Annotated in this window: 52 protein-coding genes (1 of these 52 cut by a window edge); 23 read left to right on the forward strand and 29 right to left on the reverse strand. The window is 72.2% G+C overall.

Annotation, left to right across the window (positions count from 1 at the left end):
• Nucleotides 1–264 precede the first annotated feature (264 nt).
• The gene (locus tag ACLQ2R_RS27780) at nt 265–1,404 is read left to right on the forward strand and encodes a cystathionine gamma-synthase (protein ID WP_425963653.1); all 1,140 of its coding nucleotides are present in this window, start codon (nt 265–267) and stop codon (nt 1,402–1,404) included.
• Between the two features lie 205 nt (nt 1,405–1,609).
• On the opposite strand, the gene ACLQ2R_RS27785 is transcribed toward ACLQ2R_RS27780, so the two are convergent.
• The gene (locus tag ACLQ2R_RS27785) at nt 1,610–2,035 is read right to left on the reverse strand and encodes a hypothetical protein (RefSeq protein ID WP_425963654.1); all 426 of its coding nucleotides are present in this window, start codon (nt 2,033–2,035) and stop codon (nt 1,610–1,612) included.
• A 10-nt stretch (nt 2,036–2,045) separates the two neighbouring features.
• Nucleotides 2,046–2,168, reverse strand: a complete 123-nt coding sequence (locus ACLQ2R_RS27790) for a hypothetical protein (protein ID WP_425963655.1) — start codon at nt 2,166–2,168, stop codon at nt 2,046–2,048.
• 265 nt (nt 2,169–2,433) lie between these two features.
• Between ACLQ2R_RS27790 and ACLQ2R_RS27795 the strand changes: the two genes are divergently transcribed.
• Nucleotides 2,434–2,856 (forward strand): DUF6292 family protein, encoded by a 423-nt coding sequence (locus ACLQ2R_RS27795; RefSeq protein ID WP_425963657.1) that lies wholly within the window; start codon nt 2,434–2,436, stop codon nt 2,854–2,856.
• 63 nt (nt 2,857–2,919) lie between these two features.
• Here ACLQ2R_RS27795 and ACLQ2R_RS27800 read toward each other — a convergent pair whose 3' ends face one another.
• Together ACLQ2R_RS27800 and ACLQ2R_RS27805 are read right to left on the reverse strand one after the other, a co-directional pair.
• Nucleotides 2,920–4,866 (reverse strand): vWA domain-containing protein, encoded by a 1,947-nt coding sequence (locus ACLQ2R_RS27800; RefSeq protein WP_425963658.1) that lies wholly within the window; start codon nt 4,864–4,866, stop codon nt 2,920–2,922.
• A 9-nt stretch (nt 4,867–4,875) separates the two neighbouring features.
• Nucleotides 4,876–6,303 (reverse strand): sigma 54-interacting transcriptional regulator, encoded by a 1,428-nt coding sequence (locus tag ACLQ2R_RS27805; RefSeq protein ID WP_425963660.1) that lies wholly within the window; start codon nt 6,301–6,303, stop codon nt 4,876–4,878.
• Between the two features lie 254 nt (nt 6,304–6,557).
• Between ACLQ2R_RS27805 and ACLQ2R_RS27810 the strand changes: the two genes are divergently transcribed.
• Complete coding sequence (locus ACLQ2R_RS27810) at nt 6,558–7,739, forward strand: FIST signal transduction protein (protein WP_425963661.1); 1,182 nt, start codon at nt 6,558–6,560, stop codon at nt 7,737–7,739.
• Nucleotides 7,740–7,760: 21 nt separating this feature from the next.
• Here ACLQ2R_RS27810 and ACLQ2R_RS27815 read toward each other — a convergent pair whose 3' ends face one another.
• The gene (locus ACLQ2R_RS27815) at nt 7,761–8,081 is read right to left on the reverse strand and encodes a helix-turn-helix domain-containing protein (protein ID WP_425963662.1); all 321 of its coding nucleotides are present in this window, start codon (nt 8,079–8,081) and stop codon (nt 7,761–7,763) included.
• Nucleotides 8,078–8,455, reverse strand: a complete 378-nt coding sequence (locus tag ACLQ2R_RS27820; RefSeq protein WP_425963663.1) for a type II toxin-antitoxin system RelE/ParE family toxin — start codon at nt 8,453–8,455, stop codon at nt 8,078–8,080. Before ACLQ2R_RS27820 ends, ACLQ2R_RS27815 begins: the two co-directional genes overlap by 4 nt.
• Nucleotides 8,456–8,700: 245 nt before the next feature.
• Here ACLQ2R_RS27820 and ilvA point away from each other — a divergent pair, with 245 nt between their 5' ends.
• Complete coding sequence (gene ilvA / locus ACLQ2R_RS27825) at nt 8,701–9,921, forward strand: threonine ammonia-lyase (protein WP_425963664.1); 1,221 nt, start codon at nt 8,701–8,703, stop codon at nt 9,919–9,921.
• 115 nt (nt 9,922–10,036) lie between these two features.
• On the opposite strand, the gene ACLQ2R_RS27830 is transcribed toward ilvA, so the two are convergent.
• Nucleotides 10,037–10,696, reverse strand: coding sequence for a response regulator (locus tag ACLQ2R_RS27830; protein ID WP_425963665.1), 660 nt, complete (start codon nt 10,694–10,696; stop codon nt 10,037–10,039).
• Nucleotides 10,684–11,865: a histidine kinase gene (locus ACLQ2R_RS27835; RefSeq protein WP_425963667.1), complete on the reverse strand. Its 1,182-nt coding sequence runs from the start codon at nt 11,863–11,865 to the stop codon at nt 10,684–10,686. Before ACLQ2R_RS27835 ends, ACLQ2R_RS27830 begins: the two co-directional genes overlap by 13 nt.
• Nucleotides 11,866–11,973: 108 nt before the next feature.
• On the opposite strand from ACLQ2R_RS27835, the gene ACLQ2R_RS27840 reads away from it, so the two are divergent.
• Nucleotides 11,974–12,546, forward strand: coding sequence for a hypothetical protein (locus tag ACLQ2R_RS27840; RefSeq protein ID WP_425963669.1), 573 nt, complete (start codon nt 11,974–11,976; stop codon nt 12,544–12,546).
• A gap of 65 nt (nt 12,547–12,611) precedes the next feature.
• On the opposite strand, the gene ACLQ2R_RS27845 is transcribed toward ACLQ2R_RS27840, so the two are convergent.
• Complete coding sequence (locus tag ACLQ2R_RS27845; protein WP_425963670.1) at nt 12,612–14,099, reverse strand: M1 family metallopeptidase; 1,488 nt, start codon at nt 14,097–14,099, stop codon at nt 12,612–12,614.
• A 525-nt stretch (nt 14,100–14,624) separates the two neighbouring features.
• Nucleotides 14,625–15,734 (reverse strand): 4-hydroxyphenylpyruvate dioxygenase, encoded by a 1,110-nt coding sequence (hppD, locus tag ACLQ2R_RS27850; RefSeq protein ID WP_425963671.1) that lies wholly within the window; start codon nt 15,732–15,734, stop codon nt 14,625–14,627.
• A gap of 102 nt (nt 15,735–15,836) precedes the next feature.
• Here hppD and ACLQ2R_RS27855 point away from each other — a divergent pair, with 102 nt between their 5' ends.
• On the forward strand, nt 15,837–16,316 hold the full coding sequence (locus ACLQ2R_RS27855) for an Lrp/AsnC family transcriptional regulator (protein WP_425963673.1): 480 nt from the start codon (nt 15,837–15,839) through the stop codon (nt 16,314–16,316).
• A gap of 216 nt (nt 16,317–16,532) precedes the next feature.
• Nucleotides 16,533–18,584 carry a transglycosylase domain-containing protein gene (locus ACLQ2R_RS27860; protein ID WP_425963674.1) on the forward strand — a complete coding sequence of 684 codons (2,052 nt, stop codon included), beginning with the start codon at nt 16,533–16,535 and terminating at the stop codon, nt 18,582–18,584.
• Between the two features lie 109 nt (nt 18,585–18,693).
• On the opposite strand, the gene ACLQ2R_RS27865 is transcribed toward ACLQ2R_RS27860, so the two are convergent.
• The 4 genes from ACLQ2R_RS27865 to ACLQ2R_RS27880 all read right to left on the reverse strand — a co-directional run bounded on the left by ACLQ2R_RS27865 (nt 18,694) and on the right by ACLQ2R_RS27880 (nt 23,776).
• On the reverse strand, nt 18,694–20,841 hold the full coding sequence (locus tag ACLQ2R_RS27865) for a thioredoxin domain-containing protein (protein WP_425963675.1): 2,148 nt from the start codon (nt 20,839–20,841) through the stop codon (nt 18,694–18,696).
• A 97-nt stretch (nt 20,842–20,938) separates the two neighbouring features.
• The gene (locus tag ACLQ2R_RS27870) at nt 20,939–22,180 is read right to left on the reverse strand and encodes a PP2C family protein-serine/threonine phosphatase (protein WP_425963676.1); all 1,242 of its coding nucleotides are present in this window, start codon (nt 22,178–22,180) and stop codon (nt 20,939–20,941) included.
• Nucleotides 22,177–22,983, reverse strand: coding sequence for an alpha/beta fold hydrolase (locus tag ACLQ2R_RS27875; RefSeq protein WP_425963677.1), 807 nt, complete (start codon nt 22,981–22,983; stop codon nt 22,177–22,179). The genes ACLQ2R_RS27870 and ACLQ2R_RS27875 overlap by 4 nt, the downstream gene beginning before the upstream one ends.
• 364 nt (nt 22,984–23,347) lie before the next feature.
• Nucleotides 23,348–23,776, reverse strand: a complete 429-nt coding sequence (locus ACLQ2R_RS27880; protein WP_425963678.1) for an STAS domain-containing protein — start codon at nt 23,774–23,776, stop codon at nt 23,348–23,350.
• 137 nt (nt 23,777–23,913) lie between these two features.
• Here ACLQ2R_RS27880 and ACLQ2R_RS27885 point away from each other — a divergent pair, with 137 nt between their 5' ends.
• Nucleotides 23,914–25,074: a hypothetical protein gene (locus ACLQ2R_RS27885; protein WP_425963679.1), complete on the forward strand. Its 1,161-nt coding sequence runs from the start codon at nt 23,914–23,916 to the stop codon at nt 25,072–25,074.
• 100 nt (nt 25,075–25,174) lie between these two features.
• Here ACLQ2R_RS27885 and ACLQ2R_RS27890 read toward each other — a convergent pair whose 3' ends face one another.
• The 3 genes from ACLQ2R_RS27890 to mca are packed head-to-tail and all read right to left on the reverse strand — an operon-like array spanning nt 25,175 to nt 26,779.
• Nucleotides 25,175–25,540, reverse strand: coding sequence for a GNAT family N-acetyltransferase (locus ACLQ2R_RS27890; protein ID WP_425963681.1), 366 nt, complete (start codon nt 25,538–25,540; stop codon nt 25,175–25,177).
• Nucleotides 25,541–25,578: 38 nt separating this feature from the next.
• A complete protein-coding gene (locus ACLQ2R_RS27895; protein ID WP_425963682.1) occupies nt 25,579–25,860 on the reverse strand; it encodes a hypothetical protein in 282 nt (93 codons plus the stop codon).
• 34 nt (nt 25,861–25,894) lie between these two features.
• A complete protein-coding gene (gene mca, locus ACLQ2R_RS27900) occupies nt 25,895–26,779 on the reverse strand; it encodes a mycothiol conjugate amidase Mca (RefSeq protein WP_425963683.1) in 885 nt (294 codons plus the stop codon).
• 233 nt (nt 26,780–27,012) lie between these two features.
• Between mca and ACLQ2R_RS27905 the strand changes: the two genes are divergently transcribed.
• The 13 genes from ACLQ2R_RS27905 to ACLQ2R_RS27965 all read left to right on the forward strand — a co-directional run bounded on the left by ACLQ2R_RS27905 (nt 27,013) and on the right by ACLQ2R_RS27965 (nt 40,337).
• Nucleotides 27,013–27,441 (forward strand): DUF4307 domain-containing protein, encoded by a 429-nt coding sequence (locus tag ACLQ2R_RS27905; RefSeq protein WP_425963685.1) that lies wholly within the window; start codon nt 27,013–27,015, stop codon nt 27,439–27,441.
• Between the two features lie 109 nt (nt 27,442–27,550).
• Nucleotides 27,551–28,051, forward strand: coding sequence for a transcription elongation factor GreA (greA, locus tag ACLQ2R_RS27910; RefSeq protein WP_425963687.1), 501 nt, complete (start codon nt 27,551–27,553; stop codon nt 28,049–28,051).
• Nucleotides 28,052–28,213: 162 nt separating this feature from the next.
• Nucleotides 28,214–29,536: a C40 family peptidase gene (locus ACLQ2R_RS27915; RefSeq protein ID WP_425963688.1), complete on the forward strand. Its 1,323-nt coding sequence runs from the start codon at nt 28,214–28,216 to the stop codon at nt 29,534–29,536.
• A gap of 232 nt (nt 29,537–29,768) precedes the next feature.
• Entirely contained in the window at nt 29,769–30,296 is a 528-nt protein-coding gene (locus ACLQ2R_RS27920; RefSeq protein WP_425963690.1) for a hypothetical protein, read from the forward strand.
• Nucleotides 30,297–30,586: 290 nt separating this feature from the next.
• Nucleotides 30,587–32,383 (forward strand): phosphoenolpyruvate carboxykinase (GTP), encoded by a 1,797-nt coding sequence (locus ACLQ2R_RS27925; protein ID WP_425963692.1) that lies wholly within the window; start codon nt 30,587–30,589, stop codon nt 32,381–32,383.
• A 346-nt stretch (nt 32,384–32,729) separates the two neighbouring features.
• Entirely contained in the window at nt 32,730–33,707 is a 978-nt protein-coding gene (locus tag ACLQ2R_RS27930) for a TIGR04222 domain-containing membrane protein (RefSeq protein WP_425963693.1), read from the forward strand.
• On the forward strand, nt 33,700–34,515 hold the full coding sequence (locus ACLQ2R_RS27935; protein WP_425963694.1) for a DUF692 domain-containing protein: 816 nt from the start codon (nt 33,700–33,702) through the stop codon (nt 34,513–34,515). The genes ACLQ2R_RS27930 and ACLQ2R_RS27935 overlap by 8 nt, the downstream gene beginning before the upstream one ends.
• Nucleotides 34,505–35,014, forward strand: a complete 510-nt coding sequence (locus ACLQ2R_RS27940; protein ID WP_425963695.1) for a hypothetical protein — start codon at nt 34,505–34,507, stop codon at nt 35,012–35,014. Before ACLQ2R_RS27935 ends, ACLQ2R_RS27940 begins: the two co-directional genes overlap by 11 nt.
• A 186-nt stretch (nt 35,015–35,200) precedes the next feature.
• On the forward strand, nt 35,201–36,010 hold the full coding sequence (locus tag ACLQ2R_RS27945; RefSeq protein WP_425963696.1) for a TIGR04222 domain-containing membrane protein: 810 nt from the start codon (nt 35,201–35,203) through the stop codon (nt 36,008–36,010).
• A gap of 249 nt (nt 36,011–36,259) precedes the next feature.
• A complete protein-coding gene (locus tag ACLQ2R_RS27950; RefSeq protein WP_425963698.1) occupies nt 36,260–37,306 on the forward strand; it encodes a hypothetical protein in 1,047 nt (348 codons plus the stop codon).
• Between the two features lie 88 nt (nt 37,307–37,394).
• The gene (locus ACLQ2R_RS27955) at nt 37,395–37,925 is read left to right on the forward strand and encodes a hypothetical protein (protein ID WP_425963699.1); all 531 of its coding nucleotides are present in this window, start codon (nt 37,395–37,397) and stop codon (nt 37,923–37,925) included.
• A gap of 79 nt (nt 37,926–38,004) precedes the next feature.
• Nucleotides 38,005–38,772: an isoprenyl transferase gene (locus ACLQ2R_RS27960; protein ID WP_362815504.1), complete on the forward strand. Its 768-nt coding sequence runs from the start codon at nt 38,005–38,007 to the stop codon at nt 38,770–38,772.
• Nucleotides 38,773–39,014: 242 nt separating this feature from the next.
• Complete coding sequence (locus tag ACLQ2R_RS27965) at nt 39,015–40,337, forward strand: PhoH family protein (RefSeq protein WP_425963700.1); 1,323 nt, start codon at nt 39,015–39,017, stop codon at nt 40,335–40,337.
• Nucleotides 40,338–40,463: 126 nt separating this feature from the next.
• Here the strand turns inward: ACLQ2R_RS27965 and ACLQ2R_RS27970 are convergent, their stop codons facing one another.
• The 3 genes from ACLQ2R_RS27970 to ACLQ2R_RS27980 form a co-directional block, all read right to left on the reverse strand.
• Nucleotides 40,464–41,117 (reverse strand): hypothetical protein, encoded by a 654-nt coding sequence (locus tag ACLQ2R_RS27970; RefSeq protein WP_425963701.1) that lies wholly within the window; start codon nt 41,115–41,117, stop codon nt 40,464–40,466.
• A 68-nt stretch (nt 41,118–41,185) separates the two neighbouring features.
• Entirely contained in the window at nt 41,186–42,592 is a 1,407-nt protein-coding gene (locus tag ACLQ2R_RS27975) for an ATP-binding protein (RefSeq protein ID WP_425963703.1), read from the reverse strand.
• The gene (locus tag ACLQ2R_RS27980; RefSeq protein ID WP_425963704.1) at nt 42,589–43,263 is read right to left on the reverse strand and encodes a response regulator; all 675 of its coding nucleotides are present in this window, start codon (nt 43,261–43,263) and stop codon (nt 42,589–42,591) included. Before ACLQ2R_RS27980 ends, ACLQ2R_RS27975 begins: the two co-directional genes overlap by 4 nt.
• A gap of 297 nt (nt 43,264–43,560) precedes the next feature.
• Between ACLQ2R_RS27980 and ACLQ2R_RS27985 the strand changes: the two genes are divergently transcribed.
• Together ACLQ2R_RS27985 and ACLQ2R_RS27990 are read left to right on the forward strand one after the other, a co-directional pair.
• The gene (locus ACLQ2R_RS27985; RefSeq protein ID WP_425963705.1) at nt 43,561–44,304 is read left to right on the forward strand and encodes a lytic transglycosylase domain-containing protein; all 744 of its coding nucleotides are present in this window, start codon (nt 43,561–43,563) and stop codon (nt 44,302–44,304) included.
• 93 nt (nt 44,305–44,397) lie between these two features.
• Complete coding sequence (locus tag ACLQ2R_RS27990; RefSeq protein WP_425963706.1) at nt 44,398–46,374, forward strand: glycosyltransferase family 2 protein; 1,977 nt, start codon at nt 44,398–44,400, stop codon at nt 46,372–46,374.
• A gap of 129 nt (nt 46,375–46,503) precedes the next feature.
• On the opposite strand, the gene ACLQ2R_RS27995 is transcribed toward ACLQ2R_RS27990, so the two are convergent.
• From ACLQ2R_RS27995 to ACLQ2R_RS28035, 9 genes are all read right to left on the reverse strand, one after another.
• Nucleotides 46,504–46,950, reverse strand: a complete 447-nt coding sequence (locus ACLQ2R_RS27995; protein WP_425963707.1) for a hypothetical protein — start codon at nt 46,948–46,950, stop codon at nt 46,504–46,506.
• A gap of 188 nt (nt 46,951–47,138) precedes the next feature.
• Entirely contained in the window at nt 47,139–48,182 is a 1,044-nt protein-coding gene (locus ACLQ2R_RS28000) for an alpha/beta fold hydrolase (RefSeq protein ID WP_425963709.1), read from the reverse strand.
• A complete protein-coding gene (locus ACLQ2R_RS28005) occupies nt 48,182–49,522 on the reverse strand; it encodes an MFS transporter (RefSeq protein WP_425963710.1) in 1,341 nt (446 codons plus the stop codon). The genes ACLQ2R_RS28000 and ACLQ2R_RS28005 overlap by 1 nt, the downstream gene beginning before the upstream one ends.
• Before the next feature lie 226 nt (nt 49,523–49,748).
• A complete protein-coding gene (locus tag ACLQ2R_RS28010; RefSeq protein WP_425963956.1) occupies nt 49,749–51,683 on the reverse strand; it encodes a helix-turn-helix domain-containing protein in 1,935 nt (644 codons plus the stop codon).
• A 282-nt stretch (nt 51,684–51,965) separates the two neighbouring features.
• Entirely contained in the window at nt 51,966–52,712 is a 747-nt protein-coding gene (locus ACLQ2R_RS28015; RefSeq protein WP_425963711.1) for a 3-hydroxybutyrate dehydrogenase, read from the reverse strand.
• 150 nt (nt 52,713–52,862) lie between these two features.
• Nucleotides 52,863–54,803: a tetratricopeptide repeat protein gene (locus tag ACLQ2R_RS28020; RefSeq protein WP_425963713.1), complete on the reverse strand. Its 1,941-nt coding sequence runs from the start codon at nt 54,801–54,803 to the stop codon at nt 52,863–52,865.
• Nucleotides 54,804–54,941: 138 nt separating this feature from the next.
• Nucleotides 54,942–55,328: a tautomerase family protein gene (locus tag ACLQ2R_RS28025; RefSeq protein WP_425963715.1), complete on the reverse strand. Its 387-nt coding sequence runs from the start codon at nt 55,326–55,328 to the stop codon at nt 54,942–54,944.
• An 89-nt stretch (nt 55,329–55,417) separates the two neighbouring features.
• Entirely contained in the window at nt 55,418–56,818 is a 1,401-nt protein-coding gene (locus ACLQ2R_RS28030) for a class II fumarate hydratase (protein ID WP_425963716.1), read from the reverse strand.
• Between the two features lie 83 nt (nt 56,819–56,901).
• On the reverse strand, nt 56,902–57,013 hold the 3' portion of the coding sequence (locus ACLQ2R_RS28035; RefSeq protein ID WP_425963717.1) for a serine/threonine-protein kinase. Its footprint extends 1,724 nt past the window's final position; the window shows 112 of its 1,836 coding nt (coding positions 1,725–1,836); its start codon lies beyond the right edge, outside the window; the stop codon is at nt 56,902–56,904.

Here is a 57,013-nt window from a genome sequence, read left to right on the forward strand (position 1 = left end):
GCGACGAACCAGATCGACCTGACATGAGCTTCATCCTTTCCAACCGATGAAGCCTCCAGCAATCCCGGCGCGGTTCACCGGCGAACCAACGACCGCGGAGTGTCATAAGGAGCCCCGAGCCGTCCTACTGCCCTATGCCCGGTAGATCGGGCATCAAGACCAAGCGGTTCAGGGCACGCTCGCGCCCTGGCGAGCACTCCCGCGCAGGCCCTCACCCCTGTCTGAAGGCCGGAGCACTATCGCGCACTTCGGTAGCGTGGACCTATGAACCATGGATTCGAGACGCTGGCCATCCACGCGGGCCAGGACCCCGACCCCCACACCGGGGCCGTGGTGCCGCCGATCTACGCGGTGTCCACGTACAAGCAGGACGGCGTGGGGGGATTACGCGCCGGATACGAGTACAGCCGGTCGGCCAACCCCACCAGGACCGCCCTGGAGGAGGCCATGGCGGCCGTCGAGGGGGGCGCGCGAGGGCTGGCCTTCGCGTCGGGCCTGGCGGCCGAGGACACGGTGCTGCGCGCCCTGTGCAGGCCGGGGGACCACGTGGTCATCCCGAACGACGCCTACGGCGGCACCTACCGCCTGTTCGCGAAGGTCCACGAGCGCTGGGGGCTGCACTACGACCCGGTCCCGCTGGGCGACCTGAGGGCGGTCGCGGCGGCCATGACCCAGAAGACCAGGCTCATCTGGGTCGAGACGCCCACCAACCCGTTGCTCGGCGTCGCCGACATCGCGGCCCTGGCCCAGCTCGCCCGTGAGAACGGGGCGCTGCTGGTGGTGGACAACACCTTCGCCTCCCCGTACCTGCAGCAGCCGCTCGCGCTCGGCGCGGACGTCGTCGTGCACTCCACCACCAAGTACGTGGGGGGCCACTCCGACGTGATCGGCGGCGCGCTCGTCGCGCGCGACGCCGCGGTGGGGGAGGAGCTCGCCTACCACCAGAACGCGATGGGCTCGGTTCCCGGGCCGTTCGACGCCTGGCTGACGCTGCGCGGGCTCAAGACGCTGGGGGTGCGGATGGACCGCCACTGCGAGAACGCCGAGCGGGTGGTGGACCTGCTGCTGGCCCACCCGCGGGTGACCTCGGTGCTCTACCCGGGGCTGCCCGACCACCCCGGCCACGAGGTGGCCGCCAAGCAGATGAAGCGCTTCGGCGGCATGGTCTCCTTCCGGGTCGCCGGGGGCGAGGCGGAGGCCGTGGAGGTGTGCGACCGGACGAAGCTGTTCATCCTGGGCGAGTCGCTCGGCGGGGTGGAGTCGCTGATCGAGCACCCCGGCCGGATGACGCACGCCTCCGTGGCGGGCTCGCCGCTGGAGGTCCCCGGGGACCTCGTCCGGCTGTCGGTGGGCATCGAGTCGATCGACGACCTGCTCGCCGACCTGACCCAGGCGCTGGGCTAGCCGTACGGTCCCGGCGGGGCGGGACCCCTGTCCGGGCCGCGGAGGCGCGGCCCGGGCTTCGAAGACCCGAGCCCGGAGCTCACGGGCCTGGACTCACGGGCCTGGACTCACGGGCCTGGACTCACGGGCCTGGACTCACGGGCCTGGACTCACGGGCCCGGGCTCACGGGCCCGGGCTCACGGGCCCGGGCTCACGGGCCCGGGTTCAGACCGGGTCTCCCCAGACCATCAGCACCAGGATCACGATCCAGATCAGCACGATCACACCGGACAGTGCGGCGATCCGGCCGATCTGCACCTTGGCGTCGTCGTCGGGGCTGTCACCGGTCAGGACCCTGATGGCGGCGCCCTGGTCCCGGTCCACCATGACCAGCAGCACCGCGGCGACGACGAAGAGCGTTATGGACACCGACAGGTAGGGCCTGCTGAGATACTCGCGGCCCAGCAGCACCCCGAACACGAGGACCCCGACGGACGCGACGCCGTACACGCGCGTGGTCTTGTGCAGGTACCGCAGGACGCCGACGTCCTTGGCCCGGATGAACCTGGGCGTGGACATGGTGGCGGCGGTGATGGGCCCGAGGGCGAAGATCGCGAAACCGATGTGCAGCCAGAGCAGCAGGTCTGTCATGCGCCAGAGACTAGTCTCCGGCGATCTCGCCCGGGTAGGCGCGGTGTCGCCGACCGGCCACCGCGCACACCTCGTAACACACGCTGGCGATGAGCGTCAGCGCCACGACGACCCCGGCGAGCATCGGACTCACGGTCTCTCCCCTCTGCTGCGGAACGGTGCGTACCGGTAGACGGGGCCCTTGGGCGAGGGGTTGTCTCGGCGTGGTCACGGTTCGGTCAATGTACGATTAAGGTCACGCAAAATGACCAATCATCGCATTCTTGCCCTGAGTACCCCGGGTGGGTCAGTAGGATCGCTGACGAGCTCGTTTCCGTGCGAGAGGACCTGCGGCGTCGAGGCCGCGGTCGTGCCGGACGGGCGTTTCCATCGGGCAGGACGGCACAAGGGAGTGCCCCGTGAGCATCAGACATGCAGAGCCGTACAGCGAGGAATGGCGCGAGCGACCGGCCCGGTACGCGGCCGGAGTCGCCCGTGCGCTGGGGGAGCAGGTGGAGGGCTGGTGGCCGGGGCCCTGTGACCCGCGTACCGTCACCGTCCGGCTGGCCGGAGGGGAGGCGCTGGTCTGGGACGAGGAGAGCGGCTGGCGCCACGGCCGCTACGTGAGCGGCGACCGGGACACCCCCACCGTCCTCGCCGGCCCCCGCTACCTCGGCGGCGGCCTCCTGCTCGCCCCCGAGCGGATCGGCTCCGCCATCGCCGACGCCCGCGCGGGCGTCGGCAACAGCACGGCCTGGCGGCCCTGCTACCGCTCCCACCGCCACCGCCGCGACGGCTTCGACCTCGCGCTCGGCGGCTACGTCGCCTACGCCGACGCCTGACCGCCGCCCCGGCGGGCACACCGGGCACACACGGGCCCGGCGGCCCGGCGGGCGCGCCGTGGATCAGCGGCTGCGGCGGGTCCGCAGGAAGTCGCTGACCACGTACTCCCCCAGGCTGTCGGCGGCGGTGGAGAAGACCCTGCCGCCGTTGCGGCGCCCCACCTCGTTCACGAAGTCCCGCAGGCGCTCGTCGTCGGCGAGCATGAAGACGTTCAGCGTGGCCCTGCGCCGGGTCATCTTGTCGACCTCGGCGAGGGTCAGCTCCAGCGTCTCGGAGGTGGGCGGCCACGCGAAGGCGGCCGACCCGTCGCGCCGCAGGTGGGCCGTGGGCTCGCCGTCGGTGACCACGAGCACGACCGGCTCGAAGTCGGGGTGGCGGTCCAGGTGGCGCCCGGCGATCAGCAGGGCGTGGTGCAGGTTCGTACCCTGGACCATGTCCCACTCCAGCCCCGCCAGCTCGTCGGGCTGCAGCACCCGGGCGTAGTTGGAGAACCCGATGATCTGCACCGAGTCCTGGGGGAACTTCGAGGTCACCAGGGCCTGGAGCGCCATCGCGGTCTGCTTGGCGGCGGCCCAGGTGCCGCGCAGGGCCATCGAGTACGACAGGTCCACCAGCAGGCAGACCGCCGCGGCCGTGCGCCGCTCGGTCTCGGCCACCTCGAAGTCGTCCACCGACAGGGTGACCGACCCGGTGCCCCCGGAGCGCCGGACGCCGTTGACCACGGTGCGGACCACGTCGATGGGCTGCTCGTCGCCGAACCGCCACGGGCGCGAGGAGCCGGTGAGCTCCCCGGCCGAGCCCGCGTCCACCTGGTCGTGGTCGCCGCGGCGCCCCCCCTCCAGGGAGGCGAAGACGCGGCGCAGCGCGGTCTCGCCCAGCCGCCGTACGGCCTTGGGGGTGAGCTCCACCTTGCCGCGCCGGCGGCGCAGGTAGCCCTGCGCCTCCAGCTCGCGCTCGACCCGCTTGAGCGCCTCCAGGTCGTCCACGGCGGAACGGCCCAGGGCGCGGCGGATCGCGTCCTCGTCGATGTCGTCCATCTGGGCGCCGGGGTAGTCCTGGCGCAGGGCCGCCTCCAGCCGGGTGAGGTCGGCGAGTTCGTCCAGCGCGCCCACGGCGTCGGACATCCCCATCGGCTCCTCGCCGCCGAACCGTTCCGGGGCGTCCCAGGACAGGTCGGGGCGGCGGGAGTGGAGGGACTCGCCCAGGCGGCGCATCTGCTCGTCCAGTCCGGCCTGCTGGAGCGTCTGCCCGATGAGGGCGTCGAGCTCCTCGCGCTGGGCCGGGGTCAGCGAGGCCAGCAGGCGCCGGGTGGCCGCGGCCCGGCGGGCCAGGGTGTCGACCAGCTCCTCCAGGTTCCGCGGCGCCTCCGGGAACATGTCCCCGTATTTGCCCATAAATTGCTCGAAATCGGCCTGGGTGTGCTCGCCCCGGGCGTCCCGGTCGAGCATGTCGTTCAGGTCGGTCATCATCTCCCTGACCCGCTCCATGGCGGCCGGGTCGGGATTCTCCAGCGCCTGGCGCATGCCGCGGAACTGGCTGTCGAGCACCTCCCTGCGCAGCAGGTCGCGCAGTTCCTCGAAGGTCGCGCGGGCGGCCTCCGAACGCCAGCGGTACTCGCCCAGCTCCCGGATGGCGCCCGGGGTGTCGTCCGGGAGCGCGGCCAGCTCGGCCTCGCGCAGCCGGGCGTCGTCGGAGGGGTCGGGGAACAGCTCGGCCCGCTCCTGGCCGATCGCCTTGTCCAGCAGCGCCCTGGCCCGCTCCAGGGTGCCGTCCAGGCGGCCGCCGGCGCGCAGCTCGCGCCTGCGCCGCCGTACCTCGCGGAGCAGGTCCTCAAGGCCGCGCCGGTTCTCCGCCCCGGGCAGTCCCTCCCTGAGCAGGTCGCGCAGGGCGTGGGCGGGGTTGGAGCCGGACAGGACCGCGTCGCCCATCCGGTCCAGCGCCGAACGGACGTCGTAGGGCGGGGCGAGCGGGTCGGGCCCGTCCCGGTATTCGCCGTAGCGATAGCTCATTCGGATCCCCTAGGTGCGGTAGACCGTCGTACCGTCCACCTCGTCCTTGGACAAACGGCGCAGAAGGTAAAGACCTTCCATGGCGAACTCCAGCGCGGCGGCGGCGTGCCCGGGGGACTCGTCGCCGATGCCGAGCTGGGACATGATCCTGGCCAGGCCCTGGACGGGGCCGACCCGGCGCAGCAGCTCGGCGGCGGGGACCGTCACCCCCGACTCGACCTGCGCTCCCTCGGAGAACCTCTCCAGCAGCGCGTTCAGGTCCGCGCCGCCGAGCGTGCCGCGGAAGGTCTCGGCCACCGCCCTGCGCAGCAGGTGCGAGAGCACCTCGGTCTCCCGGCCCTCCTCGCTGACCTCGAACTCCACCTTGCCGCGCAGGGTGTGCACGATGCCCGGCAGGTCGGCGACCCGGGCCACCGCGTGGTCCTCGCCGGTCAGCGCCGCCCGCCGTACGGCGGAGGCGGCCGCGGTCTCGGCCGCGGCGATGGAGAAGCGGGCCGAGACCCCCGAGCGGGAGTCCACCGCGGTGGACTCGCGGACCAGCCGGGTGAAGCGGGCGATCACCTCGATGAGGTGGTCGGGCAGGTCGGCTCCCACCTCGTCGAGCGCGGCCTCCTGGCGGATCAGGACGAGCTCGGTCTCGATGGTGAGCGGGTAGTGGGTGCGGATCTCCGCGCCGAAGCGGTCCTTCAGCGGGGTGATGATCCGGCCCCGGTTGGTGTAGTCCTCGGGGTTGGCGCTGGCGATCAGCAGGATGTCCAGGGGCAGGCGCAGGTTGTAGCCCCTGACCTGGATGTCGCGCTCCTCCAGCACGTTGAGCAGCGAGACCTGGATCCGCTCGGCCAGGTCGGGCAGCTCGTTGACGGAGAACACGCCCCGGTTGCTCCGGGGGACCAGCCCGTAGTGGACGGTCTCCGGGTCGCCGAGCGTCCGGCCTTCGGCGATCTTGATGGGGTCGATGTCGCCGATCAGGTCGCCGACGGAGGTGTCGGGGGTGGCGAGCTTCTCGCCGTACCGGTCGTCCCGGTGCTTCCAGGAGATCGGCAGCTCCTCGCCCGTCTCGGCCGCCAGGCGGCGGCAGCGGGCGCAGGAGGGCTCGTAGGGATGGTCGTTGATCTCGCAGCCCTCGACGACGGGGGTCCACTCGTCGAGGAGCCCGGTCACGGTGCGGATCAGCCGGGTCTTGCCCTGGCCGCGCTCACCGAGCAGGACCAGGTCGTGCCCGGCGAGCAGAGCCCGCTCCAGATAGGGCAGGACGGTGTCGTCGAAGCCGACGATGCCCGGGAACCGTGGCTCCCCGGCCCGCAGGCGGGCCAGGAGGTTCTCGCGGATCTCGGCCTTGACCGTACGGTGAATATGGCCGCTCGCGCGCAGCTCGCGCAGAGTACGTGGCTCTGGGATATGAGGCACGGGATCGAGCCTACGTCCACAACGCCCCATCCGGCACTCTCCTCCCCTCCGAGGACCTTGAACCGCCCGGAGGGGGACACCGCGGGACAGCGCGGACCCCCCGTGGAACAGGGCGGATCCGGCGCGCCGAGATTGCGGGCGATCGGGGCGAGTGCTTGTCGCGGCAGTGGGGACAATCGCTCCAGGAGCGGGCACCGGAGGGCTCCCGGCACGGGACGCCCGGCGACCCCGCCGGAGGTCGCCACGGGCCGCGACGGACAGGGAGAGGCGGACGAGTGGCGCTGATGACGAGTCGTTTCGCCGACGGCCTGGCGACGGGGACCGATCTGGTCACCGCGGCCGAGACCGCGGTGCGCCAGGCCCTGTCCGGCCTGTCCGGGCCGGCGGACCTGCTCTGCTTCTTCATCTGCGGGGAGGACCCCGACGAGATCTCCCGGGCGGGACTGCGCGCGATGGCCATGGCGCCGGGCGCCGCCGTCGTGGGGTGCAGCGCCACCGGGGTCATCGGCGACGGCCAGGGGATCGAGGTGACCCCCGCGGTCAGCGCCTGGGCCGCCACCCTGGAGGGGGCCCGGCTGACGACCTTCGCCCTCGACACGCTCAAGACCGAGGACCGCTTCGTGGTGGTGGGCCTGCCCGACCGGGGCCCCGACGACCGGGCGGCCATCCTGCTCACCGACCCCTACAGCTTCCCCACCGACGGCTTCGTCGAGCGCTCCGCCGAGGTCCTGGGCGACCTCCCGCTGATCGGCGGCCTGGCCAACGCCATCCAGGGCCGCGGCGCGGTGCGGCTCTTCGCCGACGGGCAGGTCCACACCGAGGGCGCGGTGGGGGTGCTGCTCAGCGGCGCCGTCAACGTCTCCACCGTGGTCAGCCAGGGCTGCCGCCCGATCGGCCCGACCATGGCCGTCACCTCCGCCGAGGACAACCTCCTGCTGGAGCTCGCCGGGCAGCCCGCCCTGGCCCGGCTGGAGGAGATCGTCAGCGCGCTGGACGAGGACGACCGCGACCTGGTCGCCTCCGGTCTGCAGATCGGCGTCGCCATGGACGAGTACGCCGAGCGCCACGAGCGCGGCGACTTCCTGATCCGGGGCGTGCTCGGCATCGACCCCGAGCGGGAGGCGGTGGCCATCGGCGACGTCGTCGAGATCGGCCGCACCGTCCGCTTCCAGGTCCGCGACGCCGCCACCGCCGACGAGGACCTGTACGAGCTGCTCGACGCCCACCGCGAGGAGTTCGGCCGGGTGGACGGCGCCCTGCTGTTCTCCTGCAACGGCCGGGGCTCGGCCATGTTCGGCAGCGCCGACCACGACGCCGTCGCCGTCCACGACACGCTGGGACCGGTCGGGGTGGCCGGGTTCTTCGCCGCGGGCGAGGTCGGCCCGGTGGGCGGCAACAACCACGTCCACGCCTTCACCGCCTCGGTCCTGGTCTTCTCCGCCCGCCCACCCGCCGACCGCCCGTGAGACCCGCGAACCGCCGAAGGGTCAACCGACCTTGAGCTGCTCGTCGCCGAAGTCGGCGACGAGCATGAGGGTGCCCCCGAGCGCGGCCACATACCGATCCAGGACCTCGCGGGTCGACACGTCACCCTTTTCGATCTGCGACACCCGGCCGACCGAGATCCCCATGCTCTGCGCGACCTGGTTCTGGCTGAGCCCGCGCCGCTTGCGCATCTCGGCGAGACGCCACGCCCGGTTCTCGTCCCGCAGGTGACGGACCTCCGCCTCGAACCGCTCCGGCCCACCCGCCGTCTCGACGGCCTGCTCCAGATGGCCGCTCTCACGCCACCTGCGATGGCTGCTCACCGTGTCATCTCCTTCTGCCGATCCACCAGGTAGACCTCGTACAGACGCTCGGCTCTCGGGATCGCCTCCCGGTACCAGCGTTCCCAGTTTCCCGCCTTGTCCCCCGCCGTCAGCAAGATCGCCGCTCGCCACGGGTCGAAGACGAACAGAATCCGGATCTCGCTTCGACCTACGGATCCGGGCCGGAGCTCCTTCATGTTCGAGAGAGTGGATCCCGCCACGGTGTCCACCAAGGGGCGTCCCTCCGCGGGCCCGCCGCGCTCCAGCATCAGAATCGCCTGATTAACCAGTTTGTGTGACGTTCTATCTGTTTCATGCAACATGTCAAGGAACCCCTCCACCTCTTCGGTAAGAAAGATCTCCCATTCGCCCACAATGCCTCCAAGTCTAGCCAGACTTTAGAATATTCTAAATATTTGTGGATGATCGAGTCGGGAAACGGTCGATCTCGCAGGTCAGCCGCGAGGTGACCCCTCTGTGCCTCTTCCCGCTCCCCGGAAATGCGTGCGGGAGGGGCGACGACATGGCGATCATGGTGGAGTGAGGAGCGTTGGCTACCTCATCCGCCGCCGGTGGGCTTCGGGGCGGGGTGGGGGGCGGCGGTCGTACGATGAGCCGCATGGCAGAGCTCCAGGTGGCCCCTCAGGTGACCTACGAGGACGTGGTCGCCGCGCGCGGACTGCTGGCCGACGTCGCGCTGCGCACCCCGCTGCTCCACTCGCACGTGCTCTCCGGCGTCGTGGGCGGGCCCGTCCACCTCAAGTGCGAGAACCTGCAGCGCTCCGGCTCGTTCAAGATCCGGGGGGCGTACGTCAGGATCGCCGGGCTGACCGGGGACGAGCGGCGGCGGGGGGTGGTGGCGGCGAGCGCGGGCAACCACGCCCAGGGCGTGGCGCTGGCCTCCGGGCTGGTCGGGACCGCCTCGACCGTCTACATGCCGCGGGGGGCGCCGCTGCCCAAGGTGGCCGCGACCCGCTCGTACGGCGCGGAGGTGATCTTCGCGGGGGACACCGTGGACGTCGCGCTGGAGCGGGCCAGGGAGCACGCCGAGCGGACCGGGGCGGTGTTCATCCACCCCTTCGACCACGCGGACGTCATCGCCGGGCAGGGCACGATCGGGCTGGAGATCGTCGAGCAGCTCCCCGAGGTCGGCACGATCGTGGTGTCGCTGGGCGGCGGCGGCCTGGCCGCGGGGGTGGCGCTCGCGGCCAAGTCGCTGCGGCCGGGGATGCGGATCGTGGGCGTGCAGGCCGAGCTGGCCGCCGCCTACCCGGCGTCGCTGGCCGCGGGGCACCCGGTCGACGTCAGGCCCGCCCTGACGATGGCCGACGGCATCGCGGTGGGCCGCCCGGGGGAGCTGCCCTTCGAGCTGATCCACTACCTGGTGGACAGCGTCGTGACCGTCACCGAGAGCGAGATCTCCCGGGCCCTGGTGCTCTGCCTGGAGCGCGCCAAGCAGGTCGTCGAACCGGCGGGCGTGGCCGGGGTGGCCGCGATCCTGGCCCACCCCGAGGTCTTCGAGCCGCCGGTGGTGGCGGTGCTGTCGGGCGGCAACATCGACCCGCTGCTGCTGGCCAAGGTCCTGCGGCACGGCCTGGCCGCCGCCGGGCGCTACCTCACGCTGAGGGTGCCGCTGGCGGACCGGCCGGGCGCGCTGGCGACGCTGCTGTCCCGGCTGGCGGACCTGGGCACGAACGTGCTCGACATCGTCCACCAGCGGCTGGGCATGCACCCGGGCGAGGTCGAGGTCCAGCTCCAGCTGGAGACCAAGGGGCCGGTGCACTCCGAGGACGTCCTGGGCTCCCTGCGGGTGGACGGGTACAAGGTCGTCTGCACCTGAGACGGCGGGGCACGCGCCGGCACGGAGCCGCCCCCGCCTCCGGTACGCCTTCCTTCCGTCCCACCCGCCCGCGCCGCCTGTCCTCCGCCCCCGTCCCGCCCCCGTCCCGCCGGGGTCAGTGCCCCGGCGCCTCCGGGGTGGCGCGCAGATAGGCGAGCACGGCCAGGACGCGGCGGTTGTCGTCGGCGGCGGGTTGCAGGCCGAGCTTGCCGAACAGGCTGCCGATGTGTTTCGACACGGCCACCTCGGTGACGCCCAGCGCCCTGGCGACGGCCGCGTTCGAGAAGCCCTCCGCCATGTGCTGGAGCACGTCGAGCTCGCGCGGGGTGAGCCGGGCGAGCGGTGAGCGGTTCCGGCTCAGCAGGCGGCGCACCACCTCGTGATCGACGACGACCCCGCCGGAGGCGACCTGCTCCACCGCCGCCAGGAAGTCGGCGGTGTCGGTCACCCGCTCCTTCAGCAGGTAACCGATCGCCGCGGCGTGCGAACGGAGCAGCTCGGCCGCGTACTCCTGGGCCACGTACTGGCTGAGCACCAGGATCGGCAGGCCCGGCCGCTCCCGCCGCAGGTGGATCGCCGCGCGTAGCCCCTCGTCACGCTGGTCGGGCGGCATGCGCACGTCGGTGACGACCAGGTCTGGCTCGTGGGCCGCCACCGCCTCCAGCAGGGCGGGCACCTCGCCCACCTGGGCGACCACGACGTGGCCCGACAGGGACAGGAGCTGCGCGAGCCCCTCGCGCAGCAGCACCGAGTCCTCGGCGATCACGATCCGCACGGGATCTCCAGACGGAGCGTGGTGGGGCCTCCGGCGGGGCTGGCGACGAGCAGCCGCCCGCCCAGGGCGTCGGCCCGGTCCGCCAGCCCCTGCAGTCCGGTCCCGTGCCCGGTGGCGGCTCCGCCCCGGCCGTCGTCGGTGATCGTCACTTCGAGCAGCCCCCCGGCGAGCCCGACCGTCACCTCCACCTCGCGCGCACCGCTGTGCTTGGCGGCGTTCGCCAGGGCCTCGCTCACCGTGAAGTACACGGCACCCTCCACGGCGGCCGGCAGGCGGCCCGGCAGCCGTACCCTCGAGCGCAGCGGGAGCGGCGACTGCGCGGCCAGCTCGTCGACGGCCGCGCCGATGCCGCGGTCGGTCAGTACGTGGGGGTGGATGCCCTGCACCACCTCGCGAAGCTGCCGCAGTGCCCGCCGGGACTCCTCATGGAGAGCGCCCACCTCCGCGTCGTCGCCCAGCCGCATCCGCAGGAGGCCCAGGCGCATCGACAGGGCCAGCAGGCTCTGCTGCACGCCGTCGTGCAGGTCCCGCTCGATCCTGCGGCGTTCGGCCTCGAAGCCCTCGACGAGCCTGCTGCGCGAACGCTGGATCTCGACGAGCCGGCCGGCGTCGCCGGAGGTGAGGAACCGGCGGGCGATCGCGGCGCGCGCCCCGGCCACCGCGGCCAGCACGTACGCCGACCCGATCGTCACCACGACGCCGATCGGCGGCGTGAGCCAGATCCAGTCGCCGAGCCGCAGCCCGGCGGGCACGGAGGCGGGCGGCAGGACCAGCACGACGACCGGGCCGAACAGCGTGCTCGCCGCCAGCAGCACCGTCGCGACGGACACACCCAGCTCGACGGGCCACAGCACGGTCGCGGCGAGCAGGCCGTACCCCAGCACCCGCCACCGGCCCGACGGCGGCGCCCGCCGCGCGTCCACCAGCCTCAGCCGCGCCCGCTCCAGGACGGCGTACGGCCCGGTCAGCCGGACCAGGGCCGCGAGGATCGCGATCCCCGCGACCACGACGCTGAGCAGCACCCCGGACGTGCCGAGCACCACGACGACCACCAGGGCGACCGCGCCCGTCACCGCTCCCGACGCCAGGTAGGCCAGGCACCGCAGCGGCCAGAGGGAGAGCAGGAACCGCCGCGGACCGCTCGTCATCGCTTCCCAGGGGGTGGACATCCTGGCAGGGTACGGCCGCGGGCGGCGCCTGCCCATACGGCTACCTATACCTCCGGCACGCACCTGGCGGGATTCCCGCGGGCCGCCGCCGGCGGCGACCGTTGGGGCATGAAGCGTGTGACGAGACGTGGCAAGCAGATCCTCGACATCCTCCACTACACGACCTCGGTCGGATGGCTGGGCGTCGGCCTCACCCAGCTCGCCCTCAACCTCTTCGCCCTGTCCGTCCCCGAGCTGCGGGTCCCCGTGCACGAGATCGCCCACCTGCTCGACCGGTGGGTGCTGATCCTGCTCGCCTGCGGTTCGCTCGTCACCGGCGTGCTGCTGGGGCTGAAGACGAAGTGGGGCCTGGTGCGGTACCGGTGGGTGCTGGTGAAGCTGCTGCTCACCCTGGTCCTGATGGTCTTCGCGCCGGTGTGGCTGGGCGGCTGGGTGGTCGAGGCGATCCGCCTGGCCGAGCTGCTCGACCCGGCCTACTCGGCCGTCCGCGACGACCTGTTGAGGGGCTCGGCGGGCATGGTGAGCACGCTGGCGTTCATGGTCGTCGTCTCCGTGGTGAAGCCGTGGGGCAGGGTCGTCCCTCTGAGGCGTCACGAGACCGCGGCCGGAGCCGGGGCCGGGGCCGTGACCGGAGCCGCGTCGTCGGGGCGTGAGGGGACGCCGCGGGGTGGGGGAGGGTGACGGGGCCGGAAGGACCCGCGCGTGCCGGACGGAGGGCGCGCGCGGGAAGGCCCTCCAGGGGCGTGCTACCAGGTGGTGGGCTTTTTGGGGGTGAACAGCCAGGCGTCGAAGAGGGCGTCGAGGTTCCTGCCGGAGATCTTCTCGGCCAGGGCGACGAACTCCGTGGTGGTGACGTTGCCGTAGCGGTGCGCGGCGGCCCACTCCCGCAGGAGCCTGAAGAACGCCGGGTCGCCGATGCGCTGCCGGAGCGCGTGGAGCGTCATGCCGCCCCGGGTGTAGACGGAGTTGTTGAACAGGTCCTCGGGCTTGGCCCTGCCCGGGGCGTAGCTCCAGATCGGGTCGTCGGCGGCGGCCGAGTAATTCCTGCGGAAGAGCTGCTCCGCGGTGGCCCGGCCCTCGTGCTCCGACCACAGCCACTCGGCGTAGGTGGCGAAGCCCTCGTTGAGCCAGAGGTCGCGCCAGCGCCTGATGCTGAGGCTGTCGCCGAACCACTGGTGGGCCAGCTCGTGGGCGATGATCGAGTCGTCCGGGGCGAATCCGCCGTACATGGGCTTGGTCTGGTTCTCCAGGGCGTAGCCGGCGGGGAAGTCGTCGACCACGCCGCCGGTGGAGGAGAAGGGGTAGGGGCCGAACAGGGTGCTCCAGTAGTCGGTGACCCTGCCCGAGGTGTCGTAGAGGTGCCGCAGCTCGCCGCGGTACTTGGGATCGACGGCGGCCAGGTTCTTCAGGCCCCCCGGGGTCCTGCCCTGGAGCAGCTCGAATCTGCCCAGCGTCATGGTGGCCAGGTAGCTGGCCATCGGGTGGCTCTCGCGCCACTGGAAGGTCGTCCGGCCGTTCGCGGTCCTGGGAGTGCCGACCAGCTCGCCGTTGGCCAGCGCGGTCAGGCCGGCGGGAACGGTGATGGAGAAGTCGTAGCGCGCCTTGTCGGAGGGGTGGTCGTTGCCCGGGAACCAGGTCTTGGCGCCGTTCGGCTGGCAGGTGACGAACGCGCCGTCCCGGGTCGGGATGAAGCCGTACGTGCCCAGGTTGGAGGAGCCGCGGACGGGCTTGGGCTCCCCGGCGTAGGTGACCTCGACGGCGAACGGCGCGCCCTTGCCGATGGCGGCGGCCGGGGTGACGGTGAGCTCGGTCCCGCTCCGGTCGAACCTGGCGGACCTGCCGTCCACGGTGACCCTGCGGACGGTGAAGCCCGACAGGTCGAGGTTGAGGCCGGTGAGGGGCTGGGTGGCCCGCGCCTCGATCCTGGCGACCCCCGACAGGTGCCGGGAGGAGGGCTCGTAGGCGAGCCTGAGCCGGTAGCGGTCCACGTCGTAGCCGCCGTTGCCGTCGGTGGGGAAGTCGGGGTCGCCGATCCCGGGGGCCCCCGGCCCGGACGCGGGCCCGGACTCGCGCTCCGCGGCGGAGATCGGGGCCGAGACCGACACGGGGGCCGAGGCGGGGATCGTGCCGGCGGCGCCGGCCCCGCTCGACGCCGAGCAGGCGACCGTGCCGATGATCCCGAGCGCGCCGAGAAGAGCGGTGGTCGCCGTGGTGGCCGGCCGCTTGGACGCCATACCTCAAGCCCCCTTCCCCGGCCCGTACGGCCGAGCCAGTGATGGCACCCTACGCGACCGGCCCGCGCCGGTCAGGCGTCTGCGGCAGGCGTCCGGGCACCGGGATCGCCGCCGCCCGCCCGCGCGGCCGACAAAGTACGAAAGCCCGTGCTATCGGCCCGGCGACGGGTGGCGTAGATCACTCGGGCCACCGGACACGAACGCCCGCCGGGGGTTCCCCGGCGGGCGTGGGACCGGAGAGAAGATCCGGTTCCGGTCGTGTCAGGTCGTGCTTTTTCGTGCTTTCTCGTACCCGGTCGTGCGGTGAGGGTGCCGGTCCCGCTTTCGGATTGATCGCCCCGAGGGGGCCATGGCAAAGCCAAGGGCGGGTACCGGTTCGCCCCGGGAGGTGTCCACCCGGGGCGACGTGGCCGGTGCCACCCGCGCGGGGAAGCGGGGAAGCGGGGAAGCGGGGACGGCGGGGAAGCGGGGAAGCGGGGAAGCGGGGACGGCGGGGAAGCGGGGAAGCGGGGACGGCGGGTGCGGCTAGAGGTTGCCGCGCAGGTCCTGCTCGCGCTCGATGGCCTCGAAGAGCGCCTTGAAGTTGCCCTTGCCGAAGCCGAGGGAGCCGTGCCGCTCGATCAGCTCGAAGAACACGGTCGGGCGGTCCTGGACCGGCTTGGTGAAGATCTGCAGCAGGTAGCCGTCCTCGTCGCGGTCGACCAGGATGCCGCGCTTCTTGAGCTCCTCGATCGGCGCGCGGACCTCGCCGATGCGGGCGCGCAGCTCGGGGTCGTCGTAGTAGGAGGCGGGCGTGTCCAGGAAGGCGACGCCGGCCGCGCGCATGTGGTCGACGGTGGTCAGGATGTCGTTGGTGGCCAGCGCGATGTGCTGCACGCCGGGGCCGCCGTAGAACTCCAGGTACTCGTCGATCTGCGACCTCTTCTTGGAGACGGCCGGCTCGTTGAGCGGGAACTTGACCTTGCGGGTGCCGTCCGCGACGACCTTCGACATCAGCGCCGAGTACTCGGTGGCGATGTCGTCGCCGACGAACTCCGCCATGTTGGTGAAGCCCATGACGTGCCGGTAGAACTCCACCCACTCGTCCATCCTGCCGAGCTCCACGTTGCCGACGCAGTGGTCGACCGCCTGGAACAGCCGGCCGTTGCGGACGGCGGGGGGCGCCACCAGGGGCTCGGCGGCCACGAAGCCGGGCAGGTAGGGGCCGCTGTAGTTGGACCTGTCGATCAGCGAGTGCCGGGTCTCGCCGTAGGTGGCGATCGCCGCGACCACGACCTTGCCGTACTCGTCCTCCATCACGTACGGCTCCGCCAGGCCCCTGGCGCCCTGGGCGAGCGCGTGCGCGTAGGCCCGCTCCACGTCGGGGACGTCGATGGCGAGGTCGATCACACCGTCGCCGTGCTCGGCCACGTGCCGGGAGACGCCGGTACCCGGGCGCACCGCGCCCCGGAACTCGAACCGCGCCGAACCCGAGGTGAGCACGTAGGCCACCTCGTCGCGGCTGCCGTTCTCGGGGCCGCGGTAGGCCACGAGGCGCATGCCGAACGCGCTGGAGTAGTAGTGGGCCGCCTGCTTGGCGTTGCCCACGGCGAAGACCACGGCATCCATGCCGTTCACGGGGAAGATGTCGTTCATGCCCATACTGTCTGTTTTACTGGGCTGTCTGTGCAAGAGTGACTTGAAATCCTGTACAACCTGTCCGGTTACCCGCCGGTCCTTGCGGAGCATCTGTACATAATGACGATCGACGAACTCGACGCCCGGCTCATCGCCCTGCTCGCGGCCGAGCCCCGGCTCGGCGTGCTGGAGTGCTCGCGGAGGCTGGGGGTGGCCCGGGGGACCGTCCAGGCCCGGCTGGACCGGATGTCGGCCCGCGGGGTGATCACCGGGTACGGGCCGGACGTCGCCCCGGCGGCGCTCGGCTACGACGTGACCGCGTTCGTGACCCTGCAGATCCGCCAGGTCAGCGGCCACGACCCGGTCTCCGACCAGCTCGCGGCCATCCCCGAGGTGCTGGAGGTGCACACCATCACCGGCGGCGACGACATGCACTGCCGCGTGGTGGCGCGCAGCAACGCCGACCTGCAGCGGGTGATCGACCGGATCGTGGACGTCCACGGCGTGGTGAGGGCGTCCTCGGTGATCGCCTTGGACACTCCCGTGCCATACCGTGTTCTGCCTTTGGTGGCCGATGTCCCCCGCAGGGGCAGGGGCTAGCCGTACCATGCCAAGCAGGGGCCAGACACCGTTATCCATCGTTTACCCTTAGCGGTTCTTGCAGGTCGCAGGGGGTCTGCGAAGGGTCCTATCGGGGGGTCACGCGTGGTTAAGGGTTGGACGAGCGTTTCCAGGAGAAGGGTCCTGAAGGTCACACTCGTCCTGTTCGGCGTTGCCGTTCTCTCGGCGGTGGGGCTGCTCGGGGTGGTCTGGGCGATGACCCCCATCCCGGACAGCACGCAGCCCAAGGCGACCGCGCAGGGCTCGGTGATCTACTACCGCGACGGCAGGACCGTGCTGGCCCGCCAGGGCGTCAACCGCAGGAGCGTCACCCTCGACAGGATGCCGCAGACCCTGCGCAACGCGGTCATCGCCGCGGAGAACCGCTCCTTCTACGAGGACCAGGGCGTCTCCCTCAAGGGCACCTTCCGGGCGATGTGGTCCACGGTCACCGGCCAGCAGCTCCAGGGCGGCTCCACCATCACCCAGCAGATGGTCCGCAACTACTACAGCGGCCTCAGCCAGGAACGTTCCATCGTCAGGAAGCTCAAGGAGGTCATGATCTCCCTGAAGGTGGACCGCTCCAAGTCCAAGGACTGGGTGCTGGAGCAGTACCTCAACACCATCTACTTCGGCCGGGGCGCCGACGGGGTGCACGCCGCGGCCGGCGCCTACTTCCGCAAGGACCTGAGCAGGCTGACCCTGGCCGAGAGCGCCTACCTCGCCGCGGTGATCCAGCAGCCGTCCAGGTTCGCCGACCCCGAGGGCGCCGACCTGTACGCGGCCAGGGAGCGCTGGAGGTCGGTGATCGACGCGATGGCCTCCATCGGGGCGATCACCTCCGAGCAGGCCGCCGAGGCGACCTTCCCCGCCCTGGCCAGACCTCGGGCGATCTTCGACCCCAAGGGGCAGGAGGGCTACATGCTCGACCAGGTGACGGCCGAGCTCAAGAGCAGGGGATACACCGACGAGGTGATCAACCAGGGCGGATTGAAGATCGTCTCGACCTTCGACAAGACCCTGATGGCCGCCGCCGAGCGCGCCGTCACCTCGGTGCTGCCCGACGGCACCCCCCGCAAGGTCCGCACCGGCCTGGCCGCCGTCGATCCCGCGACCGGCGAGGTCACCGCCTTCTACGGCGGCCGGAACTACGCCGCCAACAAGTTCGACAACTCCTTCTCGGCCAAGGTGCAGGCCGGGTCGACCTTCAAGGCGTACACGCTGGCCGCCGCGCTCGACAACGGCTTCGGCCTGGAGACGCGGGTGAACGGCAACTCGCCGCTGCGGGTCGCCTCCGCCGACATCCCCAACTCGGGGGGCTACTCCTACGGCCAGGTCAACCTGGTCAGGGCGACGCAGAGCTCGGTGAACACCGCGTTCGTCGACCTCGCCCAGCGGGTCGGCCTGGACAAGGTCGTCAAGGTCGCCCAGAACGCGGGGATCCCCGCCGAGCAGCTCGCCCCGCACCGGGGCGCCGCCACGCTCCCGCTCGGCGTGGCCTCGGTGAGCGCGGTGCAGAACGCCGCGGGGTTCGCCGCCTTCGCCGCCGAGGGCGTCCACCGGGAAGCCCACGTGATCCGCTCGATCACCGACGCGGAAGGACGGACCGTCAGGAGCTCCACCAAGGGCAGGCGCGCGTTCGGCGAGCAGGCCGCCGTCGACGCCACCTACGCGCTCCGGCAGGTCGTCGAGGCCGGGACCGGTTCGGGCGCCCGCCTGGCCGACCGTCCCGTGGCGGGCAAGACCGGCACCACCGACGCGTCGGCGGCCGTGTGGTTCGCGGGGTTCACCCCGCAGCTCGCGGTGGCCGTCGACATGTTCCGCGACGACAACAAGCCCGTGACGGTGAACGGCAGCGCCCTGTACGGCGGCTCCTACCCCGCGCAGATCTGGCGCGTCTTCATGACCGAGGCGATGAAGGGCAAGCCGGTCAAGGAGTTCAGGGAGCCGTCGGGCTACGGCTACTCCAGCCCGTACGGCGACTACGGCTCCGGCACAGGTCAGGGAGCCTCCCCCCCGCCCCCGGCGACCGGCCAGGACGGCGGCTCCGAGCCCGGTTCCCCGGCTCCCGAGCAGGAGGCCCCGAGCCCCGGCCAGGGGCCCGACGTCGGCGACGCCCCCGGTCAGGGGCAGGGCCGGGGGCCGGGTCAGGGGCCGGGCGACGAGCCCGCGGGCGGCTGGAACGAGCAGGACGGCGGCTGGGACCGGAACGGCGGTCCCGACGACTTCGGGCTGGACGGCCTGGGCCGCAGGCTCGGCACCCCCTAGCGGGACGGCCGGTCCCGGACCGGTCCCGCGGTCCGGAACCCCGGGGCGGCCGATCCGGGACCGCCGTTCGGTGTCCTCCCCGGGACGGCCGGTCCCGGAAGGCGCGGTGTCAGGCTCCGCCCGCCAGCTCGGCCAGCAGGGCGGCCCGGGTCGTGACGGGCATCCGGCAGGTGAAGCCCCGGCACACGTAGGCCGCGGGCTCGCCCCCCACCGTTCCCCGGCCCTCCAGCAGCGGGACCTCGCCGGAGCCGGGCTCGCCGAGCGCCACGACCAGGCCGGGCACGGGGGAGAGCAGCGCGGTGCGGTGCAGGAGTGCCGTCGCGGGGTCGCCCGCCGGGCCCACGACCGCGACCTCGACCGGGCCGGACACCGCCGCCTGGGCCGCCGCCAGACCCCAGCCGGCGAACCGCGCGTGCCGGTCGGCCAGGACGGTCACCGTGCCCAGGGCCGCCTCGGCCGCCTCCCGGTGCCGGGCCGAGCCGGTCAGCGCCGCGTACGACAGCAGGGCCCCGGCCGCGGCGAACTGGCCCGACGGGGTGGCGTTGTCGGTGGGGTCCTGCGGGCGCTGGAAGAGGCTCTCGGCGTCCTCGGCGGTGTCGTAGAACCCGCCGGCGCCGTCGGAGAAGCGCTCCAGGATCGCGTCCAGCAGCGTCCCGGCCCGCCGGAACCAGCGGACCTCGCCGGTCACCCCGTACAGGGCGAGCAGGCCCTCGGCCAGGTCGGCGTAGTCCTCCAGGACACCCGCGTTGGCGCCCGCCCGGCCGTCCCGGGAGGTGCGCAGCAGCCGGTCGCCGTCCAGGTGGAGCTCGTCGACCAGTGTGGCCGCCCGCCGGGCCGCCTCGACGAGGTCGGGCCGCTCGAACAGGGCGCCGGCCTCGGCGAGGGCGGCGACGGCCAGGCCGTTCCAGGCGGCCACCACCTTGTCGTCGCGTCCGGGCCGCACCCGGCGGGCCCGCGCCCGAAGCAGCGCCGAGCGCACCCGGGCGAACCGCTCGGGGTCGTCGGGGTCCTCCAGAAGCTGGAGCACCGAGGTGCCGTGCTCGAACGTCCCGGTCACCTCGAACAGGCCGATCGCCCAGTCGCCGTCCTCCTCGCCGAGGACCTCGCGCAGCTCCTCGGGCGTCCAGGCGTAGAACTTGCCCTCCACGCCCTCGCTGTCGGCGTCCAGCGCGGAGGCGAAGCCCCCCTCGGGGGTGCGCATCTCGGCCATCAGCCAGTCGGCGGTCTCCAGCGCGACCCGCCTGCCCAGCACCGAGCCGGTCGAGCGCCACCAGTGCGCGTACACCCGCAGGAGCAGGGCGTTGTCGTAGAGCATCTTCTCGAAGTGCGGCACCACCCAGTCGGCGTCCACGCTGTAGCGGGCGAACCCCCCGGCGAGCTGGTCGTAGATCCCGCCCCTGGCCATGGCCTCCAGCGTGCGGACGGCCATGGCCGCGGCGGCCTCCCCGGTCGCCCCCGCCTCCTCGCCGCCCTGCCCCGCGCCGCCCTGTCCCGCGCCGCCCTGTCCCGCGCCGCCCTGTCCCGCGCCGCCCTGTCCCGCGTCGTTCTGAGCCGGGCCGTCCTGTGCCGCGTCGTCCCGGACCGTCTCCCGGGGCGCCTGCCCGGCCGTGCCGAGGGCCTGCGCCGCGGCGTGGCGCAGCAGGAACTCCAGCGCCATCGACGGCGGGAACTTGGGCGCCCCGCCGAAGCCGCCCCGCTCGGCGTCGAAGGAACCGGCCAGGCCGCGTACGGCCCGCGCGAGCGTGTCCGGGGTGGGCAGCGGCCCGGACGGCAGCGCCGAGCGCTCGTTCAGCGCCTCCACGATCTTCGAGCCCTGGTCCAGCACCGCGGCGCGGTCACCGTTCCAGGCGTTGGACACCCCGGTGAGCAGGCGCTGGAACTGCTGCCGCGGGAAGTAGGTCCCGGTGTAGAACGGGTGGCCCTGCGGGGTGGCGAAGACCGTCATCGGCCACCCTCCGTGGCCGTTCATGGCCTGGGTGGCGGACATGTAGACCGCGTCCACGTCCGGGCGTTCCTCGCGGTCGACCTTCACGTTGACGAAGTGCTCGTTCATCAGCGCGGCCGTGCCCTCGTCCTCGAACGACTCGTGGGCCATCACATGACACCAGTGGCACGCGCTGTAGCCGACACTGATCAGCAGCGGCACGTCCCGGCGCCGCGCCTCGGCGAAGGCCTCGTCCCCCCAGGGAAACCACTCCACGGGATTGTCGGCGTGCTGCAGCAGGTAGGGACTGGTCGCGTCCTTCAAGCGGTTCATCGAGTGCCTCCGTGTACGCGGTGCGTACGCTCTCCTGGCGGGGTGCGCGGCCCCCGCGCCTCACGGTCCTCCCCCACGTCTACCCCGACGGTCCGGCTCACACCTGGTCGCGGGGCGGGGCCGGGACGCCCAGCGCCAGCAGGGCGGTGTCGTCGTCCAGGCCGTCGCCGAAGGTGCCGAGCAGCTCGGCGGTCGCGGCCACGATCGCGGCAGGGGCCGCGGGCGCCAGGCCACCCGCGAAGGCGAGCAGCGCCTCGTCGCCGTACCGGCCGCCGCTGGTACGGGCCTCGGTCAGCCCGTCGGTGTAGAGCATCAGGGTGTCGCCGGGCCGCAGCCGCGTCTCCACGGCGCCGAACCGCGCCTCGGCCAGGACGCCGATGAGCAGGCCGTCGGGGGTCTCCAGGTACCGGGCACCGCCGCCGACGCCCAGCAGCAGCGCCGGGGGGTGGCCGCCGCTGGCCAGGGTGACCGAGAAGCCGTCGCCGTCCGGGACGACCAGGCCGAAGATGACCGTGCAGAAGCGCATGTCGTCGTCGGTGTACTCCTGGCGCAGCACGGTGTTGAGGGTCCGCAGCACCTTGATGGGGTCGGGGTCGTGGGCGGCGGCGGCGCGCAGCGTGTAGCGGGTCAGCGAGGTCAGCGCCGCGGCCCCGGCCCCCTTGCCGCACACGTCGCCCAGGAAGATCCCCCACCGGCCGTCGCCGAGCGGGAACACGTCGTAGAAGTCGCCGCCCACCTGGTCGGGGGAGGCGGTGTGGTAGTGCGCGGCGATCTCCATCCCCGGCACCCGCGGCAGGACCGGGGGCAGCAGGCTGCACTGCAGGGTGGCCACCAGGCGCTTCAGCCGCTCGCGGTCGCGTTCGGCCTCCTGGCGGGCGCGGAGCAGTTCGCGTTCGTAGGCGCGGCGGTCGCGGGCGTCGAAGACGGTGGTGCGGATCAGCAGCGGCCGGCCCTCGTCGTCGGTCTTCAGGACCGAGGTGACCATGACGGGCAGCCGGGCGCCCTCGGCGGTCCGCATCTCCAGGGCCACCCCGCCCAGCTCGCCCTGCATGCGCAGCAGGGGTGCGAAGTGGGTCTCGTGGTAGAGCCTGCCGCCGACGGTGAGCAGGTCGCTGAAGCGGCGCCGTCCCACGAGCTGCTCGCGGGTGTGGCCGAGCCAGCCCAGCAGGGTCTTGTTGATCTTGACGATCTGGCCGTCCATCAGGGTGGACAGGTAGCCGCAGGGCGCGTGCTCGTACAGGTCCTCGGGGCTGTCCTCGAGCAACCCGCCGAACAGCGTGGCCTGGGAGAGGTCGGGGGCGCCGCCCTGGCGGGGGACGGGCCCGCGGTCCGCCGTCACCCGGTACCGGCCACGAAGGAGGTGATCGCCTCCGCGGTGATCTGCGGGGCGCTGAGCTGCGGGCAGTGGCCGACGGTGTCCAGGGTGACCAGCCGGCTGCCGGAGATCTGGGCGTGCACGAACGCGCCCACCTCCGGAGGGGCGATGACGTCGCTGGCGCAGTCGATCACCAGCGTCGGCACGGTGACCTTGGCCAGGTCGGTCCGGTTGTCGGACAGGAACGTCGTCCGCGCGAAGACGCGCGCGATCTGCGGGTCGGTACGGCAGAAGCTGTTGGTCAGCTCCTCGGCCAGCTCGGGGCGGTCCGGATTCCCCATGATCATCGGAGCCGTCGCCGCGGACCAGCCCAGGTAGTTGCTGTCCAGCGACTCCAGCAGCTCCTCGATGTCGGCCGCGCTGAACCCGCCCCGGTAGCCGTCCTCGTCGTCGATGTAGCACGGTGAGGGGGTGAGCAGGACCAGCTTGCCGAAGCGGTCCGGCTCCTGGATCGCCGCCAGCACGCCGATCATGGAGCTGACCGAGTGGCCCACGAACACCGGCCGGTCCAGGCCCAGCTCCCGGCAGATCTCCAGGACGTCGCCGGCGTAGCCGTCCAGCGTCGCGTACCGCTCCGGGCACCAGGCCGACATGTCCGACCGGCCCGCCCCCACGTGGTCGAAGAGCACCACGCGGAACCGCTCGGCCAGCGCGGGCACCACCAGGCGCCAGAGGTTCTGGTCGCAGCCGAAGCCGTGCGCGAGTATCACCGGGGTTCCGTCCTCGCGGCCGGTCACGATGACATTGTTCCGTTCGCTCGCGCGCATTCGTACATCATTTCATCTTTTATGGGGATCTCTGGAGGCCGCACCGGCTCTCCCGGCCGTTTCCGGACCGGCCCGCCGCCGTTCCCGGGTGATCCGCGAGGCGGATGCCCCGGCCCGGCGGACGTCCGGGGTGCTTCTCGATCGGCCCGCGCGGAGGGCGGGCATGCGGAACGTGCCCCGGTCATGGGGAAAGCTTGAAGGACGCCGTTCGCCTCCGGCGCCGGTGACGGTGACGGTGACGGCGGCGAAGGCCCGGCCGGGGGCATGGGGTCCTGCCAGGAGTGGGAGCGGCCCGGCCGGGGGCACGGGAGGTCCTGCCAGGGTGGGAGAGGCCCTGCCGGGGCGTGGGAGGCCCTGCCGGGGGTCAGCCGAAGGCGGCGACCTGGCCGCCGTCGGTGCCGGTGCCGGAGCGGTGCTCCTGCCGCTCGCGCAGGTCCTCCAGCGCCTCCCGCAGGGTGTCGCGGAGCTCGAACACCGCTGTCAGGCCCGTGATCGTCAGGGTGCGGAGCAGCGACGGCGGCGGGGCGGCCAGCACGAGGCGTACCCGCCGCTCCCGGCAGCCCTTGGAGATCTCGATGAGGGTGCCGAGCCCCATGGAGTCGCAGAACGTCATCGGCTCCAGGTTCAGCGTCAGGCAGCCGCCCTGGAGGAAGTCCCACAGGTGCTCGACCATGGTGGTGAGGGTCGGGGCACTGTTCCAGTCCAGTTCACCGCGGACGTGCACCACGGCATGGCTGCCCGGTTCGCCCAGATCGACGGTGAAGGCCAGCTCGTCTGAGGGGTGCGTGGCCATGTTCTCCTGTGTCCTTCTCGCGGGTCCCGTCCTCCATTGTGCAACCAGATCGGACGGACGTCGCGTCAACCCCCGGACGGGCGCGACGGCCCCGCGGATGGTGTGCTCGGGGCGCTTCGGGCGTAGGCTCACTGGGCGTGGATCTCGACTTCGTCTGCACGCACGCCGGAAGAGCGGCCTCCGGGCTGACCCGGCGTGACGTCGCCCGCGCACTGCTCGCCGTACCGTCCGGGGTGGCGCTGGTGGCGCTGCCCGATCTGAGGAGGGCGCTGCTCGCGGCGGGCAACCCGCTCTCCGCCCCCTTCTGGGACTCGGCGAAGGCCACGCTCGGCGCGATCGAGTCCGGCGGCGCCACCGTGGGGGACGTGCAGCGCTGGATGGAGTCCACCGGCACCGAGCCGCTCCTGCTCACCCGGAGTTTCTTCGTGTGGCCGGAGGAGGACGAGCGCGGGCCGGTCGGCGAGGAGATGTTCCGCAGGCTGGTCGCCCACCTGGAGGAGAGGGTCGCCGAGGGCGAGATCGACCCGGACGCGCTCGCCCGGGGCGACGAGCGGGCCAGGGAGGAGTACGCGGACCTGCAGGAACGCTGGCTCACCGGCCCCCTGCCCGACGGGCGGGTCCCCGGCGCGGCCGTCTCCGACGAGCAGGACGAGGAGCTCTTCGCCGCCTGGGACGAGGAGGAGGCGTTCGCCCTGGGGGAGCTGCGCCGCATCCTGGCCGAGCTGCCCGCCCCCCGGCGGCCGTCCGGGGACCTGCGGGTCGCCGCGACCCGGTTGCGCGAGATGCTCGGCAGGCCCGGCTATCCGGGCAACGTGCTGCGGGCCTGCGCGGGGTACGAGGAGGAGCCGCTGCCCGAGGACGACGAGGAGCTGTGGATGACCGTCACGGCGGGCATCGCGGGGCCGATCTCCGACCTGCCCGAGGAGAACGACCGGGTGGAGGTCTTCTCCGACCTGGAGGGGGAGCTGGGCCCGGAGGACGCGGTGCTGGCCGCGCTCTGCGCGATCCACCACGCCGACTGGCTGGCCGTGGTCGCCGCCCTGGCCAGGCGCGGCCCCGGGGTGCTGGCCTCGCCGGAACGGATCGCCCGCCTCATCGCCGAGTCGGACGACATCGACGTGGACATGGACGAGCCGGAGGACCTGGACGCGGCCGAGACGCTCTTCAGCTCGGTCACCCCGCTCTGGGCCTGCCTGGGGATCGTCGACCGGACCGAGGTGCTCACCCCGCTGGGCCACTGGGGCCTGCCCAGGGCGCTGGAGCGCGCCTGGTCCTCGACGGACGCCCTGGGCGACTGACGGGACGCCCGGGACGGCCCGCCGCCGGGCGGCTCCGCGGCCCGTACGCCGGGCGGCGGCTCCGGTCCCGGCGTGGGTCCGGGTCCTGCCGGGAGACGGCTCAGGTCTCCTCGTCGAGGAGGTCCGCGTAGCTCTCCGGCACCAGGTCGCGGTAGGCGGGGTGGCGCCGGATGTAGCCGGCGAAGAAGGGGCACAGCGGCACGACCGCGCGGCCGGAGGCCCGGCTCGCGTCGAGGGCCGCCGAGGCCAGCCGGCCACCCAGGCCCCTGCCCTCGAACTCGGGGAGGATCTCGGTGTGGGTGAATATGATCTTCCCGGCCCGCAGCCGGTACACGGCGAACCCGGCGGTCACGCCGCCCACCGTGATCTCGAAGCGGGAGGCTCCGGAATTGTCGGAGACGGCGACGGAGTCGCCGCCCGTTCCTGCCCCGGTGGGGCCTGTCCCGCCCGCGGTGTCGTCGGCCATGCTCGTCCTCGAAGGTGTCGGCCCGGCCGGAGCCGGTGTCAGGGGGCGTTGGGCGGCGTCGTGGGCGTCGTGGGCGTGGCAGGCGTCGCGGGAGGCACCACGGGTGTCACCGGCTCCGACGATCCCGACGGCGCCGACGCCCTCGCCTCGTTCCGCTGCCGCCTCAGCTCCGCCTCCGAGGGGACCTCGATCTTGGAGATCCTCTTCCTCATGGACTTGACGAGCAGGTAGAGGGCGAACCCCAGGCCCGCCACGACGAGGAAGCCCAGCAGACCGGGGCTGACGTCACCCGCGGCGGGGGCGGTGTCGAATGCAATCACCCCTCAAGTCTGCCACCGCCCCCTCGCGGTCCCGTCAGTGGCAGGCCGAGGAGACCGTGTCCGCGTGGATGCCGGTGAACAGGTCGTTCTCGGGAAGCTCGACGTCCACGAGCGAGCGGGCCAGGTGGAAGTCCTCGGTCGGCCAGATCTCCCGCTGGAGGTCGCGCGGGCAGACGAACCAGAAACCGTCCGGGTCCACCTGGGTGGCGTGCGCGAGCAGCGCCTCGTCGCGGGCCTCGAAGAATTCGCCGCAGGGCACGCGGGTGGTCACCGGCCACTTCTGCGGCCGGTCCTCCCAGCGGGCGATCCAGTCGGCGTACGGGGAGCCGATGCCCCGGGCGTTCATCGCCTCGTGCAGCGCCTCGAAGCGGTCCTTGGTGAAACCCATGTGGTAGTAGAGCTTCAGGGGCTGCCAGGGCTCGCCGGTGCCGGGGTAGCGGTCGGGGTCGCCGGCCGCCTCGAACGCCTCGACCGAGACGCGGTTGGTCATGATGTGGTCGGGGTGCGGGTAGCCGCCGTCGTCGTCGTAGGTGAGGATCACGTGCGGCCTGAACTCCCGGACGGCCGCCACCAGGCTCTGCGAGGCGACCTCGATCGGCTGCACGGCGAAGCAGCCCTCGGGCAGGGCCTCGTTCTCGTCCTCGGGCAGGCCGGAGTCGACGAACCCCATGAAGCGCTGCCGCACGCCGAGGATCTCGCGGGCGCGCTCCATCTCCAGCCGCCGGACCTCGGCGATGTTCTCCAGGATCTCGGGGCGGTCCATCTTGGGGTTCAGGATCGACCCGCGCTCGCCTCCGGTGAGCGTACAGACCAGCACGTCCACGCCCTCGGCCACGTAGCGCGCCATGGTGGCGGCGCCCTTGCTCGACTCGTCGTCGGGATGCGCGTGAACGGCCATCAGCCTGAGCGGTGCACTCACGGGGCTCGGTGTCTCCTCTGTGTCGGTCACGCTGTTCGAGTCCCCCGGCCGCCGCGCGGGCCGGACGGCCGCTGCGGCCGTCCTCCCGTGCCGCTCCGGCACCTCGTCCCGCGTGCCCTCGGCGTACGTCACTCCGAGGAAAGGTTAGTTTCTTCTGGGCGGTCGCGAGAGCGGCACCCTCGCGGGGGACAATCGTCTCGGATAACACCGAGGTAGTGCAGGGAGATTCCGTCATGGCCACCAGCGAAGCCGAGAAGGGCCGCAAGGACGGTCCCGTCCTCGGCCACCCGGGCGACTTCCCCGACCGCCCGGAGCGCCGGGGGCGCCTGGTCGTGCACGTGGTGATCGCCGTCCTCTGCGCGGTCTGCGCCGGGGGGTGGGGGTACGTGATGTGGGCCGCCAAGGGGAACACGGAGGTCTACGAGCAGGTCATCACGTTCGACATCAGCCGCGGCGATTCGGTGCGGATCACCTTCGAGGCGTACAAGCCGTCGGATCGTTCGGCGCGCTGCCGGCTCCGCGCCACCGACGTCGACCATGCCGAGGTGGGCAACAAGGAGGTCGCTATCCCCCCTGGTGAGGAGCATGTCCGGCTTACCGAACGGCTAGAGACCAGTGCCCAGGCCACTTCGGTCGATGTCCAGTACTGCTATCTCGTATAGTGAGACATTTGGGGAGGCGGTCGGGGGCTTGAGTTGTTAGCCTTTCGAGATTCGCCCGACCGAAGTCCCCCCGAAGCACCATGCCCCCTAGAGGAAGCAAGGAGAACCCGTGGCCGACTCCCACAACGAGAGCGTCACCTGGCTCACTCAGGAGGCGTACGACCGCCTGAAGGCTGAGTACGAGCACCTCTCGGGGCCCGGGCGCGTCGACATCGCCAAGAAGATCGAGGCCGCCCGCGAAGAGGGAGACCTGAAGGAGAACGGCGGCTACCACGCCGCCAAGGACGAGCAGGGCAAGATGGAGGCCCGCATCTTCCATCTCCACCAGATCCTGGACAGCGCCAGGGTCGGTGAGGCGCCCCGCACCGAGGGCGTGGTCGGTCCCGGCATGACGGTCACCGTCCGTTTCGAGGGTGACGAGGAGGAGGTGGCCTTCCTGCTGGCCTCCCGGGAGGAGAGCGGAGCCCCGATCGACGTCTACTCGCCCAAGTCGCCCCTCGGCGCGGCGATCAACGGCAAGAAGATCGGTGAGAAGGCGTCCTACACGATGCCGAACGGCCGTTCCAACACGGTGGAGATCCTTGAGGCGGTGCCGTACATCGGCAACTGATCCGCCGCGTCCGTCGTTCCACGGATCCGCCGGGACGCCCGTCCCGGTGGATCGTCGTGTCCGGGGATGTTCTCTTTATCGTCTTTTTGCGGGGTTCGCGTGCATCGGGGCGCGCGGTGAGGCACCCTCGTAGGGCTGGGTCATCGGGGAAGGGGATATGTCGTGTTCTATCGGCGGCCACGTGTCACCGATCTGATCCGCGAGGCCCGTGAGGATCTCGCCTACCGTCCCCGTCTCGGTCTCGCCCCCTCGCACCCGTACCACCGTCACCACCGCGCCCTGCGCCTGCGACGGCTCCTGTCGGTCCTCGCCGTCCTGACCGTCAGCGTCCCGGCCGCCGGCCTGGCGATCCTCACCCAGATGCCGGAGAGCGACCCCGGGACGGCGGCGGCGCGCAGGTCCGTGGCCACCGCGCCCGCCGCGGCGGCCGAGCCCGTCCCGGACGGGACGGCCGTTCCCACCGCGTCCCCCGTTCCCTCGGCGTCCTCGTCGGCGCCGCCCTCCGCGCCGGCCCCGGTGGCGCCGCTCACCTCGATGCGCCGGCCGCACCTGTTCGTCGTCGCGCCCCGCCCGCTCAGCGCCAGGACGATCGCCAAGGTCAACCGCCTGGCCGGGGTACGCGCCGTGGAGCGCGCCGACGCCGCCGAGGTGGTCCTGGACGGCAAGCGGGTGCAGACGCTCGGGGTGAACCCCTCGACGTTCCGGGCGTACACCCCCAGGCCGACCGCGCGCTCGGACCGGCTCTGGCGGAACGTCTCGGGCGGTGAGGTCGCCGTCTCCTTCGTCCTGGGCAGCGACGGGGGCATGCCGCTGGGCAAGACCTTCACCACCGCCGGGCGCAGCCTGCGCGTCGGCGCCTACGCCACCATGGGCATGGGCGCCATCGACGCGGTGGTCTCCCGCCAGACCGCCCGGGCGCTGGGCATCCCGCGCGACAACGCGCTGGTGGTGAGCGCCCCCGGGGCGGACTCCGTGAAGCTGCGCCGCGCACTGCTGGAGGTCCTGCCCTCCGGCGGGCAGGTCGCCGTGATCAACCCGGTGCTGACGGCGCCGCGCCGCACCACGAACTGGGCGGCGGGGTCGTTCATGACCACCCCGCAGCTCACCACCGCGCTGACCGCCGCCGCGGGAAAGGTCGGCCGCCCGTACGTGTGGGGGGCCGAGGGGCCCGACAGCTTCGACTGCTCGGGACTCGTCCAGTGGGCCTACGCCCAGGCGGGCATCAAGGTCCCCCGGGTGACGCACCAGCAGTTCGTCTCGGGGCCGCAGATCCCGCTGGCCCAGGCCCAGCCCGGCGACCTGCTGTTCTGGCGGCACGACCCCACCAACCCCGGCTACGTCTCGCACGTGGCGATCTACTGGGGCGGGGGGAAGATGCTGCACGCGCCCAGGACGGGGGACGTGGTCAAGCTCGTCCCGGTCACCACCCGCAACTTCGCCGGGGTCGTACGGATCAGTCCCCAGGTCGCCGCCCGCGTCCGCTGAACCACCGCCCGCGTCCGCCGGTCGCCGCCCGCGTCCGCTGAAACGCCCGCCGCGTCCACGGAAACCCCGTCGCGTCCGCCGGTCGCCGGCCGCGTCCACCGCAGACTGCCCGCGTTCGCCGGAACCTCGCCCGGGGCCGCCGTTCACCGGCCCCGCGTCCTTCGACCGACCGTCGCGTTCCCGTCGCGTTCGGTACTGGTCCGGTCGGCCTTTGCGATGTAATCTGAATTACATGGAAAATAACGAAACGGTCGAGAAGGTGCGCGGCTGGTTCTCGGGGAGGCTGCCCGAGGGGTGGTTCGAGGGCGATCCGAAGGTCGTCGCGGACCGCGAGGAGATCACGGTGATCGGCAGGCTCCACCCTCCCGCGCTCGGCGAGGGCGTCTCCGAGGCCGAGCGCGCCGCGGCCATGGAGGGCGGTGTCCTGCGCTTTCGCGAGGAGACCAGGGAGCGGCGGATGGAGATCGCCCTTGAGGCCGAGCGCCGCTTCCGCAGGAAGATCTCCTGGGGCGTCGTCGTGGGTGACAGGACAGTGATGTTCACCACACTCTCGGTGCCGGTCATGACCAGGCTCAGGCAGTCCGAGCGCCGGGTCCTCGACACCCTCGTCGCGGCCGGGGTGGCGCGCAGCCGCAGCGAGGCGCTCGCCTGGTGCGTCCGGCTGGTGGGCGACCACACCGACACCTGGCTGGCCGATCTGAGGGACGCGCTCCGTCACGTCGACCGCGTCCGCTCGGCCGGGCCCGGCGCGAATTCCTGACCCTGGTCAGCGGAAATGGCCGAGAAATTGGTCTGAACCTTCCGGCCCATTGGTTTAGACCTTTCTCATTGGCCTATACCACTGCCGGGAGGGCTTTTTTTAGTCGCACTTCTTCTGGGTAAGGCCTTCGAAACCGGGCGACTCCTGCCAGGTCACGCCATGCCGGTGATGATCGAGGAGAGTCCAGGGGCGTCCCGCCGCGTGAATTCAATGGTCTATGCCAATTGGATCGAACGCGGGTGTGTCGTCAATGATGCCCTGGCCGCGAGAAGTGCAAAGGAGCCCACGTAGTGTCCGTTACCGTAGATGTGACCGCCGCCCCGACCAGCCATGCCGAGCTGGCCGGATGGGTCAGGGAGATCGCCGAACTGACACAGCCGGACAGGATCGAGTGGTGCGACGGCTCCGAGGCCGAATGGACCCGCCTCACCAACCTGCTCGTGGAGCAGGGCACCTTCAAACGCCTGGCCAGGCGGCAGAACAGCTTCTACGCCGCCTCCGACCCCGGCGACGTCGCCCGGGTCGAGGACCGCACCTACATCTGCTCCGAGCGCGAGGAGGACGCCGGGCCGACCAACAACTGGATCGCCCCGGCCGAGATGCGCCGGACCTTCGGCGAGATCTTCAAGGGCAGCATGCGCGGCCGGACCATGTACGTGGTGCCGTTCTGCATGGGCCCCCTGGGCGGGGAGATCTCCCAGCTCGGCGTGGAGATCACCGACTCGCCGTACGTGGTCGTCTCGATGCGGATCATGACCCGGATGGGGGAGGACGCGCTGCGCCTCATCGAGGAGCGCGGCGGCTACGTCAAGGCCGTCCACTCGGTCGGCGCCCCGCTGGAGCCCGGGCAGCCCGACGTGCCCTGGCCGTGCAGCTCCACCAAGTACATCAGCCACTTCCCCGAGACCAGGGAGATCTGGTCCTACGGCTCGGGCTACGGCGGCAACGCCCTGCTCGGCAAGAAGTGCTACGCGCTGCGGATCGCCAGCACGATGGCCCGTGACGAGGGCTGGCTGGCCGAGCACATGCTCATCCTCAAGCTCACCCCGCCGTCGGGGGAGACGCGCTACATCGCCGCCGCGTTCCCCAGCGCCTGCGGCAAGACCAACCTGGCCATGCTCCAGCCGACCCTGCCCGGGTGGAAGGTCGAGACCATCGGCGACGACATCGCCTGGATGCGCTTCGACGACCGGGGACGGCTGCGGGCCATCAACCCCGAGGCGGGGTTCTTCGGCGTCGCTCCCGGCACCGGCGAGTCCACCAACGCCAACGCGATCAGGACGCTGTGGGGCAACAGCATCTTCACCAACGTCGCCCTCACCGACGACGGCGACGTGTGGTGGGAGGGCCTCACCGACGAGCCCCCGGCGCACCTGACCGACTGGCGTGGCCGCGACTGGACGCCGGACTCCGGCGAGCCCGCCGCGCACCCCAACGCCCGCTTCACGGTCCCCGCGGCGCAGTGCCCGACGATCGCGCCCGAGTGGCAGGACCCGGCGGGCGTGCCGATCTCCGCGATCCTGTTCGGCGGGCGCCGGGCCAGCGCGGTCCCGCTGGTGACGGAGGCGCTGAGCTGGCAGCACGGCGTCTTCGTCGGCGCGGGGATCGCCTCGGAGAAGACCGCCGCCGCCGAGGGCAGGGTGGGCGAGCTGCGCCGCGACCCGTTCGCGATGCTGCCCTTCTGCGGCTACAACATGGGCGACTACTTCGCGCACTGGCTCAGGATGGGCCGCCGGGAGAACGCCGAGCTGCCGCGCGTCTACTACGTGAACTGGTTCCGCAAGGACGACGAGGGCAGGTTCGTCTGGCCCGGCTTCGGCGAGAACACCCGTGTGCTCAAGTGGATCGTCGACCGCCTCAACGGCCGGGCGGAGGCGGTGAGCACCCCCATCGGCCTGCTCCCCGCCGAGCTCGACACCGAGGGGCTGGACGTCTCCGCAGAGAACATGCGGATGCTGCTCAGCGTCGACGAGGAGGTCTGGAGGCAGGAGGCCGCGCTCATCCCCGCCTTCTTCGAGACCTTCGGCGACCACATGCCCCGGGAGCTGTGGGAGGAGTACGAGGCGCTCGTCGCCCGTCTCGGCTGACGCCGCCGCCCCCGATCGGGCCCGCCGCCCGCGTCCGTCCCGCGTTCCCGCGGGCCGGGCGCGGGCGGCGGGCGCATCGGGGGACACCGCCGGCGCCGGAGCCGCCGGGAACGCCGGGAACGCCGGCGGGCGACCCGGTGGACCGGAGGTCCGGCCGGTGTGACGGGCCGGGAGCGAGAGGCGGGGCGGGACGGGCGGGAAGGGCGGTGGCGGATGTCCTCGCCCTGGTGAGCGACGTATCACCGGCCCGCCGTCGAGGGACGGCGCAACTTCTGCCAGGCTGTGCGCGTCTACCTGTATATCCGGGACGTCACCCCAGCGCCCCCCTTCCCCCGAGGAGGCGGACATGTGGTCCTTGCTGTTCGTCGTCGCCGTCGCCATCGCCCTGGTCGTCATCCTGACGGCCTCCGCACTCCGCCGTGAACAGCGCCGGGTCCGCTCGGTCATGGCGGGTAACGGTGCGGGGCCGCCCACCCCGTACGAGCTCGCCTACCTGTCCGGCGGGCCGCGACGGGTGGTCAACACCGCGCTCGGCCTGCTGGCCAAGGCCGGGCCGATCCGGGTCTCGCGCGGCGGCCTGGTGAGCCTGGTCGCCGGCGCCCCGCCCTCCCCCGACCCGATCGAGCACGCCGTCATGGAGGCGCTCCACCTGCGCGGTGGCACGGCCCCCTTGGGCGACCTGCGCCGCGCGGTGTCCGAGGGGAAGGGCATGGAGAGCCTGCGCTACCGGCTGCTCGGCCTGGGCCTGCTCGTCCCCGACAGCGCGCTCGACCACGCGCGGATCCTGCTGAAGCGGCTCCTGATCGCCTCCGTCGCCGCGGCCGTCTTCACGGTGGGCTGCCTCGTCGCCGGACCCGGCCAGAGCATCCCCGCCGTGCTGATCGGCCTGCTCGCGACGATCGGCGGCCTGTCCTCCCACGCGCGGCAGAAGCGGGCGCTGCGCGACACGCTGAGCCGCAGCGGACGCGACGTGCTGACGACGGCCTACCGGACCCACGTGCGGGGCACCCGGCCCGTCACGGGCGACCTGGCCTTCGCCATCGGCGTCCCGGTGGCCCTGTACGGGCTGGGCGAACTCAACGAGCCGGGCCTGCAGGAGGAACTGCAGCGCCCCGACCCGGGCGGCGCGACGAGCGGTTGCGCCACGGGCGCCTGCGGCGGCGGTTCCGGCTCCGGGGACGGCTCCTTCGGCGGGGGCGGCGACTTCGGCTCCGGCGGCTGGGGCGACTCCGGCGGTTCCTCCGGTGACTCGGGCGGCTCGTCCGGCGGCTCCAGCTGCGGCGGTGGCGGTGGTTGTGGAGGCGGCGGTTGCGGCGGTGGCTGAGCACGCGGCGCTGGGAGTGGGCATCGGGTGGCGGCACGAGATCGACCTGACCGTGGAACGGTTGCCGGGGATCGACTTCGTCGAGGTGGTCGCCGAGAACATCGACCCGGCCCGGCTGCCCGAGTCGCTGCGGGTGCTACGGGCACGCGGGACGCCGGTGATCCCGCACGGCGTCGGCCTGGGCGTCGGCGGCGCGGAACCCCCCGACCCGCGCCGGCTGGCCCACCTGGCGGACTGCGCGCGGGCACTGGAGGCGCCGCTGGTCAGCGAGCACCTGGCCTTCGTACGGGCGGGCGGCGTGGAGGCCGGGCACCTGCTCCCGGTCCCGCGCACCCGCCGGGCGCTCTCCGTCGTCGCCGAGAACGTCCGGCGCGCGCAGGACGCGCTCCCGGTCCCGCTGGCGCTGGAGAACGTCGCGGCGCTGTTCGGCTGGCCCGAGGACGAGATGACCGAGGCGGCGTTCCTCGGCGAGCTGGTGGAGATGACCGGCGTCGGGCTGCTGGTCGACGTGGCGAACCTCTACACCAACCAGGTCAACCTCGGCCTGCCGGCCACCGCCGCGCTGGACGGCCTGCCGCTCGCCGAGCTGGCCTACGTGCACGTCGCGGGCGGGCACTCCCGCGACGGGCTCTGGCACGACACCCACACCGCCCACGTCCCCGACGACGTGCTGGGCATCCTCACGGAGCTGTGCGCGCGGGTCGATCCGCCCGGCGTGCTGCTCGAATGGGACGACGACTACCCCAGTGACGGCGCGCTGGAGGGGGAGCTGGAGCGGATCCGCGGGGCGATGACCCGTGTCCGATGACGCGCCTTCGCGCGGCGAAGGGTCCTCGTCCCGGGGCCTGCCCGCGCCCGGGGGCGGTGCGGGGAACGCCGCCAGGGACGAGCTGGCCGGGGCGCAGGCGGCCCTGGTAGCGGCCCTGGTGGCCGGTGGGCCGACGCCGCCGGGGTTCGACCGGGAACGGCTGCGGGTCCAGGAGACCAGCCTCATCGCCAAGCGGCGCAGGACGGTGGCCAGGCTCCGTCCCGACCTGGTCGCGTCGCTCGGCGACACCTTCGGCGCGGAGTTCCACGCCTACGCGCGGGGCCGCCCCAAGCCGCGGGGCGGCTCCCACGCCGACGCGCACGACTTCGCCGCCCATCTCCGGGCCTCGGGACGGCTGCCGGAGTCCCCCGGCGCGGAGTCCTCGGGGAGGGAGCCATCCGGCGGGGAGTCCGTCGTCCGGGAGTCCGCCGCCGGAAGGCCGAGGGCGGCCTCCCGTCTCCGGTCCATCCTCACCCGCCGCCGGTACGGCGGCTCCTGATCCCGCGTCCGGGCGACGGGGATCGCCGGCGCGCGGGCGCGGTGACCTGCGGGCCCGCCGGGTTCCGGCCTGTCGTTTTCCGGGTAGGCCGGGACCGGAACCGATGCGCGGAAACCCGGGCCCTTCGCCGTTCGTCGTGATGTGCGGGGGAGAACCTCACGCGGCGGAGTCGTTCCGGAGGTCGTCATGTTCACCGTTCAGATCATCGTTGTCACGGGGGTCCTGCTGCTGGCGGTGGCCGGGCTGGTCGCGATGCGCCTGGCCATGCACTCCTCCCGGGTCTACGAGGGCCCGGAGCTGAATCCGTACGACCTGGCACTGCTGGCGGGCGGGCCGGAGCGCGTCGCCGACACCGGGCTGGCCTGGCTCGTCCTCACCCAGGGGTTCCATCCGCGGCGTGACGGGAACATCGCCCGGGTGTCCGGCCAGGCGAAGCGGGTGGACCATCCGGTGCAGGAGGAGATCCTCGCCATGCTCAAGGGGAGGAGCGGTGGCGTGCCGGCCTGGAGGATCAGGGAGCGGGTGGCCTCGGGACAGGTCGTCGCCGCCCAGGTCGTGTGGCTGCGCGAGCTGGGGCTGATCGACCCTCCGCGTTCGGGCCGGGCCGATCCTGTTCGTCCCAGCCGCGCGGGCAAGGCCGCGCTGGCGCACCACCGCCTGCGGCGGCGCGAGAGCAGGGTGCTGCCTCCCCGGGCCGGGGAACGGGCCGGCCGAACCGGGCCGGACGTCGTCGACGTCGCCCTGTACGGCCTGGGCCGTATGAAGGACGGGAGGCTGCCGGAGGCCCTGGCGCTGACCGCCCCGAAGCCGGCGTCCCGTCGCAGGGGTGCTCGTGGCGGAGGTCCGGAGGTCGCCGAGGCCACGTCCCTCCATCTTCCCGGCAGGTTCGGATGGGGAGGGCCGGGCACCGCGAGCGGCGGCTGGGACGGCTCCGGCTCCGACTCCGGTTCCGGCGGCGGGGACGGCGGTGGCGGCGGGGGTGGCGGGGGCTCCTGAGGAGACCGTCCAGCCGACATTCGGCGGCGCCCACCGCCCGACTGCCCACTGCCCACTGCCCGGGGCCGGGAACGGGACCAGGACGGGGATGAGGACGGGGCAGATCGTTGTGGATCGCCGGTCGTGTCCCGCGTCCTTCCGGTTCGCTCGCGCGAGGTGGTTGCGGTGGTCCTCACCGGGCCTGTGCGGCGGGTGCGCGGTCGGTTAGGTTGGGCCGGTACCTGATCGGGCGCCTGCATCGGAGTGGCCGTGGTGAAGATCGTCGACCATGGGGCGTGGCCGCTGCGGCCCGAGGACGAGGGGACGCACCCGCCCGGTGTCGAGCCGCTGTGGAGCGAGTCGCTCTACCTCGACTTCGCGACCGCCGACGGCTCGCTCGCCGGCTACGTCCGGCTGGGCCTGTACCCGAACTGGAACCGCGCCTGGTACTGGGCGTGCCTGGTCGGTCCCGACCGGCCCACGGTGCTGCTGGCCGACCACCACGTCCCGCTCCCGGGTCCCGATCTGGCGGTGCGGGGCGCCGGGTTCTCCGCGACCCACGACGTGACGCGGCCCATGCGCTCCTTCCGGCTGACCCTGGACGCCGGGGCGGCGACCGTGCTGGACGATCCCGCCCTGGCGTACGCGTACCCGGACGGCACCGTCACGAGCGGTCCCGTCACGAGCGGTCCTGTCACGGACGGCACCGTCACGGGAGGCACCGGCACGAGCGGCCCCGTCGCGGGAGGCGCGGTCACGACCTCGCTCGCGTTCGACCTGGAGTGGACGACCGTCGGCGGCGTCTACCCCTACGGGTTCCTCCCGCGCTACGAGATCCCCTGCGAGGTCGCGGGGACGATCAGGACCGGCGATGAGGAGATCGCCTTCTCCGGGTACGGCGAGCGCGACCACAGCTGGGGGGAGCGCGACTGGTGGGGGCCGTCCTGGCTGTGGAGCTCCGGGCGGCTGGACGACGGGACGTTCTTCCACGGCATGCGGGCCAACCTCGGCTTCGAGATGTCCTGGCCGTGCTTCACGGTCCCGCCGGGCGAGGAGATCGAGCACCGCGAGGGCTTTGTCTCGGCGAGCGAGTTCGGCCCGGACGACCTTCCCGCCCTGACGCGGCTGGAAGTGCCGGGAACGCCGATGACGGCGGTGCCGATCGCCTTCGCCCCGGTCGCCATGACGTCGCCGGACGGGGAGATCGCCCGCTTCCCGCGTGCCCTGTGCCGGTACGAGACCGAGGACGGGCGGCAGGGGCACGGCTGGACCGAGTGGCACCAGCCGCCCGGCTGGCGGGGACACGGGTGGCGTTGATCACGTTTTGACGGTCTGAGCCGGGGATACCCTCTCTGAGGTGGGGGGACTGCGTTGTCTTGATGGTTCGTATCTGACCGTTACGCCGGTGGCGTGCCGGGACAGTCTCGGCACGCCGTACGAGATCACGCTGGAGCTTCACCGTGACGGCGCGCTCTACGGGACGGTGGGCGAGCGGTGCGGCTGGCTGCTCGGCCGCCTGGCGCGGGGGGTGGACGAGGCGCGCGCCGGGCATCAGGCGCGCTGGCCCGACCCCGACGACCGCTTCCCCGGGGACGCGGAACTGTTCGCCTTCCGTTACCGGGCCAGGAACGGCGTCGTAGGCGGGGGAGAGCTCCGCTGCCAGGTGCGGACCATCCCGGTCTGGATGCCCGCGGGACGCGGGAAGCCCGGGGGACCTGGGAGATCCGGGGGATCCGGGGGGCATGGGGGACACGGTCCGGCCGGGGAGTGGCGGCTCACCCGCAGGGCGCTGGTGGAGGCATGGGGCGGTGGCGGGACGGGCATGCGCGCGGTGCTGACCTCCGCCGAGCTGGCGGCGTTCGTCTCCGAGCTCGTCGCCGAGGCCGAGGAGCACCTGGGGCCGTACAAGCCGGGCAAGCCCGCCAGAACCCTGTAGAGGGGGCGGAGGGGTCCGCGGGACGGCGATAATTGCCTGTCAGTGCTCATTCGTGGCGGGTGCTGAGGGAGGGGCTCCAATGGGAGTGCGCGATCTCGTCTATCGGGTGTACGAGCGCCGGCTTGAGGCGAAGCTGTCCCGCCAGAGGGAGATGGCTCCCCGGCACGTGGGTGTGATCGTCGACGGCAACCGGCGCTGGGCGCGCTCGATGGGCATCGACGACGTGAGCCGCGGGCACCGCAAGGGTGCCGACAAGATCTCGGAGCTGCTCGGCTGGTGCCGTGAGGCCGGTGTCGAGGTCGTCACCGTCTGGCTGCTGTCCAGTGACAACATCAACCGCTCCAAGGACGAGCTGGACCTCCTGATGAAGATCATCGAGGACGTGGTCCAGGAGCTCGTGGCCGACGGATGGCACATCAAGCCCATGGGAGCGCTCGATCTTCTGCCTGATCACACGGCCCGCGTTCTGAAGAACGCAAAAGAGGCGACATCACATCGTCCCGGTTTGATTGTGAACGTTGCCGTTGGGTATGGAGGAAGGCGTGAGATCGCTGATGCGGTGCGCTCCCTTCTCCAGGAGCACGCCAGCAAGGGCGCGAGCATCGAGGAGCTTGTCGAGGTCCTCGATGTGGAGCACATCGCGGAGCATCTCTACACGCGCGGCCAGCCCGACCCGGATCTCGTCATCAGGACCTCGGGGGAGCAGCGGCTGTCTGGATTCCTGCTCTGGCAGAGCGCCCACTCCGAGTTCTACTTCTGCGAGGCCTACTGGCCTGACTTCCGCAGGGTCGACTTCTTGCGGGCTCTTCGCTCCTACGCCGCGCGGCACCGCAGGTACGGTTCCTGAAACACCTCGTGAACGGTTCCTTTCGGCTGGTCTAAACCAGTTGGAAACCGGTCAATCAGGACGTACCGTAAGAAGTAGGAGAGCACAGCTCACCTACGCCGGAGAGGGCTCGCCTTTGCGTCACGAATCGCTGAGGAGGGCCGGCCGACGGTCCCCGCTCGGTGTTCTCGTGGGCGGGCCCGGGGCCGGTCCGCATCCCAGCTCATGGCAGGGCGCCGTCATTGGTGCCCGGGGGAGAACGCGTGGCAAACCCTTCGTCCTCACCCACGTCGCCGGCAGTCAAGCGGCGCACGTACGTCCTGGACACCTCGGTGCTCCTGGCGGATCCAACGGCGATGAGCCGTTTCGCCGAGCATGAGGTCGTCATCCCGATCATCGTCATCACCGAGTTGGAGGGCAAACGCCATCATCCAGAGCTCGGATACTTCGCGCGCAAGGCGCTGAGGTACCTCGACGACCTTCGGGTGACCTATGGACGTCTGGACGAGCCCATGCCGATCGGCGAGGGCACCCTTCGTGTCGAGCTCAACCACAGTGACCCGTCCATCCTGCCGGTCGGTTTCCGTCTCGGCGACAACGACACCCGCATCCTGACCGTCGCGCGGACCCTCGCCGCCGAGGGCAAGGACGTGGTGCTGGTCTCCAAGGACCTCCCGATGCGGATCAAGGCGGCCTCCATCGGCCTGTCCGCCGAGGAGTACCGCGCCGAGCTGGTCGTCGAGTCGGGCTGGACCGGCATGGCGGAGCTCCAGGTGACCGCCGAGGACGTCGAGACCCTGTTCGAGCACGGCACCGCCGACCTGGACGACGCCCGTGACCTGCCCACGCACACGGGCCTGCGGCTGCTGTCCAGCAGGGGGTCGGCCCTGGGCCGGGTGCTGCCCGACAAGTCGGTGCGGCTGGTGCGCGGCGACCGCGAGATCTTCGGCCTGCACGGCCGCTCCGCCGAGCAGCGGATCGCCCTGGACCTGCTGATGGACCCCGAGGTCGGCATCGTCTCGCTGGGCGGCCGGGCGGGCACCGGCAAGTCCGCGCTCGCCCTGTGCGCCGGCCTGGAGGCGGTGCTGGAGCGCCGGCAGCACCGCAAGGTCATCGTCTTCCGTCCCCTGTACGCCGTGGGCGGCCAGGAGCTGGGCTACCTTCCCGGTTCCGAGAACGAGAAGATGGGCCCGTGGGCGCAGGCCGTCTACGACACCCTGGGCGCGGTCACCACGCCCGAGGTGATCGAGGAGGTCATGGACCGGGGCATGCTGGAGGTGCTCCCGCTCACCCACATCCGCGGGCGTTCCCTGCACGACGCCTTCGTCATCGTGGACGAGGCGCAGTCGCTGGAGCGCGGGGTGCTGCTCACCGTGCTGAGCCGGATCGGCGCCAACTCCCGCGTCGTGCTCACCCACGACATCGCCCAGCGCGACAACCTGCGGGTGGGCCGGCACGACGGCGTGGTCGCGGTGGTGGAGAAGCTCAAGGGGCACCCGCTGTTCGCGCACGTCACGCTGAACCGCTCGGAGCGCTCGCCGATCGCGGCGCTGGTGACCGAGATGCTGGAGGACATCACGATGTGACGTTCCTTCCGGCGCCGGGGGACGCCTCCCGGCGCCGGGAGGCGTCGTGTCCGATCCGTCCGTTCACGCGGGAGCGGCCGCCCGTGCCAGGGCCTTCCACCGCGCTGTCGTGGCCGTTCACCGCGCTCAGGGCGGCAGGCGGACGCCCGGGGCCGCCAGCCCCCGGTACTCGAAGCAGGTACGGTCGCCCATCGACTTCGGGGCCCCCGGGAAGAGCCGGGTGACCTCGACGCTCCAGATGCTCTCCTGCTTGTTCTGCCGGATGGTGCAGGTGATCTGGGCGAGGCCCGCCTCGGAGATCTCGCCGTCGCCGGTGATGATCACGTTCAGCCGGTAGCCCAGGCTGTCGTCGGGGTCGCTGCGCTTGTCCGGGTTGCCGGCGCTGTCGGTGTAGCGGGTCGTCTTGGTGTCGTAGTGGCTGAAGTCGTTGAGCGCGCTGGTCAGCCCCGGCTTGGGCGGCTGCCTGCCGGCCCGGAAGAGCGTGTCGACGATGTTCTTGGCCGAGTCGGAGGCCACCGGGATCCTGGCGGGCTCCAGCCTGCCGTCCTTGAGCAGGTAGACCGTCACCCAGGTGGGGCTGTAACTGATCACCGGGGGGCGGCCGTGGTCCTGGACGTCGGTGGGGGAGATGCCGCACCCGCCCAGTACCAGCAGGACGGCGAGCAGGCGGGCGAGGGCGAGGGCCGCCGGGGGCGTACGCCCGGCGGTCGCGCGGGAGGCGGCCGGACCTCTCGTACGGGAGGGGACCGGGCGGTTCGCGGGGGCGTCCGGGCCGTTCACGCGGGGGGCAGAAGGACCGTTCACGCGGGGGGCAGAAGGACCGTTCACGTGGGAGGAAGAGGGGCCGTTCACGTGGGAGGCAGCCAGACCGTGAAGAGCGTTCCCGGCCGCTGGGCGCGCACCGAGATCGTGCCGCCGTGCAGCTGGGCGTTGGCGCGGGCGATGGACAGGCCGAGACCGCTGCCGTCCCCCCGGGCGCCCGCCTTGTAGAAACGGTTGAACACGAAGGGCAGATCCTTCGCGGGGATGCCCTTTCCGTGATCGCGTACCTTCACCTCCAGGCCGTTCGGGGTGCTGCGGGCGGTCACCATCACCGGGGGCTGGCCGTGGCGCAGCGCGTTGCCGACCAGGTTGGCCACGATGACGTCGAAGCGCCGGGGGTCGAGGGAGAAGGTCAGCCCCTGCGGCACGTTCACCCGTACCTGGTCCGACCAGCCCCGCATGTCCAGGCAGTCGCAGACCACGTCGACGATGTTCACCGTGTCCACGTTCAGCGTCGCCGTGCCCGAGTCGAACCGGCTCGCCTCGATGAGCTGCTCCACCATGGTCCGCAGCCGGGCGATCTCCCGCAGCACCAGCCGGACGGCCGCCGCGGGCTCGTGCGGCAGCCGGTCGGCCTCCTCCGAGAGCATGTCGGTGACCGCGGTCATCGCGGTCAGCGGGGTCCTCAGCTCGTGGGAGACGTCGGCGACGAAGCGGCGCGACATCGCCTCCAGCGAGCGCAGCTCCAGCACGCTCCGCTCCAGGGCGGCGGCGGTGTCGTTGAACGTGGCGGTGAGCTCGGCGAGCTCGTCCTGGCCGTGCACCGGCAGGCGGGTGTCCAGGTGACCGGCGCCGAGCGCGCGCGCCGCCGACCCGAGCCGCCTGACCGGCAGCAGGACCCGCCGGGCCGAGGCGAGCCCCAGGGCGAGGGCCAGGCCCAGCATGGCGACCCCGGCCAGGGCCAGCGGCTGGCGCAGGTCGCTCAGGAGCCGCTGCTCCTCGATGAGGGGGGCGAACACGAAGACGGTCATCCCGGTGGGCTGGGCGGTGTGGATGGGCTCGATCCGCCAGACCGGGGTGCCGATGATCAGCCACATGTCGCCCTCGATGAGGTGGCGCTTGGCGACCAGCCGCTTGGTGGCCTCCACCCCGAGGTCGGTGGGGACGTCGCCGACGCCGAAGTCGCCGTCGGGGTAGAGGTACTCCTCGTAGCGGACCACCACCCGGCCGCCCTGCGGGCGCAGGCTCTTCTGCAGGGCGCTGATCTCGTCGTCGGTCGGCGGGCTGTCCCCCGGCCAGAGCGCGCCGATCGGCACCCTGATGCCCTCCAGGGTGTCGCGCACGTCGCTCACGGCCACCTGCTCGGCGCGGTCGATCATGCGGCTCTTGACGAACTCGTAGCCGATGCCCGCGACCAGCGCGGAGGCCGCGACGGCGATCACGGTGAAGGTGAAGACCAGCCGGACGCGCAGGCCGGTGTGCGTCCGTCTCACGGCGGGCTGAACCGGTAGCCGAATCCCCGTACCGTGTGGATGAACTCGGGCTCGGCGGGAACCGCCTCGATCTTGGCGCGGACCCGCTGGACGCAGGCGTCGACCAGCCGGGAGTCGGCGACGTGGGTGTGGTCCCACACGGCGCGCAGCAGGTACCTGCGGTTGAGCACCTGGCCGGGGTGGCGGACCAGTTCGAGCAGGAGCCGCAGTTCCGTCGGGGTGAGGTGGACCTCCCTGCCGCTCAGCGCGACCTTGAGGGCCCCCCGGTCGATGACCAGGTCGCCGAAGGTGATGCGGTCGGAGGCGACCGACTCCACCCGGCGCAGGACGGCGCGGATGCGGGCGTCCAGCACGCGGGGCTCGACCGGCTTGACCACGTAGTCGTCGGCGCCGGCCTCCAGTCCCACGACGACGTCCAGGTCGTCGCCCCTGGCGGTGAGGAGGATCACCGGGAGCTGGTCGAGCCTGCGGATGCGGCGGCACACCTCGACGCCGTCGATGCCGGGGAGCATGACGTCCAGGATGGCGATCTCGGGACGGCGGACCTTGACGTGCTCCAGCGCCTCCTCGCCGCTGGCGTAGGAGGTGACGGTGTGACCCTGACGGGTGAGCGCGAGCTCCAGTCCGATACGGACCGAGGGGTCGTCTTCGACGAGGAGGATGCCTGCCACCGGGTGGTCCTTCTCCCAAGGCTTGATGGAACCGCAGGGTCACAAGACCCCGACATAACGCAAACAGTACCTGAACCGGATGGTCGTGCCTCGATTCGGGCATTCGTAGATCGGCGGGGGCATCGGAGAGGGGCAGTGTGACGTGTGAGCAAAATCACTGACATTTTTTACCCGTGGGAAAAGGGGCTGTGGCCTGGCCTTCGTTCCCGTACGCACCGGGCGCGAACGGCGAGACTCCGACCAACTCTCGCGTTCCGGTTGCGGACCACCCCCCCGGTCAGGGCAAGCTCATAGGTCGTGAATTCAGGATCACCGCAACCGAATGAGCGCCGGGAGCCCGGCGGCCGGCGTTCGTCCCGCAAGACCGGCAAGAACGGCAGAAGCGGCAGGACGAGGACGTCCGGGGGGGCGGTCTCCAAGCGCGTCCTGATCGTGGGCGGCGTGGTCCTGCTGCTGGTGGGAGGCGGCGCCTTCACCGCGTACACCGCCGTCCAGAACGCCTCGGCGCAGCCGCAGCAGCCGCTCACCCTGGACGACATGGCGCGGGTGCTCAGCCCCGACCCGTTCGGCCCCGACCCGGAGACCGACGCCATCAAGGCGCGGGCCGCCCAGGCGCTCAAGGCCGACAGGCTCAAGGCCCAGCGGGAGGACCGCGAACCGCTCAGCCAGGTCAAGATCGTGAAAGAGGCGCCGGGCGGCGGCGGGTTCAACCCCCAGCAGCTCCCCCCGGGCACCTCCAACCCGACCGGGAACCGGGCGCTGGGCAAGCAGATGCTGGACGCCCGCGGCTGGAGCGACCAGTGGGGCTGCCTGGAGAAGCTCTGGATGAAGGAGAGCGGCTGGAACGAGCGCGCCATGAACACCTCCAGCGGCGCCTACGGCATCCCCCAGTCCCTGCCCGGCCACAAGATGGCCAGCGCCGGGGGCGACTGGCAGACCAACGCGGCCACCCAGATCGAGTGGGGGCTCGGCTACATCAAGGGACGTTACGGCTCGCCCTGCGGCGCCTGGGCCCATTCCCAGGCCAAGGGCTGGTACTGAGACCCCGGGACGCGGGTCAAGGGCCGGTACCGAGACGCCAGGATCCGGCACGTCCCGTCGCCTGACGGCGCCGCGCGCCGCACCCTTGGCCGCATGAACGTCAAGGTCAGCGTCGTGGTGCCGGTGCACAACCCCGGCGACGGCGCCGACGACTGCATCCGCTCCGTGCTGGACCAGTCGATGGCCTCCGAGGACTACGAGGTCATCTTCGCCGACGACGGCTCCGACGACGGCGCCGCGCAGCGCCTCGACGCGGTGGCCGCGGCGCGCCCCAACGTCCGCGTGCTGCACCTGGAGCGGACCGGCTCGCCGATGCGCGGCCGCAACGCCGCCCTGCTGGCCGCCGGAGGCGAGTACGTCTACCTGCTCGACCAGGCCGACCGGCTGGAGCGCCCCGCCCTGGAACGGATGTACCGGCGCGCACTGGAGACCGACGCCGACATCCTCGTCGGCCGGCTCACCGACGACCGCCGGCCGCCCTCGGCCGTCTTCGACGCCGACCGCGAGCGCGCCGACGTGGTCAAGGACCGGCTGCTCACGCTCCTCACACCGCACAAGCTCTTCCGCAGGACGTTCCTGGCCGCGCAGGGGCTGACCTTCCCCGACCCCGGCGGGCGACTGGCCGAGCAGGCCTTCGTGCTCCGCGCCTACCTGCGGGCGAAGACCGTCGTCGTGCTGGCCGACCAGGTCTGCTGCCACGTCGCGGGACGGCCCGAACCGCCCGAGGACCCGTACACGTGGGCCGCAGAGCTGCGCGAGCTGCTTGACATCATCGACGACGAGGTGCCCGAGGGGGGCCGGCGGGACCGGATGTACGCGCAGTGGTTCCGCACCGCGGTGCTGCGGCGGCTCGGCGGGAGCGGGTTCGCCGCCTCCCCGGCGACCCGGGCGGCCACCTTCGCCACCCTGCGCGAGCTGGCCCTGCAACGCTTCCCCCCGCGCCTGGACCGGCTGCTGCCGGTGCAGGCGCGGGCCCGCGCCGCGCTGCTGCGCGCCGGCAGGCTCGACGAGCTGGTCGCGCTGGCCGGGGCCATGCGCGACACCCGCCTGCAGGCCGACCTCACCCGGGTCGACTGGGAGGACGGCGTGCTCGTCATGGCGCTCACCGTGGAGATCATGCAGAACGACGGCACCCCGATGCGCTTCGTCCCCTACGGCGACGACGGACTGCTGTGGGAGCCCCCGGTCCGTCTCGACGGGCTCCGCCTGGCGCCCGAGCTGGCCGACGTCAGCCAGGCCGCCGCCCGCGCCAGGTTCGAGGTCTACGCCAGGCACGAGGAGAGCGGGGAGGTGCACCTGCTGCCGGTGGACTGCTCGATGATCCGCTGCCGGCACGGCGGGGGCGTCAGGCTCCAGGTCACCGGCACCGCCCGGCTGGACGCCGACGCGGCCGCCGCCGGCGGCCCGCTGCCCGCGGGGCTCTGGGAGCTCCACGTGCGGATGTACGGGGTGGCGCGCCAGGCGCGTACCCGGGTGACCGGCTCCCCGCTGAGCTGCGCCGGAGCCGTCACCGGCCGCTCCGGGCGGCTGGTCGTCCCCTGGTGGTCGGCCAGGGGCGAGCTGGGGGTGTGCGTGGAACCGCGCTCGTTCCCCGAGTCGATCGCCCTGGTCTCGCCGGGCACCACGGCCGTCGGGCAGCGCGGGCACGTCTTCGTCGTGGTGCCGGTGCCGTACGTGCCGCCGAGCGGGGGGCCGCCCGCGGAGCTGGTGCTGCGGCAGGCCACGGGCAGGCTCCAGGAGATCGTCACGCCCGCCCTGGTGGAGCCGGGCGTCCCCGCCGAGCTCGCCGGACGGCTGATCGCGAAGATCCCGACCCGCCTGGCCTACCGCGAGGAGTTCCTCTCGCCGGGCCGCTGGGCGCCCTTCCTGCGGATGGACGGCAGGGAGACCGCCCTGCGGTTCACGGTGGTGATGAACCGCGGCGGGCGGGTGGAGATCCGCGAGCCCCTGCCGTCCGGCCCGCCGCGGCACCGGCGCCCGCTGCTGAGGCGCCTCGTGCTCCGCGTGCCGGGGGTCAGGAACGCGGTCCGGGCGACCCGCACCGCGCAGCGGCGCTACATGTTCAACTGAGGCCTGTCCGGCGGGGGCCGGTCCTCCTGGGCCGTATGCCCCGGACCGCCCGACGGCGCCACACGGCCCGTCGGGGCGGTGTGACGCCGTGGAGGTGTCGACCGGGTGGTGCGGCGCCGTGGGGTGGTGTCAGACGCTCAGCCGGCACTCGTTGGGCAGATCGCCGGTCGCGGGCCTCGGCAGGGTCGCGCTCGGCGGCGGGCTCTGCCTGCGCTCCACCCAGCCCTCCAGGGTCTCGAACGCGCTGCGGAAGCATGGCAGCAACGGGCGCAACCTGTCGGGGTAGGCGGCGTAGAGGCTGTCCACGTGGGTGCCGTCGGTGATCCGGTGGTAGCCGTCGACCTGGATGCCGGGCACGCCCTTCGGGTTGACCGCCCCCGCCGGGTGCAGGCCCGCCCAGTGGGCCGGGACGGTGTGCCCGGAGACGGTCGTGCCCGCCGTCGTGAGGTCGTCCAGACAGGCCTTCACCTGGTGCTCGGCACCCGGCACCGCCACCCGTTCCAGCCGGGCGCAGTGCGCCGCCGAGGTCCCGGCACTCGCCGCCGGCGCCCCGCTCAGCGACACGGCGAAGATCACAGCGGTGAGTCCCGCGACCGTTTTGACCCGTGAGGTCGCGCCGAGGACTGGACTGAGGAGCGCCGTGAGACCGCGCCGGCGACTGGACTGAGGAGCGAAGGAGCGAAGCGGATGAGTGACGAGGGAAGGAGCCGGATCCCAGCGACCTCACCGCGACGCGAAGCGTCGCCATCGACACTGCGCATGTGTCAGCTCCGCTTCAGGTGGTCGGAAAGGGCGTCGCGGAACTCGGCGGGCCGCTCGATGTGCGGGCTGTGGCCGCAGTCCAGGACGATCTCGGTGTACGGGCCGTACCGCTCCAGGGCGGTGCGGGTCTGGGTGACCATCGGCTGCGCGGGGGTGCCCGGCGAGCCGGGGACGGCCCCCAGGGCGCCCAGGTGGGCCAGGTCGAACAGCGAGGTGTCGGAGACGATCACGTCGGCCTCGCCCCTGATCCACAGGATCGGCGGCTTCGGGTCGATCGTGTGCAGGTCGTCGATCCGGAAGTGTGTCGGGGCGAACGAGTTGAGCACACCCCGGGTGCCGGGACGGACCCCCGGCCACTCCTCGGACGCCGCCGCGTCACCGGGGTAGTGGTCCTCGCCGACCCTCGTGGACAGCATCGACGCGACCAGGGCGTCCTCGTCCTCGATCGTCGTGCCGGGCTTCACGTACGTGGTGCGCATCACGTTCCTCGGCGAGGCCGGGGAGTCGTCCGAGGTGTCCCCCGCCGCGAGCAGCCTCACGAAGTCGGGGTTGGCCGCCCCCGCCCCGCCGCCGGTGCCGTCGGGGTGGTTCAGCACGCCGTCGGCGCCGTGCGTGCCGCCGAAGCCGTACGGGGAGATCGGGTTGACCAGGGTCACGCTCCGCGCGGCGGACGGCCGGTCGCGCAGCGCCTGCATCACGACCCCGCCGCCCATGCTCCAGCCGACCAGGTGCACGTCGTCCAGCCCGAGGGCGTCGAGGAGGGCGAGCACGTCGTCGGAGTAGTCCCGCAGACCGCGGGTGGCGTCGACGGGGGCGGGCTCGGTGTCGCCGAAGCCGCGCAGGTCCACGGCGAGCGGCCGGTGGCCCGCCTCCGCGAGGGCGAGCATCGTGCCCCGCCAGAAGGCGGCGCTCGACACGTTGCCGTGCACGAACAGCACGGTCTCGCCGCTTTCCCCGGCGTTTCCGGGGGCCCGGGAGTCGTCGGCGACCGACAGGACGTTCTGGGTGATCCGGGCGGTGGGCACCGGCCGGTTCTCGATGCGCATCAGATGTCTCTCCGTACGGTTCGGCGGGTGGTCTCGGTCTCGTCGAGGGTGCCGATGGCGACGAGGTCGCGGCCACGGGTCTCGCGCGAGACGTACACGGTGACGGTGGTGAGCACGGCGGCCCCGGCCACGTACAGCATGATCGGGAACGACGACTCGTAGGCCCCGAGCAGGGCGACCGCGATCAGCGGGGCCGGGGCGCCCGCGACGATCGAGGCGAGCTGCGAGCCGATGGAGACGCCCGAGTAGCGCATCCTGGTGGCGAACAGCTCGGAGAAGAACGCGGCCTGCGGGCCGTACATCGCGCCGTGCAGGATCAGCCCGACGGTCACCGCCAGGGTGACGGCGGCGAAGTTCCTCGTGTCGATCAGCGGGAAGAACGCGAAGGACCACAGGCCCACCCCGGCGGCGCCGAGCAGGTAGACGGGCCGGCGGCCGAGCCGGTCGGAGAGCGCCCCCCACATCGGGATCGAGACGAAGTGGATGGCCGACCCGATCAGCACCGCGTTGAGCACGACCGGCTTCGTCAGCCCCGCCTGCTGCGTCGCGTAGACCAGCACGAACGCGGTGATCACGTAGTAGGAGACGTTCTCCGCGAAACGGGCGCCGATCGCGATGAGGACGTCCCGCCAGTGGTACCTGAAGACCTCCACGATCGGCAGGGAGGGCGACGGCCCGGCGTTGGCGACCGCCTGCTGGAAGACCGGCGACTCGCTGATGGAGAGCCGGATCCACAGGCCGACCAGCACCAGCACGCCGGAGAGCAGGAACGGGATCCGCCAGCCCCAGCTCACGAACGCCTCGTCCGTCTGGACCGCGGCCAGCACCGCCAGCACGGCGGTGGCCAGCAGGTTGCCGCCCGGGGCGCCCGCCTGCGGCCAGGAGGCCCAGAAACCGCGGCGCGCGGTGTCGCCGTGCTCGGAGACGATCAGCACCGCGCCGCCCCACTCACCGCCGAGGGCGAAGCCCTGGACGAGCCGGAGCAGGGTCAGCAGCAGCGGCGCCCACAGGCCGACCGACGCGTGGGTCGGCAGGCAGCCGATCAGGAAGGTCGCCCCGCCCATCAGCAGCAGGCTGACCACCAGCAGCTTCTTGCGGCCGAGCCGGTCGCCGAAGTGCCCGAAGACCAGCGCGCCCAGCGGGCGGGCCACGAAGCCCACCGCGTAGGTCAGGAACGCCAGCAGGGTGCCGGTCAGCGGCTCCGACTCGGGGAAGAACAGCTGCGGGAAGACCAGCGCGGCGGCGGAGCCGTAGAGGAAGAAGTCGTACCACTCGATCGTGGTACCTACCAGGCTGGCACCGACGATCTTTCCTATGGGGGTGCGGGGGTTGTCTGCCATCTCACTCACCAAGGGGGATCGCTGTTGGGGGATGGCGCTACCGTATGTAGTGACCTGAGTCACTCCTATGGGGGCGGGCGCCATAGCGGCCGGGTGCCGTATGTGGGCGGGGTGAGCAGGTCGCGGGTACGGGCGCGTGGTCCGTGGGCGTCGTCGCCGGACCTGGTTCGCTCCGCCGGTTCTCCTGGCTTTCCCGGCTCTGCCGCCTTCTGGTCAGATCGGGGCCTCAGCCGCTGAGGCGGTGCAGGCGGAGGGCGAGCTGGATCTCCAGGGCGCGGTCGGGCGACTGCCAGTCCTCGCCCAGGAGCTGCCCGACCCGTTCCAGGCGCTGGGTGACCGTGTTGACGTGGATGTGCAGGCTCTCGCTCGCCCGCGACAGCGAGCATCCCGTGCCGAAGTACACGGCGAGCGTCCGCACCAGCGTCGTCCCCCTGCGGGCGTCGTAGTCGATCACCGGGCCGAGCGCGGAGGCGACGAACGTCCCGATCTCGCGTCCCTCACCGACCAGCAGCCCGACGAAGCCCAGCTCGGCGGTGCCGGCCCCGTCCCCGGCCCGCCCCAGCGCCACCAGCGCGTCGGCGCAGCGCTGCGCCTCCCGGTGGGCGGCGGCCACCTGCGCGGGCCCGCGTACGGGACCACCGGCGCCCGCCGTGGCGGGACGGCCCAGCGAGGCGCTCAGCTCGGCCGCCACCTGCCTGGCCACGAGGCCGGGCCGCTCCCCCGGCAGCAGCAGGACGATCTCGTCGCCACGGCGGGCGGCCAGACCGTGCCGCAGGGTCGCCTGGGAGGACGCCCAGAACGCGGCCCGATCGCGCCCGCCGCCGTGGCGGACCACGACCACCACGTGATCGGCGTCCAGGTCCACCCCCACCCGGCGGGCACGGTCGGCCAGGCCGTCGAGGGCGGGCCGGGAGATCAGGTCGTCGAGCAGCTCACCCCTGACCCGCCCCTCCGCCTCGGCCACCGAGCGCCGGAACAGCAACAGCAACGCGGTGACCAGCGCGGCCCGCTCCAGGATGCGCTGGTCGGCGTCGGAGACCTGGCCCGCGGCGCGCAGCACCAGCGTGCACAGCGGCTCCGCGCCCACGTCGACCGACGCGACCAGCAGGTCCCCTCGCCGTACGGTGCGCCCCGACGCCCTCGACGACCGGGCCGCCTCCGCGATCACGTCCGCGGTGGTGTGCGCTCCGCGTACGGCGTCCGCTGCCGTGGCCCGGTGCGGTTCGAGGGGCGCCCGGCGGGGCGCGCCGTCCTGCGGCACGTCCTGCCGCAGTACGTCCGCGTCCCCCGCGATCGGGCGCCCGGCGTCGTCGAGCACCGTCAGCGAGCCGCCGAGCACCTCCGTCACCACCGCCGCCACGTCCCCGACCCCGCCACCGCGCAGCACCAGGCCGGTCATCCGGTCGTGCGCGAGCGCGGCGCGCTCCACGGCCTGGCTGTGCGCGTTCACCTGCCGGTTGGCCTCGCTGAGCTCTTCCAGCGCGTTCCTGGTCTCCTGCAGCAGGCGGGCGTTGTCGATCGCCACCGCCGCGTGCGCCGCCAGCGAGCCCAGCAGCGCCACCTCGTCCTGGGTGAACGGCCGCACGCTCCGGTTGGCCGCGAACAGCACGCCGATCACCCGCGCGCCCAGCTTGAGCGGCACGCCGAGGATGGCGACCAGCCCCTCCTCCAGTACCGCGTCGTCGATGTCGGTCTTGTGCCGGAAGCGCTCGTCGGCGAAGTAGTCGGCGGTCGAGTACGGGGTCGCGGTCTGGGCCACCAGCCCGCCCAGCCCCGCGCCCATGGCCAGCCGCAGCGCCCGGAACTTCGCCGACACCGAGCCGTCGGTCACCCGCATCCAGGTGTCGCCGCGCTCGGGGTCGTGCAGCGTCATGTACGCGGCGTCGGTGCCGAGCAACTGCCTGGCCCGGTGCACGATGGCCTCAAGGACGGCGTCCAGGTCACGCAGGCCCGCCAGGTCGCCCGCCGTGTCGAACAGCGCCGACAGCTCCGCCTCCCGCTTCGCCCGGCGGCGCAGCAGCGCCCGCACCCTCAGCGCGACGAGCTTGGCCTCCTCCAGCTCGGCCAGCTCCTCCGCGCCGGCTCCGGCGCTCCTCGCCGCGAGGACGGGCCCCTCGAACTCGACCGCCGAGGCCTCTCGGGCCAGGAGGTCGAGAAAGATTGTGTTTGATTGCGACGTGCTTGATTGCGACGCCGGCGCGTCGCGGTGAGGGGTGTTGCCTGGCGACGCCGGCGCGTCGCGGTGAGAGGTGTTGCCTGGCGACGCCGGCGCGTCGCGGTGAGCCCGCTCAGGTCCGGCTCCTTCCCTCGTCGAGGGGGATCGCTCGTTCCTCACGATCCCCCTCTCCTCAGTCCAGTCGCCGGCGCGGGCTCACGGGTAGTCCCCGCGAGATGGGTGGTCGGCCTGCTCGCGGGGGGCGTGTGGTCGTGGGGCCATTCTTGCCTAGCGGGCGGTCCAGCCGCCGTCCAGGGGGAGGGAGACGCCGGTGATGGAGGAGCTGTGGGGGCCGCAGAGGTAGGCGACGAGCTCGGCGACCTCCTCGGGTTCGATCAGCCGCTTGACGGCGGCGGGGGCGAGCATGATCTGCTCGACCACCTCGTCCCGGGCGAGGCCGTGGGTCTCGGCCTGGGCGTCGATCTGGTTCTCCACCAGGGCGGTACGGACGTAGGCGGGACTGACGCAGTTGGAGGTCACGCCGTGCGCGGCACCCTCCAGGGCGATCGTCTTGGACAGTCCTTCCAGGGCGTGCTTGGCGGTGACGTACGCCGACTTGTAGGGGGAGGCGCGCAGGCCGTGGACCGAGGAGATGTTGACGATCCGGCCCCAGCCGCGCTCGTACATGCCCGGCAGGGCCTCCCTGACCAGCAGGAAGGGTGCCTCGACCATCACCTTGAGGATCTTGGAGAACACCTGCGGGGGGAACTCCTCGATCGGGGCGACGTGCTGGAACCCGGCGTTGTTCACCACGATGTCCGTGCCGGGCGGGATCGCCCGGACGAAGTCCGGTTCCGACAGGTCCGCGACGACGGGGGTCCCCGAGATCTCCGCGGCGACCGCGGCCGCGGCCTCGGCGTCGATGTCGACGACCACCACGTGCGCTCCGGCCGCGGCCAGCCGGAGTGCGCAGGCACGCCCGATCCCGCTACCCGCTCCGGTCACCACGGCCTGCCGGCCGGATAGGTCAGTCATGCCGCCGAATCTAAGCACGCCCCGGATTTTGGCCCATGTCGTTCGTCCCCACAGTGTGCCGCATGCCTATGTGGTGGACAGCCGCTCCGGACCCGGCTCCTCGGCTCCGGACGCGAGAGGGCTGAAGCGGCGACGGGACCGCGAGCACGGTCAGCGCCTCAGAACCCATCGCCTCACACGCGACCATCGTGCGTGGGCCGTCCACTCGTCGAGCTGGTCGCCGGCGCTCCTGATGTCCGGGTGCCTGGGGCCCAGGACCCGTTCGAGTACCGGTACGAGGGCTGCGAACTGGTCGCGGGCGTCGGCCGCGTACCCGGCGTAGCCCGTCCAGAAGGCGAGGTTGAAACGGATGTTCAAGGTGATCGGGTGCTCGGGGCCCAGAACCTTTTCGGCCATCAGGAGCAGTGTCGCGAACTGGTCCATCGCACCGGCGGCGTCCCCGGCATGGCCCACCCATATGGCGAGGTAGGAGCGGACGTTCAACGTGGTCGGATGCTCCGGACCCAGAACGCACTTGACCACCGGCACCAGCATCGTGAACCGGTTTCGGGCGTTGTCCGCGTCTCCGTCTTCTCCGATCCAGTGGGCGAGAGCACAGCGGACGTCCAGGGTGAGGGGGTTATCCCGGCCCAGGACTCGTTCGAGTACGGGCATCAGCGCGACGAACTGGTGCCGGGTGTCGGCCGGGTTTCCCGCCTCTCCGGTCCAGTGGGCGAGGTTGTAGCGGGCGGTCAATGTGTGGAGGTGTTCGGGGCCCAGAACCCGTTCGAGTATCGGTATCAGGGCTGTCAACCGGTCGCGGGCGGCGACCGCGTCTCCGGCTTGCCCCGTCCAGCGGGCGAGGGCACATCGGATGTCCAGGGTGACGGGATGTTCGAGACCTCGGGTGCGTTCAAGCGCCGGTATCAGCGCTGCGAACCGGTCGCGGGCTCCTGCGGCGTCTCCGGCTTCTCCGCTCCAGCGGGCGATACCGATCCGAGCACTCAATGTGACGTTATGGTCAGGCCCCAGAGCTCGTTCGATGGCCGCCGCCAGTGATATGAACCGATCCCGCGCGCCTACCAGGTCTCCTGCCTCTCCGGTCCAGCGGGCGAGGCAGACCCGGGTACTCAACGTGATCGGGTGTTCGGGGCCCAACGCCCGCTCGACCAGCGGGAGCAGGGTTGTGTACTCGTCTCGGGCGCCGACGGCGTCCCCTGCGTCGCCTGCCCATTGGAATAAGTTCAGCCGAATGCTCAGCGTGGTGGAATGACCGGGACCCAGCGCTCTTTCGGCCACCGGTGCCAATTTCGCCAGCCGGTCCCGGGCACCGGCCGTGTCTCCCGCCTCTCCCGTCCAGTAGGCGAGGTTCGCATGGGCGTCCAGTGTGGTGGGGTGGTCGAGGCCCAGGAGCCGTTCGGTCAGTGGTGCCAGCCTCGTGAACCGGTCCCGGGCGTCGTTGATGTTCCCCATCGCTCCTGTCAGGGAGGCGAGGTCGACGAGGGCGGTCAGCGTGTCCTCGTGTTCGGGGCCCAGGGTCTCGTGCAGGACGGTGTGGCGCCGTTCCAACACGGCGTGGGCGGTGTGGTTGTCACCCAAGGCGTACAGGTAGTCGGTGATGGACGCCATGGCGGGGGAGCCGGGGGGCAGGACGGTGAGGGCGTGGGGGAGCAGCCGGGAGTAGAGGGGCCAGGAGGAGGGCTGCTCGGGCTCGCCGGGGAGCGCGGCACCGAGCAGGGCGGCCGCGGTGGTTCTGTCGGCGTCGTGCTCGTTCGGGGTCAGGTCGTCCACGACGGCTGCCTGGACGCCGGGGGCCAGGCTCACGTACAGGCCGTCGGGTGACAGGGCGATCGCGCCGTGGGAGACCAGCGACCCCAGCGCGCGGGTGAGGGCGGTCTCGTCGGCGCCCTCCAGTCCGTCCAGCACGGTACGCGGCAGGTCGCCGGGCGCGTAGCAGGCCAGTACGCGCAGCACGCGGAGCGCCAGGGGGCTGGCCCGCTCGATCCGCGCACGGGTCGAGGCCCACGTACGGGCCAGGGCCGGATCGGCGTCGGAGGGAGGGGGCGGCGATCCGGGGAACGGGCCGTCCGTGGGGGACAGGGGAGTCGACACCGGTCAACCTTGCCGCCTGGGGGCGATATCCCACCACCATGTGGTGAATCCGTTATCTCGCCCCGCCCCGGCCCCCCGCCGGATCGTCCTGTCGGATCGGCCCCCGGGGCTGCCGGGGACCGGGTGGTGAAGAGGTGGTCAGATGGTGACCGGGTACATGAGCGTCAGCTCGTCGCCCGGCAGGCCGCGGATGCCCCAGTTGGTCTTGGGGGATTCGAGGATCACGATCTCCAGGTCCTCGGCGGCGAGGCCGAGCGTCTCACCGGTCCTGGCGAACAGGGCCCGGATCAGCGAGCGCTTGGCCTCGTCCGACCGGCCGCTGAAGCAGACGATCTCCACGATGAGGTACCGCTCGCTGCGCTGCGGGCAGACCATGTCCTCTGCGTCCAGCAGCAGGAACCGGTGGAACCGCTTGTCCTCGGGAAGCTTCCAGACGTCCACCAGGCATCCGTGGACGGTGTCGGAGATCTCCCGGCGCCGGTCGGACCACACGTCCCGGCGGCCGTAGAACTTGATCTGGGTCATGGGGGAAAGTCTCGCAGGCCCCCGCGGCACGCCGTCACCGGGGTGATCGGGGACGAGACGTGAGGCGTCCCCTTCGAGGGGACGCCGGCTCACCCGGGCTGCGTGGGCGGCCGGGTCATGGAGAGCACGTCGAGCAGTTCGTCGAGCCGCTCCTCGGTGAGGGTGCCGTCGGCCACGTGGCCGCGTTCGATGACGACCTCGCGGATGGTCTTGCGCTCGGCCAGGGCCTGCTTCGCTATCTTGGCGGCCTCCTCGTACCCGACGTACCGGTTGAGCGGGGTGACGATCGACGGCGACGACTCCGCGTACTCGCGCATGCGGTCGGCGTTGGCGGTGATGCCGTGCACGCACCGGTCGGCCAGCAGCCGGGAGACGTTGGCGAGCAGCCGCACCGACTCCAGGATGTTGCGCGCCATCACCGGCAGCATCACGTTGAGCTCGAACGTCCCGGACGCGCCCGCGAAGGCGATGGCCGCGTCGTTCCCGATCACCTGGGCGGCGACCATGGTCACCGCCTCCGGGACGACCGGGTTGACCTTGCCGGGCATGATCGAGGAGCCGGGCTGGAGGTCGGGCAGGTTGATCTCGCCCAGTCCGGCCCGGGGGCCCGAGCCCATCCAGCGCAGATCGTTGGCGATCTTGTTGAGCGAGACCGCGACCGTGCGGAGCTGGCCGGACAGCTCGACGAGGGCGTCACGGGCGCCCTGGGCCTCGAAGTGGTCGGGGGCCTCGGCGAACGGCAGCCCGGTGGCCTCGCGCAGCCTCTCGATGACCTTGGCCGCGAAGCCGGGCGGGGTGTTGACACCGGTGCCGACGGCGGTGCCGCCCAGGGGGAGCTGGGAGAGGCGGGGGAGGGCGCTCCGCACCCGCGCGATGCCGTTGTCGACCTGCGTGGCGTATCCGCCGAACTCCTGTCCCAGGGTGACAGGGGTGGCGTCCATCAGGTGCGTCCGCCCTGCCTTGACCACGCCCTCGAACTCCAGCGACTTCTCGCGGAGCGCGGTCGCCAGGTGCCGCAGGGAGGGGATCAGGTGGTACGACACCTCGGTCGTGGCGGCCACGTGGATGGAGGTGGGGAAGACGTCGTTGGACGACTGCGAGGCGTTCACATGGTCGTTGGGGTGGACCGGGGCGCCCAGCCGCTCCTCGGCGAGGGTGGCGATCACCTCGTTGGCGTTCATGTTGGAGGAGGTGCCGGAACCGGTCTGGAAGACGTCGACGGGGAACTCGCCGTCCCACTCGTTCTCGGCGACGTCGGTGGCGGCCTCGGCGATCGCCCGCGCCAGCTCCTTGTCGAGCACGCCGAGCTCGGCGTTGACCTCGGCGGCGAGCGCCTTGATCAGGCCGAGTGCGGCGATGTGCGGAACCTCCAGCCCGCGCCCGGAGACCGGGAAGTTCTCCACCGCCCGCTGGGTCTGTGCCCGCCACTTCGCGCCCGCCGGAACCCGTACCTCGCCCATCGAGTCATGCTCGATCCGATACTCGCTCATGGATCCAGTCTGCGTCCTATGAGAGGAATCAAACCGGTCGAGCGGACGTCGGACGCGCGGGATCCGCTCCGGCGGGCCGTTCCTCAGGTGAAGGCCACCACCACCAGGATCATGATCACCACGAGTGAGAGCGCCGCCACGCCCATCAGGACGAAGACGCCGATCTTGGACCTGCGCGGCGGGGACTGCGGCTGC

Origin of the sequence: Streptosporangium sp. DT93 (assembly GCF_049844535.1) — a bacterium.
GTDB lineage: Bacteria > Actinomycetota > Actinomycetes > Streptosporangiales > Streptosporangiaceae > Streptosporangium.

Excerpts from the sequence above, each read along its gene's own strand:
- ACLQ2R_RS27960 (WP_362815504.1), top strand. The coding sequence starts at position 38,005 with ATGGGAGTGCGCGATCTCGTCTATCGGGTGTACGAGCGCCGGCTTGAG.
- ACLQ2R_RS27805 (WP_425963660.1), bottom strand. The coding sequence starts at position 6,303 with ATGGGGCGTTGTGGACGTAGGCTCGATCCCGTGCCTCATATCCCAGAG.
- ACLQ2R_RS27840 (WP_425963669.1), top strand. The coding sequence starts at position 11,974 with ATGAAGCGTGTGACGAGACGTGGCAAGCAGATCCTCGACATCCTCCAC.
- ACLQ2R_RS27875 (WP_425963677.1), bottom strand. The coding sequence starts at position 22,983 with ATGCGCGCGAGCGAACGGAACAATGTCATCGTGACCGGCCGCGAGGAC.
- ACLQ2R_RS27945 (WP_425963696.1), top strand. The coding sequence starts at position 35,201 with ATGTTCACCGTTCAGATCATCGTTGTCACGGGGGTCCTGCTGCTGGCG.
- ACLQ2R_RS27780 (WP_425963653.1), top strand. The coding sequence starts at position 265 with ATGAACCATGGATTCGAGACGCTGGCCATCCACGCGGGCCAGGACCCC.
- ACLQ2R_RS27835 (WP_425963667.1), bottom strand. The coding sequence starts at position 11,865 with ATGTCCACCCCCTGGGAAGCGATGACGAGCGGTCCGCGGCGGTTCCTG.
- ACLQ2R_RS27845 (WP_425963670.1), bottom strand. The coding sequence starts at position 14,099 with ATGGCGTCCAAGCGGCCGGCCACCACGGCGACCACCGCTCTTCTCGGC.
- ACLQ2R_RS27800 (WP_425963658.1), bottom strand. The coding sequence starts at position 4,866 with ATGAGCTATCGCTACGGCGAATACCGGGACGGGCCCGACCCGCTCGCC.
- ACLQ2R_RS27855 (WP_425963673.1), top strand. The coding sequence starts at position 15,837 with ATGACGATCGACGAACTCGACGCCCGGCTCATCGCCCTGCTCGCGGCC.
- ACLQ2R_RS28025 (WP_425963715.1), bottom strand. The coding sequence starts at position 55,328 with ATGACCCAGATCAAGTTCTACGGCCGCCGGGACGTGTGGTCCGACCGG.
- ACLQ2R_RS27810 (WP_425963661.1), top strand. The coding sequence starts at position 6,558 with ATGACGAGTCGTTTCGCCGACGGCCTGGCGACGGGGACCGATCTGGTC.
- ACLQ2R_RS28015 (WP_425963711.1), bottom strand. The coding sequence starts at position 52,712 with ATGACTGACCTATCCGGCCGGCAGGCCGTGGTGACCGGAGCGGGTAGC.
- ACLQ2R_RS28005 (WP_425963710.1), bottom strand. The coding sequence starts at position 49,522 with ATGGCAGACAACCCCCGCACCCCCATAGGAAAGATCGTCGGTGCCAGC.
- ACLQ2R_RS27930 (WP_425963693.1), top strand. The coding sequence starts at position 32,730 with ATGTGGTCCTTGCTGTTCGTCGTCGCCGTCGCCATCGCCCTGGTCGTC.
- ACLQ2R_RS27920 (WP_425963690.1), top strand. The coding sequence starts at position 29,769 with ATGGAAAATAACGAAACGGTCGAGAAGGTGCGCGGCTGGTTCTCGGGG.
- ACLQ2R_RS28000 (WP_425963709.1), bottom strand. The coding sequence starts at position 48,182 with ATGCGCATCGAGAACCGGCCGGTGCCCACCGCCCGGATCACCCAGAAC.
- ACLQ2R_RS27860 (WP_425963674.1), top strand. The coding sequence starts at position 16,533 with ATGACCCCCATCCCGGACAGCACGCAGCCCAAGGCGACCGCGCAGGGC.
- hppD (WP_425963671.1), bottom strand. The coding sequence starts at position 15,734 with ATGAACGACATCTTCCCCGTGAACGGCATGGATGCCGTGGTCTTCGCC.
- ACLQ2R_RS27865 (WP_425963675.1), bottom strand. The coding sequence starts at position 20,841 with ATGAACCGCTTGAAGGACGCGACCAGTCCCTACCTGCTGCAGCACGCC.
- ACLQ2R_RS27890 (WP_425963681.1), bottom strand. The coding sequence starts at position 25,540 with ATGGCCGACGACACCGCGGGCGGGACAGGCCCCACCGGGGCAGGAACG.
- ilvA (WP_425963664.1), top strand. The coding sequence starts at position 8,701 with ATGGCAGAGCTCCAGGTGGCCCCTCAGGTGACCTACGAGGACGTGGTC.
- ACLQ2R_RS27880 (WP_425963678.1), bottom strand. The coding sequence starts at position 23,776 with ATGGCCACGCACCCCTCAGACGAGCTGGCCTTCACCGTCGATCTGGGC.
- ACLQ2R_RS27990 (WP_425963706.1), top strand. The coding sequence starts at position 44,398 with ATGAACGTCAAGGTCAGCGTCGTGGTGCCGGTGCACAACCCCGGCGAC.
- ACLQ2R_RS27785 (WP_425963654.1), bottom strand. The coding sequence starts at position 2,035 with ATGACAGACCTGCTGCTCTGGCTGCACATCGGTTTCGCGATCTTCGCC.
- ACLQ2R_RS28030 (WP_425963716.1), bottom strand. The coding sequence starts at position 56,818 with ATGAGCGAGTATCGGATCGAGCATGACTCGATGGGCGAGGTACGGGTT.
- ACLQ2R_RS27905 (WP_425963685.1), top strand. The coding sequence starts at position 27,013 with ATGGCCACCAGCGAAGCCGAGAAGGGCCGCAAGGACGGTCCCGTCCTC.